The organism is Mucilaginibacter sp. GW821-FHT07H05 (assembly GCF_059418485.1).
In genome coordinates this window covers 1-57,671 of record NZ_JBWKPY010000007.1, presented here as the reverse complement: position 1 = coordinate 57,671, position 57,671 = coordinate 1, and the positions used below count along the sequence as shown (strand labels likewise).

Annotated in this window: 48 protein-coding genes (1 of these 48 running past the window's edge); 11 read left to right on the top strand and 37 right to left on the bottom strand. The window is 47.8% G+C overall.

The genetic code is table 11. The annotated features are described in order from the left end of the window. The 3 genes in view from AC07M6_RS18725 to AC07M6_RS18715 are tightly spaced (at most 17 nt apart) and all read right to left on the bottom strand, a layout consistent with a single transcriptional unit that may run on beyond the window. Positions 1-386: the 5' portion of an SGNH/GDSL hydrolase family protein gene (locus AC07M6_RS18725; protein WP_494892067.1), read on the bottom strand. 358 nt of this gene lie to the left of the window's left edge; only the first 386 of its 744 coding nucleotides appear in the window; the start codon lies at positions 384-386; its stop codon lies off the left edge, out of view. A 13-nt stretch (positions 387-399) separates the two neighbouring features. After that, entirely contained in the window at positions 400-2,100 is a 1,701-nt protein-coding gene (locus tag AC07M6_RS18720) for a GMC oxidoreductase (RefSeq protein WP_494892065.1), read from the bottom strand. A gap of 17 nt (positions 2,101-2,117) precedes the next feature. Then, entirely contained in the window at positions 2,118-2,786 is a 669-nt protein-coding gene (locus AC07M6_RS18715) for a gluconate 2-dehydrogenase subunit 3 family protein (protein ID WP_494892063.1), read from the bottom strand. Between the two features lie 255 nt (positions 2,787-3,041). Between AC07M6_RS18715 and AC07M6_RS18710 the strand changes: the two genes are divergently transcribed. Together AC07M6_RS18710 and AC07M6_RS18705 are read left to right on the top strand one after the other, a co-directional pair. Further along, positions 3,042-4,166 carry a Gfo/Idh/MocA family protein gene (locus AC07M6_RS18710; RefSeq protein WP_494892061.1) on the top strand — a complete coding sequence of 375 codons (1,125 nt, stop codon included), beginning with the start codon at positions 3,042-3,044 and terminating at the stop codon, positions 4,164-4,166. 89 nt (positions 4,167-4,255) lie between these two features. After that, complete coding sequence (locus AC07M6_RS18705) at positions 4,256-5,140, top strand: sugar phosphate isomerase/epimerase family protein (RefSeq protein WP_494892059.1); 885 nt, start codon at positions 4,256-4,258, stop codon at positions 5,138-5,140. A gap of 65 nt (positions 5,141-5,205) precedes the next feature. Here the strand turns inward: AC07M6_RS18705 and AC07M6_RS18700 are convergent, their stop codons facing one another. From AC07M6_RS18700 to AC07M6_RS18615, 18 genes are all read right to left on the bottom strand, one after another. Further along, a complete protein-coding gene (locus tag AC07M6_RS18700; RefSeq protein WP_494892057.1) occupies positions 5,206-6,372 on the bottom strand; it encodes a glycoside hydrolase family 172 protein in 1,167 nt (388 codons plus the stop codon). 7 nt (positions 6,373-6,379) lie between these two features. After that, positions 6,380-8,383 carry an FAD-dependent oxidoreductase gene (locus tag AC07M6_RS18695; RefSeq protein WP_494892055.1) on the bottom strand — a complete coding sequence of 668 codons (2,004 nt, stop codon included), beginning with the start codon at positions 8,381-8,383 and terminating at the stop codon, positions 6,380-6,382. A gap of 218 nt (positions 8,384-8,601) precedes the next feature. Beyond that, positions 8,602-9,333 carry a LytR/AlgR family response regulator transcription factor gene (locus AC07M6_RS18690; RefSeq protein ID WP_494892053.1) on the bottom strand — a complete coding sequence of 244 codons (732 nt, stop codon included), beginning with the start codon at positions 9,331-9,333 and terminating at the stop codon, positions 8,602-8,604. Positions 9,334-9,335: 2 nt separating this feature from the next. After that, on the bottom strand, positions 9,336-10,409 hold the full coding sequence (locus tag AC07M6_RS18685) for a sensor histidine kinase (protein WP_494892052.1): 1,074 nt from the start codon (positions 10,407-10,409) through the stop codon (positions 9,336-9,338). A 13-nt stretch (positions 10,410-10,422) separates the two neighbouring features. Next, the gene (locus AC07M6_RS18680) at positions 10,423-12,831 is read right to left on the bottom strand and encodes a TonB-dependent receptor (RefSeq protein ID WP_494892051.1); all 2,409 of its coding nucleotides are present in this window, start codon (positions 12,829-12,831) and stop codon (positions 10,423-10,425) included. A gap of 235 nt (positions 12,832-13,066) precedes the next feature. Continuing rightward, positions 13,067-14,215 carry a FecR family protein gene (locus tag AC07M6_RS18675; protein WP_494892050.1) on the bottom strand — a complete coding sequence of 383 codons (1,149 nt, stop codon included), beginning with the start codon at positions 14,213-14,215 and terminating at the stop codon, positions 13,067-13,069. Between the two features lie 37 nt (positions 14,216-14,252). Beyond that, complete coding sequence (locus AC07M6_RS18670; protein WP_494892048.1) at positions 14,253-14,792, bottom strand: RNA polymerase sigma factor; 540 nt, start codon at positions 14,790-14,792, stop codon at positions 14,253-14,255. Positions 14,793-15,053: 261 nt separating this feature from the next. Then, positions 15,054-16,100: a DUF5017 domain-containing protein gene (locus tag AC07M6_RS18665; protein WP_494892047.1), complete on the bottom strand. Its 1,047-nt coding sequence runs from the start codon at positions 16,098-16,100 to the stop codon at positions 15,054-15,056. An 82-nt stretch (positions 16,101-16,182) separates the two neighbouring features. After that, entirely contained in the window at positions 16,183-18,099 is a 1,917-nt protein-coding gene (locus AC07M6_RS18660) for a RagB/SusD family nutrient uptake outer membrane protein (RefSeq protein ID WP_494892045.1), read from the bottom strand. Positions 18,100-18,110: 11 nt separating this feature from the next. Next, positions 18,111-21,740, bottom strand: coding sequence for a TonB-dependent receptor (locus tag AC07M6_RS18655; protein ID WP_494892043.1), 3,630 nt, complete (start codon positions 21,738-21,740; stop codon positions 18,111-18,113). Between the two features lie 92 nt (positions 21,741-21,832). Beyond that, a complete protein-coding gene (locus tag AC07M6_RS18650) occupies positions 21,833-23,314 on the bottom strand; it encodes an alpha-L-fucosidase (RefSeq protein ID WP_494892041.1) in 1,482 nt (493 codons plus the stop codon). Further along, the gene (locus AC07M6_RS18645) at positions 23,304-24,770 is read right to left on the bottom strand and encodes a GDSL-type esterase/lipase family protein (RefSeq protein WP_494892039.1); all 1,467 of its coding nucleotides are present in this window, start codon (positions 24,768-24,770) and stop codon (positions 23,304-23,306) included. The genes AC07M6_RS18650 and AC07M6_RS18645 overlap by 11 nt, the downstream gene beginning before the upstream one ends. Then, positions 24,754-27,084 carry a glycosyl hydrolase family 28-related protein gene (locus AC07M6_RS18640; protein ID WP_494892037.1) on the bottom strand — a complete coding sequence of 777 codons (2,331 nt, stop codon included), beginning with the start codon at positions 27,082-27,084 and terminating at the stop codon, positions 24,754-24,756. The genes AC07M6_RS18645 and AC07M6_RS18640 overlap by 17 nt, the downstream gene beginning before the upstream one ends. Beyond that, positions 27,081-28,499, bottom strand: a complete 1,419-nt coding sequence (locus tag AC07M6_RS18635; protein WP_494892035.1) for a hypothetical protein — start codon at positions 28,497-28,499, stop codon at positions 27,081-27,083. Before AC07M6_RS18635 ends, AC07M6_RS18640 begins: the two co-directional genes overlap by 4 nt. A gap of 102 nt (positions 28,500-28,601) precedes the next feature. Beyond that, positions 28,602-31,433, bottom strand: coding sequence for a beta-galactosidase GalA (galA, locus tag AC07M6_RS18630; protein ID WP_494892033.1), 2,832 nt, complete (start codon positions 31,431-31,433; stop codon positions 28,602-28,604). Between the two features lie 85 nt (positions 31,434-31,518). Next, on the bottom strand, positions 31,519-33,444 hold the full coding sequence (locus tag AC07M6_RS18625) for a sialate O-acetylesterase (protein WP_494892031.1): 1,926 nt from the start codon (positions 33,442-33,444) through the stop codon (positions 31,519-31,521). Positions 33,445-33,452: 8 nt separating this feature from the next. After that, the gene (locus AC07M6_RS18620; protein WP_494892029.1) at positions 33,453-35,444 is read right to left on the bottom strand and encodes a beta-L-arabinofuranosidase domain-containing protein; all 1,992 of its coding nucleotides are present in this window, start codon (positions 35,442-35,444) and stop codon (positions 33,453-33,455) included. Then, the gene (locus AC07M6_RS18615; RefSeq protein WP_494892027.1) at positions 35,441-37,378 is read right to left on the bottom strand and encodes an ulvan lysase-like protein; all 1,938 of its coding nucleotides are present in this window, start codon (positions 37,376-37,378) and stop codon (positions 35,441-35,443) included. The genes AC07M6_RS18620 and AC07M6_RS18615 overlap by 4 nt, the downstream gene beginning before the upstream one ends. 357 nt (positions 37,379-37,735) lie before the next feature. On the opposite strand from AC07M6_RS18615, the gene AC07M6_RS18610 reads away from it, so the two are divergent. Then, positions 37,736-39,397 carry a serine hydrolase domain-containing protein gene (locus tag AC07M6_RS18610; protein ID WP_494892025.1) on the top strand — a complete coding sequence of 554 codons (1,662 nt, stop codon included), beginning with the start codon at positions 37,736-37,738 and terminating at the stop codon, positions 39,395-39,397. Positions 39,398-39,416: 19 nt separating this feature from the next. On the opposite strand, the gene AC07M6_RS18605 is transcribed toward AC07M6_RS18610, so the two are convergent. Together AC07M6_RS18605 and AC07M6_RS18600 are read right to left on the bottom strand one after the other, a co-directional pair. Then, entirely contained in the window at positions 39,417-40,115 is a 699-nt protein-coding gene (locus tag AC07M6_RS18605) for a LytR/AlgR family response regulator transcription factor (protein WP_494892023.1), read from the bottom strand. Beyond that, a complete protein-coding gene (locus tag AC07M6_RS18600; RefSeq protein ID WP_494892021.1) occupies positions 40,112-41,638 on the bottom strand; it encodes a histidine kinase in 1,527 nt (508 codons plus the stop codon). Before AC07M6_RS18600 ends, AC07M6_RS18605 begins: the two co-directional genes overlap by 4 nt. 191 nt (positions 41,639-41,829) lie before the next feature. Here AC07M6_RS18600 and AC07M6_RS18595 point away from each other — a divergent pair, with 191 nt between their 5' ends. Together AC07M6_RS18595 and AC07M6_RS18590 are read left to right on the top strand one after the other, a co-directional pair. Further along, a complete protein-coding gene (locus AC07M6_RS18595; RefSeq protein WP_494892019.1) occupies positions 41,830-44,172 on the top strand; it encodes a TonB-dependent receptor in 2,343 nt (780 codons plus the stop codon). A 62-nt stretch (positions 44,173-44,234) separates the two neighbouring features. Next, a complete protein-coding gene (locus AC07M6_RS18590; protein ID WP_494892017.1) occupies positions 44,235-44,723 on the top strand; it encodes a nuclear transport factor 2 family protein in 489 nt (162 codons plus the stop codon). Here AC07M6_RS18590 and AC07M6_RS18585 read toward each other — a convergent pair. Both AC07M6_RS18585 and AC07M6_RS18580 read right to left on the bottom strand, forming a co-directional pair. Then, positions 44,653-45,558, bottom strand: coding sequence for a phage integrase SAM-like domain and Arm DNA-binding domain-containing protein (locus tag AC07M6_RS18585; RefSeq protein ID WP_494892015.1), 906 nt, complete (start codon positions 45,556-45,558; stop codon positions 44,653-44,655). The genes AC07M6_RS18590 and AC07M6_RS18585 overlap by 71 nt on opposite strands. Before the next feature lie 499 nt (positions 45,559-46,057). Then, positions 46,058-46,426: a winged helix-turn-helix transcriptional regulator gene (locus AC07M6_RS18580; RefSeq protein WP_494892013.1), complete on the bottom strand. Its 369-nt coding sequence runs from the start codon at positions 46,424-46,426 to the stop codon at positions 46,058-46,060. A gap of 121 nt (positions 46,427-46,547) precedes the next feature. Between AC07M6_RS18580 and AC07M6_RS18575 the strand changes: the two genes are divergently transcribed. The 3 genes from AC07M6_RS18575 (at position 46,548) to AC07M6_RS18565 (ending at position 48,073) form a co-directional block, all read left to right on the top strand. Further along, positions 46,548-47,342, top strand: a complete 795-nt coding sequence (locus AC07M6_RS18575; protein ID WP_494892012.1) for an SDR family oxidoreductase — start codon at positions 46,548-46,550, stop codon at positions 47,340-47,342. Between the two features lie 20 nt (positions 47,343-47,362). After that, positions 47,363-47,686, top strand: a complete 324-nt coding sequence (locus AC07M6_RS18570; RefSeq protein WP_494892011.1) for a nuclear transport factor 2 family protein — start codon at positions 47,363-47,365, stop codon at positions 47,684-47,686. Positions 47,687-47,923: 237 nt separating this feature from the next. Beyond that, positions 47,924-48,073, top strand: a complete 150-nt coding sequence (locus AC07M6_RS18565) for a hypothetical protein (RefSeq protein ID WP_494892009.1) — start codon at positions 47,924-47,926, stop codon at positions 48,071-48,073. Positions 48,074-48,239: 166 nt separating this feature from the next. On the opposite strand, the gene AC07M6_RS18560 is transcribed toward AC07M6_RS18565, so the two are convergent. The 12 genes from AC07M6_RS18560 to AC07M6_RS18505 form a co-directional block, all read right to left on the bottom strand. Continuing rightward, positions 48,240-48,389, bottom strand: coding sequence for a hypothetical protein (locus tag AC07M6_RS18560; RefSeq protein ID WP_494892008.1), 150 nt, complete (start codon positions 48,387-48,389; stop codon positions 48,240-48,242). Beyond that, positions 48,386-48,574 (bottom strand): hypothetical protein, encoded by a 189-nt coding sequence (locus AC07M6_RS18555; protein WP_494892007.1) that lies wholly within the window; start codon positions 48,572-48,574, stop codon positions 48,386-48,388. The genes AC07M6_RS18560 and AC07M6_RS18555 overlap by 4 nt, the downstream gene beginning before the upstream one ends. After that, positions 48,571-49,386 carry a PRTRC system ThiF family protein gene (locus AC07M6_RS18550; RefSeq protein WP_494892006.1) on the bottom strand — a complete coding sequence of 272 codons (816 nt, stop codon included), beginning with the start codon at positions 49,384-49,386 and terminating at the stop codon, positions 48,571-48,573. The genes AC07M6_RS18555 and AC07M6_RS18550 overlap by 4 nt, the downstream gene beginning before the upstream one ends. Next, on the bottom strand, positions 49,383-50,123 hold the full coding sequence (locus tag AC07M6_RS18545; protein ID WP_494892005.1) for a PRTRC system protein B: 741 nt from the start codon (positions 50,121-50,123) through the stop codon (positions 49,383-49,385). Before AC07M6_RS18545 ends, AC07M6_RS18550 begins: the two co-directional genes overlap by 4 nt. Next, positions 50,092-50,946, bottom strand: a complete 855-nt coding sequence (locus AC07M6_RS18540) for a hypothetical protein (RefSeq protein WP_494892003.1) — start codon at positions 50,944-50,946, stop codon at positions 50,092-50,094. Before AC07M6_RS18540 ends, AC07M6_RS18545 begins: the two co-directional genes overlap by 32 nt. 125 nt (positions 50,947-51,071) lie before the next feature. Next, positions 51,072-51,239, bottom strand: a complete 168-nt coding sequence (locus tag AC07M6_RS18535) for a hypothetical protein (protein ID WP_494892001.1) — start codon at positions 51,237-51,239, stop codon at positions 51,072-51,074. 3 nt (positions 51,240-51,242) lie between these two features. Further along, entirely contained in the window at positions 51,243-51,458 is a 216-nt protein-coding gene (locus tag AC07M6_RS18530) for a PRTRC system protein C (protein WP_494891999.1), read from the bottom strand. Positions 51,459-51,473: 15 nt separating this feature from the next. Continuing rightward, entirely contained in the window at positions 51,474-52,085 is a 612-nt protein-coding gene (locus AC07M6_RS18525; RefSeq protein ID WP_494891998.1) for a hypothetical protein, read from the bottom strand. 4 nt (positions 52,086-52,089) lie between these two features. Further along, positions 52,090-52,341 (bottom strand): hypothetical protein, encoded by a 252-nt coding sequence (locus AC07M6_RS18520; protein ID WP_494891996.1) that lies wholly within the window; start codon positions 52,339-52,341, stop codon positions 52,090-52,092. 2 nt (positions 52,342-52,343) lie between these two features. Next, complete coding sequence (locus AC07M6_RS18515) at positions 52,344-52,718, bottom strand: hypothetical protein (protein ID WP_494891994.1); 375 nt, start codon at positions 52,716-52,718, stop codon at positions 52,344-52,346. Between the two features lie 22 nt (positions 52,719-52,740). Beyond that, complete coding sequence (locus AC07M6_RS18510) at positions 52,741-53,604, bottom strand: hypothetical protein (protein ID WP_494891992.1); 864 nt, start codon at positions 53,602-53,604, stop codon at positions 52,741-52,743. 94 nt (positions 53,605-53,698) lie between these two features. Continuing rightward, positions 53,699-54,091 carry a single-stranded DNA-binding protein gene (locus AC07M6_RS18505; protein WP_494891990.1) on the bottom strand — a complete coding sequence of 131 codons (393 nt, stop codon included), beginning with the start codon at positions 54,089-54,091 and terminating at the stop codon, positions 53,699-53,701. Between the two features lie 651 nt (positions 54,092-54,742). On the opposite strand from AC07M6_RS18505, the gene AC07M6_RS18500 reads away from it, so the two are divergent. The 3 genes from AC07M6_RS18500 to AC07M6_RS18490 all read left to right on the top strand — a co-directional run bounded on the left by AC07M6_RS18500 (position 54,743) and on the right by AC07M6_RS18490 (position 57,606). Beyond that, the gene (locus AC07M6_RS18500) at positions 54,743-55,078 is read left to right on the top strand and encodes a single-stranded DNA-binding protein (RefSeq protein ID WP_494891988.1); all 336 of its coding nucleotides are present in this window, start codon (positions 54,743-54,745) and stop codon (positions 55,076-55,078) included. Next, entirely contained in the window at positions 55,075-56,565 is a 1,491-nt protein-coding gene (locus AC07M6_RS18495; RefSeq protein WP_494891986.1) for a YifB family Mg chelatase-like AAA ATPase, read from the top strand. The genes AC07M6_RS18500 and AC07M6_RS18495 overlap by 4 nt, the downstream gene beginning before the upstream one ends. Before the next feature lie 87 nt (positions 56,566-56,652). After that, positions 56,653-57,606 (top strand): tyrosine-type recombinase/integrase, encoded by a 954-nt coding sequence (locus AC07M6_RS18490; RefSeq protein ID WP_494891984.1) that lies wholly within the window; start codon positions 56,653-56,655, stop codon positions 57,604-57,606. The last annotated feature ends 65 nt before the right edge of the window (positions 57,607-57,671 follow it).

Sequence of the window (57,671 nt, the reverse complement as noted above, 5' to 3'; positions counted from 1 at the left end):
TAGAACGCAGCGGGGTGACGGGATAAAAGATAGGGTTCGTATTCCGGCAAGATCGTCATCAGGATCACTTTGCTGCCCGCAGATTTTATCTTTCGCGTCAACAATTCGAGGGTTTGCTGATATCGCTGCAGGGGCACATATTTCATACTATTCATGTCATTAGTGCCAATCATTAAAATGGTTAAGCGGGGATGCTTTTCCAGGCAATCACTGTTTAACCTGGCCATCAGATCAAGCACATTATTACCTGCTACACCCGCATTGATTACACCCGGCCTGGCGGCCGTTAATGTACTGCTTTGCTCCCGCTGTGCGCGGGCATTCCCGGACGTAATAATTGCTAACAGCAGAAAAAAGAATGACCTGATAACTGTTCGCTGGTCCATTTTTGAGGGAAATTTAAATATTCTGCTTTTTCAATTCGTTTACCGCATAATCACAGGCCCTTGCCGTAAGCGCCATGTAAGTCAGCGACGGATTTTGACTGGCTGAAGAAACCATGCACGACCCATCGGTAATAAATACATTGGGCACATCGTGCATTTGGTTCCATTTATTTAGTACCGATGTTTTAGGATCATTTCCCATGCGTGCGGTGCCCATCTCATGGATACCCTGACCAGGAAAGCACTGATCATCAAAGGTCTTTATATTTTTAAGGCCCGACACCTCCAGCATCTCCGCTGCATCGTTTGCCATATCAAACCGCATCCGCTTTTCATTATCCTTGTATTCGCAGTCCATCGCCAGTACCGGCTGTCCCCATTTATCCTTTTTCGACCTGTCCAATGATACCTTGTTCTCAAAATAAGGTAATGTCTCACCAAATCCAGCCAGTCCCATTTTCCAGGGGCCGGGGATGGTGGCTTCTTCTTTAAAGTCTGCTCCAAAGTTCATTTCAGCTACTAAGCGCGTCCAGCCAATACGCCCTGCACCACCCTGGTAGCCAAAGCCCCGCAGGTAATCCCGTTTATCATTGCCAAAATTCCGGTACCGGGCAATATAGATCCCGTTCGCCCGTCTTCCGTAATGGTACCGGTCATCAAATTCCTCGGCAAAGCCAGCCGCGCCAGCCCGAAAATGATGGTCCATCAGGTTATGGCCCAGTTGCCCGCTGCTATTACCAAATCCGTCAGGAAACTCTTCGCTTACTGAATTTAGCAAAATAAAAGCCGTGCCTAAAGTGGATGCGTTTACAAATATGATCTTAGCGTAGAATTCCGTCACTTCATGCGTTTCAGCATCTATAACACGGACACCTTTTGCCCGGTTGCGTTCCTTATCATAAATAATGGCGTTAACGATGGAAAAAGGCCTCAAAGTAAGATTTCCAGTGGCTACCGCGGCCGGCAAAGTAGCAGACTGCGTGCTGAAATAAGCACCGAAAGGGCAGCCCCGGCTGCATAAATTGCGATATTGACATGACCCTCTGCCATTATGAGGCTGCGTTAAATTTGCTACACGGCCTATGGTCATAATCCGCGTGTTATGATAATGTTTTTCCAGGCGCTTCCTAACTTCCTTTTCTACACAGTTCATGGCCATGGGCGGCAAAAACTGACCGTCAGGGATTTGCAGCAAGCCTTCATTCTGACCACTGATGCCGGCGAAACGCTCCGCGTGGTCATACCAGGGTGCGATATCTTTGTATCGGATCGGCCAATCGATCGCTATTCCATCTTTTTTATTCTCTTCAAAATTAAAATCCCCAAGGCGATAGCTCTGCCGGCCCCACATCAATGATTTTCCACCCACGTGGTAACCCCGGTACCAATCGAAGCGTTTCACTTCGGTATAGGGGCAATCCTGATCATTAACAAACAGTTTGGCAGTAAATTCCGAATAAGGATAATCGCGCGATTGAACAGGATGCGAAATAATTTCTTGCTGGGTGAGTTTCCCACGGTGTTTAAATTCCCAGGGATCTTTGGTAGCGGTATCATAATCTTTGACATGCTCAATGTTATGCCCGCGTTCCAGCAATAATACCTTTAAACCTTTTTCAGTAAGCTCTTTGGCAGCCCAACCGCCGCTGATGCCCGAGCCAACCACGATGGCATCATACGTATGTTGCGCAGTGCCTTTATTATTAATATTCATTAACCTTTATATTAATTTTACAATGCCCAGGCTTTTTCGCCTGGTTTATATGGAATGTCACCGTCGTATTTACCTGGTACCGGGAGATAAACTAGAGCCTTGGTCGCGCCAATTTCAGAGGTAAAATAACCCAACAGTGTTAGTTCCCGTATCAATTGAAAAAAGTAAACCTTTGCTTTCGGTTTTTCCTTAGCCGACCCAAAAGTCCCGATATCCGGGTCGGTTTTTATTGCAGCATCGGCTTTTTTTTGCGCGATCGTCTGATCAGCCAATTCTTTGAGTAAGGCATTTTGTTTTTGCACATCGACATTTAAAAAAGAGGTGTTAAATTTTTCCTGTGTACGTTTTTCCAGGCTTTCCAGTCCCGCGGCAAATAGCTTTTGCACTTCTTCAGGATAGCATTCCATCATCATCATAGTAATAAAAGGGCCTACACCGGCGGCTTTGGCGCCCGGGGTATCGGTAGTTGGAATGATCACGTCCGCGATGGAGGTCACCAGCGCCTGCTGTGTATCATCAAACATTTTGCCGCTTTGTGGCGGCGCCCCGCAACTGCTGAACAGCATAGTAAGGGTTGGCGTAGATAATGCGCCACCTAATATTAAGGCGATATCGCGCATAGCTTCTCTACGTGTTATGCGGCTTGTTATGGAAGATTCGTTGGCATCGGGATTGGTACTGTTCATCTTGTTCTCTGTTTATAACTGGTCGTCGTAATCCTGACATGATAATCGACCAGAAAGGGTGAACGCGATGGGTGTATTTTATTTATTTCAACAATAGCACTGTTTTATATTCTCCACGGATATTCACCCCAAAAACGACCATTCCCCGTCATAGATTTTAGTAGTGCTTCCACTGGGATCGATCGTGGCCGGGTATCTGCCAGAAACAATGGTCCATTTATTAAACCGCACTGTCATGAAGCAAAAGTTCCTGTTATGATAAAGTTGAGATTAGGGATGATCGGTGACGATCCTGAAGGTTTGAGCGAAGCGGCACATCGTATCGCGGCACGCCTTGACAATGAATACCATCTCATGTGCGGTGCATTTAGCAGCGAACCCGGTGCGTCCCACCGAAGCGGTGCCTTTTTGGATCTTCCCTGGTTCAAGTGCTATGGCTCGTATATGGAAATGATTGAAAAGGAGCGGCGTATACCCAGGACCCGCCGCATGCAGGTGGTGAGTATTGTTACACCGGGGCGATCTCCTTTTGCAGCCGCCAGCTTTGCACTGGAAAACGGATTTCATGTCATTATGGATCAGACAACGCCCTGTTCCCTGGCAGAAGCAACGGAACTACGCCAGTTGGCCCGGCACTCCGGGGCCTTGCTTTGCCTCACTCAGATCTGTACAGGCTACCCCATGGTTAAAGAAGCCCGGCACTTGATCGGACAGGGCGAACTGGGGGAAATCCGTCAGGTTTGCGTGGAATTTCCCTTAGGGCATTTAACTGACAGCAACGAGCCGGAACTGCCGGGTCAACCTGCTGTATGGGCAGGGATCTGTTGCCATGCTTTCGAACTGGCAGAATACATCAGTGGTTTAATGGTCAAAAAGACGATTGCCGACAACGGCACAGTGCCTGGCATAGCCGGCAGGACAGAAGCAGAAATAGTGCTTTTGAAATTCGATAACGGCGCCAACGGCATCTTATTGGGTAACCGCTTTACGACAACGCAGGATAATCCGATAAGGATCAGGCTATCTGGCGACCGGGGTTGCCTGGAATGGCAAGAAGGAAATGCCAATACATTAACATGGATACAACCCGGTAGGCCAATTCAGCTATTGCAGGCAGGGAACCCGTATTTATCCGCTTTAACAAGGCGTTATATGCGCACATCGCCCGGGCAGCCGGAGGGATACCTGGAAGCATTGGCTAATATCTATCGGAACTTTGCCCTTACAATACGAGCCGAGCTAAACGGGGAAGCTCCCCAGCCGGAATGGTTGGATTTTCCGGGTATCGAAGAAGGGCTCCGGAGCATCGTCTTTCTTGAAAATATAGGCATTTCGGACTTCAGCGATCAGAAATGGTGTGATTTTATACTTCACGAATAAGCTTTGTTTATTTAAACGACCACCATTTTAACGAGTATAAAAACACTTCAGCACTTAATTAAAAACTTTTTTACCCAAAGAACAAACATATGATCACGAGAAGAAATTTTATAGCCCAGGCGGGGGCGGTTGCAGGGGCGGCAATCCTGCTCAATAATAATCTTTTATTAGCTGCCGGAACGGCGGACAAACCCGGCTTGCAGTTATATACCCTGCGTAATGAACTGCCTAAAAACGTTAAGCTGGTGATCAGTAAGATTGCGCAGGCGGGCTACGGCTTTGTAGAAACGTATGGTTATGATAAAAATAACAGCTATTGGGGATTGGATGCCAACACACTCCGTTTGGTGCTAAAGGACAACGGTCTGGGCTCTGTAAGCGGCCACTATAACCTCAATAGCTTCTTTACTAATAGCGAAACCTCGGACCTGAAAATGTCTATCGCCTCTGCTCATGCGTTGGGGCAGGAATACCTATTGGTGCCGTCATTACCGGGTGAATTGATCAAGACCGTAGATGAATGCAAAAAAATGGCTGAAAAATTGAACGACGTAGCCGAACTATGCCGTGCTGAGGGATTAAAAACAGGTTATCATAACCATAATTTTGAATGGCGGCCTATTGCCGACACTACATTTTACGATGTACTTTTAAAATATACCGATCCGGCGTTGGTTCACATGGAGTTGGACCTGTTTTGGGTAATGCGGGCTAACCAGGATCCGATCACACTACTGCAGCAACACACCGGCCGCTTTAAATTTGTCCATATTAAAGACCGCGATAAAGAGGATACTAATCTGAATACCGAGATTGGAAAAGGGAGCATTGATTTTAAGCGTATTATCCCCGAAGCGCAAAAAGCAGGCGTAAAATACATGATCGTAGAGCAGGAAAATTTCAATCAAATTGATCCGTTTGACAGTATATCACAAAGCGCTGACTACCTTAGAAAAGTGCTGCATATCGGTTAACCGATCACGACCGGGGATATGTGGATCCCTGTTTTTATATCAGGCTAAAAGTGACCCGGAGTTGTTCAATTGACTTCGAGGTTATCTTTTGCCGGAAACTTCGGGAAGGGGGCGTGTGGCTCACGCTGATACCAAAAAGCTACCGTGATAATATCGGATTTTTGGAGAAAATATCTTCCCCCCTGCCGCCAGCCCATGTCCTGTATCGTCATTTTAAAATCCTCATTAAAGCGTACCGGATCCATGATATGCCAGCGATACATACCGAAGCGCATTTGGCTCACATACAAGCCGTCAGGCCTGATAACCTGGTGCATGCCTGCATAAGGAGTGGAAAATTCCTGGTAATGATGGGTGGCCTTGTTCTCGAAATTATAGGAACCACAAAAATAATCCTCTGTACCGGTTCCCGCAATGGTTGGATAATCCCGATCACCATCGATATAGAACTTAGCCTCGCCTTCTCCCCACCAGCCGTTATTCCGCACACCTACCGCCATATAGGTACCCACATACTGCCCCTTGCCTTTGATACCGTCCAGAATAGTATGAATAGATCCGGGTGCAGGGTTTGACCTACGGTATTGTGCATGAAAATACGCTTCGTCGTTTCCCACTTTGGTCAGGGTATAATCCACCTGGTAAAACAGCCGCATAGCCTCGGTATTGATGTTCTCCATCGTGATCCTGCATTTTTTACGAAAAGGCATTTTCCAGTAACAATTAAAGGCACTGCCCGGATTAACCGTAACCGCCAGTGAGTTCAATGGTGCAAAAATATTCCAGGCCATCCCAAAGAATGCGCCGACAGGCGTTTCTACCGAGGGCTCCTTTTCATCGTCCCAATAGATCCGCAGGATCGAAAACTGCCAATTACCCGTGGGCGTCATCCAGATATGCTGAACGGCGCCGGGGCCTTCCATTTCTGCAATTGTAAAGGTCTGCCCGTGTTCGATCAGAATAAAAGGATTTACTTTCCACCCTTTCCCCAAATCACGCGCCTGCGTGCCGGCATTGGCGACATTGGTTTTCAGCTTCTGGCTGGCCGGATCGGCCATACCACCCTGGCCCTTTGCGCCGGTAAAGTTCTCCGGACTGATAGACCGGGTTTTGGCATCTGATAACAGCGACAAATTTCCCATGTTCATATCGAGGCCGTTGAAGACGTTTTGCTGAGCCCGGGCGCTAAGGCTGATGATAAATAATAGCAGGCTAAAAATAGCTGTTTTCATATTGAGTTTATGGCTTTGAAGAAAAATCCGGTTTGAAAAGAACTGCATCAGCAACCACAATGCCGTCGGCTCCCTGATCGCTGATCTTTACGGAAGCCGTACGGCCTGCCTGCAGTTGAAAACGCCCAAGATAATACCATTCACCGCTGGTCTGGCCCTGAACTTCGATGGCTGAGCGCTCTAAACTTACCGGAGTTGTTTTGATCCCGTCATATATCTCGATCCGGGTATGACTACTGGTTTGTTTGATCCGCGGTGATACATAAGTATACAGCCGGTAATACCCGCCTTTGACAATCAGGGGAGTGAACTTTAAGCTTTGCTCCGTGTCAGTTTTGGTAGTAGTAAAAGCATAGCCAGGGCCATAACCATCGCCTTTGCCAGTTTGCCAGTTACCTGTGCGCCGGACCTGCTGTTCATCGGCATCGTCCAAAAATATTTCAGGCGTTGAGCCATCAGCCAAGGGATCACGGGCAACATGCCGCTTTAACGCAGCAACGTTTACCTGCTGCACCGCTATTCGCTGGTTAATCGCAGTAACGGCAGCCGAAGCGGCGAATTGGCTCAGCACCATAAATACCGGTTCCATTCGTATCGACCCGTAAGCGATATGACTTGCCGAAACACAAACAGGTACCAGTAAATTAGCACATTCCTTTTCCCGGGGAACAATAGCACGGTAGGCAATTGGATAAGGACCAGGCACTTCTTGTTGAACATCCCCCTCATTTTTAACAAAACCGTTAACCACATGCCTGCCGGTATTGTGCGAATCCATGCCGTAAGCCGCCATCCCAATTCCATCCGGCACAATTTCTTTGCCTTCGCAATTGGCCTGGGTCATGACATAGGCACCAATCATGCGCCGGGCCTCGCGTACATAAAGCTGGGGCGACCAATGCCCGTTGTCCGGGTATTCGTCCTTCGGATAACCATAAACAGCCATGGCATTCCTGATCGAATCTGGCACACGTTTGTCATGGCCAATAAAGTATAACAGCCCTTTATCATATTGCTCATGCAATTTCCGGATTCCCCCCCGGGTTAACTCATCGGCATCAGGATAGTCCCAGTTCATACCGATCATATCCGTGGAAAACCCGCCGTTATTATTGATATCGGTTTTATGATTAGGCATCCGGTCCATTTTCAATAGCTTGTTGAGGCGAACGCCCGGCATTTTATCAATCGTGCGTAGCAGCAACTCATATTTGGTAGAATCATAAGCTTCGGGTCGGGTAATAGGGATCCGGTTAGCCGGATCGTCAGTTAAACAGATACGGTAGTTATAAGCCTGTATATTTTTATCACCGCTACCTATAGGAGCGACCGGCAGTTGACTGACTCCCCATAACAAGCCGCTCGACGGGTTACCGGGTACCTGGTAAGGATCAACTCCATCCGGAAACTGGTTGCCCTTTTTTATCTGAACACCATTATAGGTTTCATGATAAGCAGCATTACCTTCCCGGCCGGTTGTATAACTTACACCGGCTTTCGCCATCAGGTCGCCCTCGTAAGAACAATCTATAAATACCCTGGCGCTGATTGAATAATGGGAAAGTCCCTTCTGCCCTGACTGCTCCAACCGAATAGTTTGGATGATGTTCCCGCTTTTTTTCACCGATAATAGCCGGCTATGGAAAAAGACCGGAACCTTGCCGCGGTCAATAAAACCTTGAAAAACGGCCGACGCTACATGAGGCTCAAATATCCAGGCCTCGAATTTCCCGTAATGCTGACCGATGCGGCGATAAAAATTCAATGCCAGTCCGGACACCACGTATTTATTACCAATATCAGTAAAGCCCAGGCCACCCGAGCTCAACCCGCCCAAATGAGTCCCGGGATCAATCAATATCACGGATTTACCCTGCATTTTGGCTGTATAAGCAGCAATAACACCACCGGACGTGGCGCCATAAATACAAATATCATAAGACGCTGCGGGAACTGGTTGCGCAACGCCAAAAAAAGGGAGCAATAGGATTAGAATTGAAAAAAATCTCATCAGTGGTTCTTTAAAATTGTGATTCACACGCTTTATAGGCGAGTGTACCCAATCGGTATGACCGGATTTTATTCAAAAAAGGGTGAACGCGTTGGTTTTCTGATAAATTTCCACCATTATACCTGACGGCGCATCACCCTGACTGGTTTGATTTTTTTTTGCAGCCCGTTAAAGCAGTGGACTATTCCTCATGCGCCAGCTTTAAATTTGATTGGTCATTATAGCATTTTTTTTGCCATCAGTTCTCTAAATGTTGCCCTGTAGGATTCTCCAAGCGGAATATCTTCTTTCACGTTCTGCAGAAAGATCCGGTTCCCCTCTATCATGGTGATCTTTTCAATAGCGATCAAAAAAGATTTGTGAATGCGTGCGAAATAGCGTTCAGGCAGCCGGCCTTCCATTTCTTTCATCGTAAGCAGGGCGAGGGTACGGCGCCCCCCGTGATGTATAGCCAGATAGTTCTTCATTCCTTCGATATAATCGATATCCTTAAGGTTAACTTTGATCATTTTCCCTTTTATTTCGGTTTTGACGAATATATAGTCGTCCGCCAGGGAAAGGTCTTCGCCGATGCCGGATTCCGTCGGGGATATGCTTTTTAAGGCCCGGTTCACCGCTTTCAGAAAGCGTGGGAAACGTATGGGCTTAACCAGATAATCCGTAACCTCCAGGTCAAAACCTTCGGCTGCAAATTCGCTATAGGCGGTGGTCAGTATCACTTGGCATTTCCCCTCTATGGCCCGGATGAGGTCAAGGCCCGAAAGTTCAGGCATTTGTATATCAAAAAAGGCCAGATCAAATGATTGTTCATTGATCAGTTGTAATGCTTGTAAAGGGTTCTCCGTGTAAGCTTCCAGCTTTAAAAAAGGCACCTGGCTAATGTAATATTTGAGTACGTCGATGGCCGGTTCTTCATCATCAACAATCAGGCAGTTCAGTATCTTTCCCATTTTTAAAAATTCAGTGTTAGTACAGCCTTATAGCAATCAGCTTCATCGCTGATCACCAGGGCAAAGTCATCGCCATAAGCATTGGACAAGCGCTTTCTTATATTTGCCAAACCTATACCCGAATATGCCTCGACAGATCCCTGTCTTTTTTTATTAAAGCTGGTAAAGGTAAGCTTGTGTTGAGGAACACGATCGATACGCAGCTCAAAGCTGACCGGGTGATCCTCGCTGGTCAGGTCGCCGTGCTTAAAGGCATTCTCTACCAGGGTAATGAGTACCAATGGCACGATACGCAGGGCGTTAATTTCGCCGTTGATGGTAAAGTTGATCTTCAACCGGTTACTGAAACGCAGCTGATTGATCCTGATCACATTGCGGACATGTTCGATCTCGTTCCGGAGCAGCGCCAGCCCGTTAGCATCATCCCCGCTTTCGAGCGAATAACGCATAATATCATTTAACACCAATATACCTTCAGAAAGTTCCGGAGGACCGCCGAGCGATTTTGAATAAAAGAAATTAAGCGTATTATACAGGAAATGCGGGTTGATCTGTGCCCGCAAAAACGCATGTTCCGCTTCCAGTTTACCCTGCTCTGCCGCCAGCTGGTTCGTTTCCGCCGTTCGCAACTCCGTTTGATGGATAATCGCCCGCCGGGCAAAATAATAGCCCAGGGAAAGCCCGGATAATAAGAGGTAGAGCCAGAATATGGTGGATATGAAGAACCCCCACAGCCGGCCAGCTACAGCCCAGCTGATGACCTTTCCATAAATCAGCGGCTCCATAAGATAGCCAGCAATAAACAGAACAAGGCATACTGTTATAAAGAAAAGTGCAATACCGGTAACCAGTTGCCTGTAACGCTTAAAAGGAAGGTATTTAAACAGCAGGTAATTGTTACCGTAGAATATATAAGCCGCCGGAATATAGGTCAGCAGGGTCAGCGGCAAACTGAATTTATAGGCCGGGTTTCGTACCTGCACGGTAAAAAACATCAGACCGATAAAACTGATCCAGGCCAACACATGAAATAAGACCAGTTGCATAGAAAGTGGCTTTTTTATCTTATTGCTCATTCTAACGGTTCATTTAATTATTGCCCATCCTGCCGCTTTCATTTTCAATACCGGTCTGGCGGTTACGTGCTGTCTTTGCTTTTTGATTGCCGAATTTATAAGTAAAAATAACTTTTATAAAACGGGTTTCCGGTTTATTATAACTGCTGAGCTGCAGGCCATAGGATTTTACATCGTAACTGTTTTTTAAGGTATTGAAAATATCCGTCATATTGAGCGTCAGTGAACCCGCCTTCCTGAAAAGTGATTTGGTGATGCCGGCGTCGACCTGGTACCGTGATCTTATCCGGTAAATACCGTACGCCAGCGGTGTAAAGTAATTGGCATATACCTGCGCGCGCAATCCGGCGGCTATCTGAAATGTATTATCACTACTCATATAGGCACTGTATCCGGCATTGTTGAGTTCGGCCGTGGCGGACTTGAATTGTGCATACATCGCGCCCATGGTGCTCACGGTGGTCCATACATTGCTAAAAAAAGTCTTTGAATAGGTCATTGTTAAATCGGCTGAGCGCGCCGCGTTGAGGTTTTCAAACGTACTGATCACTGCATTGCTATTCTTGTCCGTCCGAAAGACATCCGCCACAACATCCTTCCAGATGGCGTAGCTTGCAGCGGCAAAGAATGTGTTATTATAGCTGTAAGAGGCCTCAAAGGTATGATAGATCGATGGCTTGATATAAGGATTTCCTTGCGAATAAGCATACTGGCTGCGGTAAACAATAAAAGGGTTCACCACGTCAAAATTGTAGCGGTCGATCTTTTTGCGGTAGGCGATCCCGGCCAGGTGCTTATCAGCGAACTGGTAATTTAAGGATAGGCTCGGAAACAGGTTAAAATAGCTGTTCTTATCCACCTGGCCAATGGTCACAGCATTCCCCACGGTATGGGTATGTTCGGCCCGTAAGCCGGCCTGCAGTTGCAGCTTGCTGATCGATTTGTCAAAAGAAAGATAAGCAGCATTGATATACTCATCGTAAATAAAATGATTCGTCTTGCCGGAATCAGTGATCCATTCACTGCTTTGCACTTGCTGCCATAGTATATTATTATCCGTTTTAGTAAATGTGCTCTTCAAGCCTGCGGAAAACTGGCCGCCATAAAGGGGGCCGGCGTAATCGGCCGCGACAGATCTGATGGTGTTTTTGCCGGGCGAATCATCGCGGAGCAGAAATGGCAAACGGTAGGGATTGTTATTCCTGTCGAAGTAATTGGTAACATAATGATTGCCCCGCTGGGCGATGTAATTAAAATAATCCGCGTTGATCGTGATTGACCTGCCGAAAGTATCCAGCACGCCTTTATAATACAGATTCAGCGCCGCATTACGGAACCGGGCATTCCCCTCGGTCGCAACTGTAGAGGAAGAGTCAATGACGGCTCCCGTAGCAAATCCCGCATGATTCAACAGGTCGTGTTTCCGTTCATTGAGCATCCCTTTAAAAAGTAAACCGACACTATTATGCGCATTAACTGTATAGTCCACGCCGAATTTAAGGGCCTGGTTATTCCGGCTGATATGCTTAAAATCATCCTCCATGATATTTTGCGCACTATTTATTATCCGGGTAAGCCTGCTTTGGCCGTACTGTTTATTGTATTGGTAATTATAATTGCTATATACATTAACTTTGGGAGTGCTATAATTGAGCGACAGGCCGCCCTGGTATTGTGCATAACGGCCGGCCCCCGTGCCGGCGCTCACGCTACCATTTATACCAAGCGTTTTATTTTTCCCGGACAAAATATTGATAACGGCCGCGCCTTGTGCATCATATTTAGCAGATGGATTGGCGATCACTTCGATCTTATCGATACTGCCGGCCGGCATAGCACTTAAATAGTTCTTCAGGTCGTCCCCCTTTAGGTTCGTATACCGCCCATCGATCAGGACGACCGCCGATTTGCCCCGTACCTGAAGATCATTCCCCTGCGAAATGACTCCCGGGGCCCTGGATACGGCTTCGAAAGCATTCCCTCCGGCAGCAACGGAGCTTCCCGCTACATTAACGATAATCCTATCTGGTTTAATGACCACGGGTGGTTGACTGGACGAGATCGTCACGCCGTTCAACAAGGTACTATTCAAGGCAAGCCAAATGGTTAGCGGCTTTTGGTCTGTTGCCGGAACTTTTACCGGCCCGGTCACCTTGGTTTTATAGCCCATATAACTCACGGTTACCTGATAAAGCCCGCTCGTGGCTAAAATTGCTTTAAATGAACCTTGTTCGTCGGCCTGGAGTATTTGCTGTTCGCTGCTGGCCAGCTTTTTTATGGTCACGACAGCAAAAGGCAGTGCACTTTGAGCAAGACTGTCTTTGACTGCACCAGCTAACATAAAATTATTTGATTGCGCTTTCAGCACGGATTGATGGATCATCAGTGCTATCAGGATAAGGGTAATTACTATTCTGTTCATGTTGTTTTGAATTGATGAACACGAACATATTAAGCTATAAATGTCTTTAGAAAAACAATAAACCAACGCCGTTTTGGTCGGGACGAACACGGCATTTCCCACCATTACTATCGCACGATAACTGATCGAAGAGCAATAAGTTGGTTGATGTAATCAGTGTTGAACTTGCGCAATCGAAGCCTGAATTTCTCTGACTCAACCATTGAGGTTTTCCACCAGAAGAAAAATGCAACAATCACTTCATATGAAGCACGCCATTTACCAGTTGGCTGTGTACGTTTGAGGTCGTTTCTACATTCTGCATAAACTCCTGCAGCGGCATATGTTTATCGATAGCGCCGGTGAAAGGATGACTGGCCAGGTTCGGGTTATCGAATGCGACCCGGACGTCATACCAGCGAAAAATAACATCAGCAATAGTTTGCAGGCTGGCTTTATGAAAATAATGTACGCCTTTTGTCCAGGCTAATACTTCGCCCCGGTCAAACGGCCTGACGTCAAAACGGCCATCGCGGTAAACAGATTGTTCACCCGGGTGCAGTTTTTCAGTAAGATCTCCTGCACTGCTCAATACCGAGCCTTCTACCAGGGATGTACTCACCTGCTGGCCAGCATAAGCATTGATATTAAATGCCGTACCCAGCACACGCACACTCGTGGCGCCGGCATGTACAATAAAAGGTTTTTCTGGATTTTTAGTCACCTGAAAATAACCTTCACCCTCCAGATAAACCTCACGGTTGGGGCCGTTAAACCGGTATGGAAATCGCAGGCTGGATAACGAATTCAGCCAAACTTCGGTACCGTCGGGTAATTGTACTTTATAGTCGAGTTTTTGAGGGATCTGTAAGGTGGCCCACTGGGCTACACGGCTATCCAACCGGCCGCTGTCTGTATACCGGAGCTTTTCGGCCGAAGTGTATATGCCAAGTCCCCCTAATTTTTTGAACTTTTCCGGTACGCCTTTTTTAAAGCTAATCTCATCACCGTTGGATAGCTTTAAAACTATTTCTTTATTAATCAGGTTCGCCTGCATCTTTCCGGGAACCTTATGATGCTGTGCCGTATACCAGTAAACACCGGAAAGGATAAAAAGGAAAAAAACAGCGGCTACTGCCCGGATCTTTTGCATGAATCTTTTCCGGTTCAACACATTCGCCTGTATTTGCTGTTCCACTTGTTCCCAACTGGTTTCATGATCCAGCCCGGCAAAAAAACGTTTTCCTTCCTCGGCGTTCATCTCAGCGTTGACCGCCTCCCATTGCTGCCTGATTTCCTGATCATTCCTGATCGTCGCATCCAGCCATTCCTGATCGTGTGCGTTGATCGTCCCGGTGAATTTTTGGATCAGTAGTATTTGTATATATTCTTTATCAGTATCCATATATTAGCAAGACACGTTTTGTTAAAAAACGGGCGAATTATTTAAAATTAATTAGTTTTTGTTGTAAAACCTTAACAGCCAGCTTTAGGTGCGTTTTAATGGAATTTAAAGTAATTCCCATTTCGTCGGCTGCTTCTTTGTATTTTTTATCTTCCAGGTAAACCAGCCTGAACGCCTGCGATCTTTTGCTGGGCAGCTCGGTTAAAATAGCAGAGATACGCTTTTCCGACTCCTGTTGCTCAAGCCTGTCGTTATAAACTGCATCTTCAAGTGTAAGGGTATAATTGTCCAAACGTTTTTGCCGGGTTTTGCTTTTTTCCAGTACGCTCAAACACCTGTTTTTGACCGCACGGTGTAAATAATGGCTTATGGATGAATGGACACTTTGGTATAATTGCCTTTCCCACATCTCAATAAATAACATTTGCACCAAATCTTCGGCCTCCAGGCTGTCTTTCAACAGGTAAAACGCCAGCGTGCTTAACGATTTATGATATTTTTTATATAGTCGTTCGTATGCCTTAAAGTCTCCGTCCTTTAACCGCCGGAGTAAAAACATATCTTCATCTTCTTCCATAAAAAGATATTAAAACAGTTTAAAACCCAATATTTTGTTTTATAATGGCCCCATCGGGCAGCTACTGTATAAACACAATATTGATTCAGGATTCAATTGGTGGTGAGGGTTCAAGAGCCCCTCTAACAAATATAATAAATCTCTCCGACCCATTTACAAAAAAACCTGTATATCCACTATTCCCGCAAATAGCAAATGCCCTACCGGAAATTTCGGTAAGGCAGGATGCTAAACGGGGCAAAAAGTTGCACCCCTTCAATTTCAAGGTGCAACCGTGAGCGTAATCTGCCGGTTAACACCCTTTTGTTCTGAAGAAGTGCTATTTGTTGCAGCGAAGGTGACTATATAAGTTCCGGCTTTTTTGAAAATATAAGTATATTTTGACAACCTTACATCTGCGACTTTCTTGATAGTTGTTCCTGCGTCGGGCTTAACCGTTTTAAGGTCTACCGACGTGGTGATCAACCAATCGTCATTATCATCATTATTGACACCAGGGCCCGGATCAAACGTGATCGGGTAAGCCGACCGGATGGCAATCCCGTTACTATTCCTTATGCTGTCTGCTGTGGAAATATTTGCGGTCCCCACATTCCAAGCGTTATAACCAACATAGCCGTTGGCTGAGGTGCCGGGGAGCGTGTTGTTCTTGATACTAACCTGTACCCACCCCGTATAGGTGAATGCGGAGCCGGTAGGAAGGGCTGAACCTAAAAACGGCGCTGCAAACAACGGCGTTACGGTGCCGTCCGGCAAAATATTACTTAAGGCAAGATTCTGGATTTGCCATTTGCGCTGCGCTGCCGCGGCATATTTTTTACCCAGGAAACGAAAAGCAATATTAACTTTATCTGCAGTATTAAAATCAGAAATATTGATAGAGTCTGAGGTCGTATAAGCTGCGGTAAGCGCCGTAGGCCATTTAGCGTTGCGAGCCGTAATATCGGTCCAGGTAGCACTTTGCACACTTGCCGCATCATATCCCTTCAAATTCGTAGAGACCATCAGTCTTAACGAATCATTATTTACCAGCACCCCTTGTTGCATAGCAGACTGGAAGACCAGTTTATTAGTGCCGGCCATTGACGCCCGGCCTTTATTAGCGTACCTTGCTCCTGCTTCACCGGAATAAAAGACGATAAAGTCGGGGTTTCCGCTTAAATTAAACGTAACCGTATCACCCACCTTATAGGTTTGCTTAGTCGTAGTCACGTCAAATTCCGGGCTGACTACTTCATGTTTATTACAGGCGGCCAGCGTAACTATCAATATTACGGCCAATCCTGCTTGAGTTATTATTTTTTTCATTTCTGTTTGCTTAAAAGAAGCCGGCTTTTATGGACAGGCTTCGTATTTACAATTGATTAATGCTATATCTCAGCCCTTTTGATTACCAGCCTGGATTTTGTTTCAATGCAAAGTCCAGTGCCATCTCCGATATCGGAATAGGGAAATAAACATACTTGGCCTGGTTTGAGAGGAAATTACTGGCAGCAAGATTTGCAGCAACCTGGTAACTCGTCGGTATGCGCGTCGCATTGTCGTTCAGCAGGTTTTGCATGGCCTGCCCTATTGTTCCCCAACGGATCAGGTCCATTCGGCGCAGCCCTTCAAAACAAAGTTCACGCGAACGCTCATCCATAACATCCTGCAAACTGAAGGTCGTATAATCTACTCCGGCTACGGGCGCGGGAGTAGCTACCGGATAACCAAAGGCCCGCCGGCGAACCTGGTTAAAATAGCCTATGGCAGTAGCGCTTGGTGTCCCATTCACTTTCAGATCGGCTTCAGCCGCCATCAGTAATACATCCGCGTAACGAATGATCGGAAAATTGCAGGAAGTAAAGTTTTGTTGCCTGGCTGGCGGCAAACCTACCTCATACTCCCTTCTCCATTTACCTACCGTCCGGTCACAGACGGTCGGATAACCTAAACCGGGATTGACAACATTAATCGCCGTAACTTTACCGGCTGCAATACTGGCTGTTGCCGTCGCTATATTGGCCGCTATCGTAACCGCCTGGGTGGTCGCTGTGTTGGTCAGGTAAGAAGTAAAAGAAATAGCAGGCGCGCTCGTATAGCCGGCGCCGGGATTATCCACCACAATTGAGGTGATCGAGCCTGCTGCGGAAGTATAGGCGGTGGCGGTAGCACCGCTGCCTCCGCCACCGGTAATATTTACCGTTAGCGTAAAATATTTAGTCGTTGTAGCATCTTTGTATAAATAAGGGCTGATCGCCCAGTCCCGGCGCAAATCCCCCGCTCCATATAAATTATACAGTTTTGGTAATGCCCTGTAAACACCGGAAGAAAATCCGTTAACAGAAGTGAGCGAGGCATCGGGACAAAAAACCCCCATATCGTTCCCCAGGTGTTGCGTAACCAGGAAAGCGCTGGAGGTATAAGTTCCGCTGGTATTCGATTTTGATAAAAATGCAGCCTCCCATATCCCCTCGGCCGTATTCTTATCATTGATATTGTTTTGCATATTGTTAATAAACAACTTCGCATAAGCTGGTGTAGCGGGATATTGCGCCAGCGGTGCCGTATTTAGGCTATGTACACCCGAACTGATCACTTTTTGGGCCCACTGCAAAGCATCTTTATACTTGCCCGTGTCATTTATCGGGTTACCTGCCATACTCAGGCAAACCCTGGCCAACATGGCCTGCACAGCGGTTTGGGTAATAATTGTAGGGCTTTGCGCCTGGCTCATGGTCTGCACCAGCGGCTCGGCCTGCATCATTTCTTTAATAATATAATTATAGATGTCTTTCGCCGGTGTCCTTGGCATGTTGAAATCGGTGCCCATCTCCGAAGACACGGTTGTTTTTAAAGGCACATCTCCAAAATTGCTGACGAGTAAGTAAAAATAAAACGCCCGCAAAAAAATCGCCTGCCCTTTTATATTGGCTTTTTTAGTTTCATCCATGCTAATTTTATCGATGCCGTCCAGAATTACGTTGGCATCCTCGATCCCTTTATAAAGATTCCGCCAGAACAAAAAAACATTATTTTCTGAACTGGGGATATTGTATAATTCCGTTAAAACGGTGGCGGCAGTGACCCCGCTACGGAAACTTTCATCGGCACCTGCTTCCAGATAGCCCCAAAGCCCCTGGCCATATAATGGGTCCTGCTCCAGGGCGTTGTATGCGCCGGCCAATTGGTTAGACAACTGGCTTTCGGTCGTAATACTGGTCGGGTAAAAAGTCTTGGGCGTTAAACTCAGGTCTTTTTTGCATCCGCTGCCCGCGCTGACACAAAGAATAACGACCAGGCTTATGATTGATTTGATAAATTTCATGACGTAATAAATTAAAAAGTAGCGTTCAATCCTAAAGTAACTGTGAAATACCGCGGGTATGGCGTGTAATCAAATCCACCAACCAGCGCTGTGTAAGTACTGCTGGGCTGGATAAAGGTATTCCCCGCGCCGCTGCTGTTGGTGCTGCCGGCCTGACCGCCAACCGCACTGTTAGCCGGATTCTGCACACGGAAAGTTGAAACTTCCGGATCGATACCCGAATATTTCGTCAGCGTGAAAATATTCTGCGCCGAACAGGTTACCCGCAGATCAGCCAGGCTTAATTTTTTACGGATTTTCTCCGGAAGCCGGTAGCCCAGGGAAACCGTTTTCAAACGCATAAAAGAACCGTCCTCGATAAAGCGGGAGGATGGGCGGGCTCCGCCGGTATTGCCGATATCCCCTTTAATATTGTATACTGCCCGTGGAATCTCGTTGCTCGGGTTGGTCGGCGTCCAGCGGTCAGCGTATGAAGCGAATTGGTTTCCGTTAAGAAAATAACCGCCTGTACTGTTGAAGGCCGCATTGTTAGCGTTGAGTACCTTATTCCCGTAACTCCACTGCATAAAAACATTCAGGGAGAAGTTTTTGTAATCAAAGTTATTGGATATACCACCGATGTGGATGGGTATTGGGCTGCCTAAGGTCACCTGGTCACTGGTATTAACCACACCGTCCCCGTTCAGGTCAGCATATTTAGGGTCGCCCGGCTGTACGGCTGCCGAATAGGTCGGCAGGCCATTTTTAAGCACATAGGTACCATTAGACAGTTTGTTAAAATCGCCGTACTGGTAAACACCGTCAAACTTGTAACCATAAAACTCCGCAATGGCGCCCCCGGTCTTAGCGATCCAGGCATAGTTTAATCCGGCGGATCCGGCCAGGCTCCAGGTACTCTGAATGGCCTCTACCCCATTATAAAAGCTGCCGATGCGGCCTTTATTAAATGAAATATTAAAATCTGTGCTCCACCTGAAGTTTTTATTCCGGATATTCACCGTATTCAAGGTAAACTCGAAGCCTTCATTTTTCAACTCTCCTGTATTTTGGAATTGCTGGGCGCCTGAGGAAGTACTATAGCCGGAGAAAGCAGGTATCGTTACGTTCAACAGGAAATCGCTGGTTGTTTTATTGTAATAATCCATCGCCACATTGATGCGGTCATGAAAAAAACTTAAGTCAAGGCCAAGGTCCAGTTCTTTACTCGTTTCCCAGGTAAGGGCGCTGTTGCCGTAGAAAAATGGTACCGTCCCTCTTGTGTAGGTGTTATTCAAAGGGTAACCGAACTGGCCCACGGGCCCTGCAAACTGGGCCAGGTAGCTAAAATCGCCCACCCGGTTGTTCCCCACCGCCCCATAACTCACACGGAACTTACCATAACCCAGGAATTGAAGCGGTTTCTTCAGAAAGGGCTCTTCTGTAAACCGCCAGGCAAAGGCACCCGATGGGAAATAACCCCACTGATGCCCGTAGGCGAATTTTGATGAACCGTCGGCCCTGGCGGTGGCCGTAAAGAGATAGCGGTCACTGATCGAATAATTCACCCTGCTCAGGTAGGAGTATAACTGCCATTGAGAACTGCTGACCGTAATGGTGCTCGGGGTACCCGCCCCCATGCTCAGGATACCAAAATCCTGTGAAGAAGCCGGGATATTGATTGCCCGGTAAAATGTGCCATAGGTATTGGCGTATTGGTACGTGAAACCCGCAAGCGCGTCGAGGGTCTGATTCTTCCCGATCTTTGTCTTAAATGTCAGAATGTTCTCGTTCAGGTAATTTTTATTGTAGACATAATTATTTTGCCCGTTAATTCCATTGGCATTAGCGATAGCGCCGGCGCTGTTGGTAAAAATATTACCTTGCTGGGTGTTGGAGTTATAAAAATATTCGGATTTAACCGCAGTGCTGTTGTATCCTCCGGAAATTTTTAGTTTAAAATGGTTCAGGAAGGAATACTCCAGGAACATATTCAGCATCCCGGTATTATACACATTCACCCGGTGCTCATTCTCCGCCTGTACACGCGGATTGATCAGGTTATCCCCCAACCGGGTACTGGCGTTGCCATTATTAAATTCAGCCAGGTCAAGGCTGTCTATCGTTGCGTTCAACAGGTCCTGGTTCCCGTTGCCGTTTACCGGCCGGTACTGCCACATTGCCTGGATCACCCCACCGCCGAAACCGGAGGCCGCAATAGAGTTGCCCGCTGGTATGGTGCCGTAATTTTCCGAACTGGAATAACTCCCGGTGAGCCCCAGGCGCAGGTTTTTCCTGATATTTTGGTCAAGCGTAAGTTTCCCGTCATTCCTTTTCATGCCGGTATTGATGATGATGCCCTGTTGCTTATACATGGACCCGCTGATGGAGTAGCGCGTATTCGCGTTGCCGGCGCTGATATTCAGCGTATGGTTTTGCATTTGTCCATGCTGCAGCACCTGGCTTTGCCAGTCGATGCCTGGTATATCTTTATAAGAATCAAGCGTAAGGCCTTTGGCCGGGTTGAGATACAACTGATGATTGATCGTAACCGGCGAGGCTGGTGTGCTCCGGTAATCATCAAGCTCGAGTTGTAATTTCACAAATTCATAGGGGTCCATCACTTTCAGGCGGCGCACATCCTTTTGCATACCCAGCGACATGGTATAGGAAACGCGCGGCGGCCCTTCTTTACCCCGCTTGGTATTAATAATGATTACCCCGTTTGATCCTCTGGCACCATAGATAGCAATGGATGAAGCATCTTTAAGTACCTGCAGGCTTTCGATATCATTGGGGTTGATGGAGTTGATATCCATGTTTTCGATAGGGAAACCATCGATAACGAATAAGGGGGAGGCATCCTGCGTTACCGACGAACCGCGAACGGTGATCTGTGAGGTAGCGCCCGGCTGTCCGTCACCGGAAATAACGCTTACGCCGGCTATTCTTCCGGCCAGCGCATCAACATATGACGCTACAGGTGCTTTTTGCATGTCGGCCACATTGGCAATACCAACCGCCCCGGTCAGGTCTTTTTTAACAGACTGCCCATAACCGATGACCACAACCTCGTTCAAACCCCTTTCTTCCGAGACGAGCGTTACATTAATTACAGGATCGCTCCCGATCGCTATTTCCTGGGTAGCATAACTGACAAAAGTGAACACCAGCGTGCCTTTTTGTTCGGGTACGGTGATACTATAAGTACCATCCTTTTTGGTGGTAGTGACAATCTGGGTGCCTTTAAGCCTCACAGTAGCCCCAAACAGCACCTCATCTTTATCATCAGTTACCAGCCCTCTTAACTGCACCAATTTCTGCGGTGCGCTGGTAATTTCTTCCTTTTTTTTTAAAGTAATAAACTGGCCGCTGATCACCCAGGTTAAATTTCTGTTCTTCAGCAACACATCCATAACCTTTGAAAGCTCCGTCCGGCTAAAGTTAACGTTGATCTTTTCATCGTCATTCAATAAAGAATTAGAATAAAAAACAGTTAAACCGGTTTGGTCTTTAATGGTTTTAAATACCTCAGAAAGCGTAACGCCGTTTTTCTGAAGGGTCACGGGCGAGTTTTGCTGTGCATAAGCCTGGGAGGCACTACTGACGAACAAATAGATCAGTAAGCAAACAGCTGCCCGGAAAATGGGTAAAGTTTTCTTCATAAAGTTTGTACTAATTGGTTATATAAGTGACCGGTATTTCTTCTCAAAGGGGTGAAAGAAAAGTAAAAAAATAATATTTAAATATTTCAGGCCTATTTTGTGCCGGATTTGGTTCCACGATGACTGATCTTAAACACCCATACAGGCTGCCCGGCAGATTTACGAATCGCCGCAGCAGGTATTTCCAGCAAAAAACCCTGCTCACTTACTTTTCGTTTGATCGGTTTCGAATAACCCAGTAAGGTAACCGTTGCGTGCCTGTCCATTACCGGCAGCGGCATCCATAGTTTTTTCGGCAATTCTTTTTCCTGCTCTTTGGGCAAATAGGACTGATAATGAGCCGTACCTTTTGCAGTAAAGGCCCATTGTCCCTGCCGATAAGGCGCAAATGGTTTGGTACCATAGATCGACTCCCCGTTTACAGCGATCCATTTACCAATTTCCGTAAGCCTGTCATAAGCTTCCTGATGCCATTCCCCGTCGGGGCCGGGACCAATGTCGAGCAACAGGTTCCCGTTCTTGGCTACGATATCTACTAAAATTTGTACAAGCTGGCGTGCTGGTTTATAATCCTCGTCTTTGATATACGACCATGACTTACCCATCGTCATGCAAGTTTCCCAGGGCGAAGCAATATAATGATCCGGGATCTTTTGCTCTGGGGTGAGGTAATTGACATATTCAGGCTTCCCATGGCGGTCCACGATAATGATCCCCGGCTGATCCCGGCGGGCCATATCCACAATGCCGGACATATCCATATCCGCCCAACTGCCATCGAACCAAAGAACATCCAGTTTGCCGTACCGCGTCGACAGCTCTTCCACCTGGTTATAGGTAAAGTCAGTAAACCGTTTCCAGCGCTCAGGGTATATTTTCCGGTCATAGCTTTCATTCCTGTCCTTCGGTGGGAAATAGGACCACCAGTAGTCCTGGCTATGCCAATCGGGCTTGGAAAAATACGCGCCTATCATAAAATCCTTTTTTCTGAAAGCTTCAAAAACCGAACGGGTCACGTCAGCCTTTGGGTCGGCAGCAAAAGGCGTAAGTTTACCGGTTACTTTGTAGTCGGTATACTTTGTATCGTACATGCAAAAACCGTCATGATGTTTAGTTGTAAAAACGATATATTTCATTCCTGCGTTACTGGCCGCAGCCGCCCATTTGTCCGGGTTGAAATGAACCGGATTGAATATGGTCTGCAGGTTCTCATAAGCCCGTTTATAGGTGGCCCAGTCGGCGGCGAAAGGACCGGTGCGCTGGCAAAATGACCGGTCTTCCGGACATAAGGTCCAGGATTCCACAATGCCCCATTCACTATAGATACCCCAATGCATAAACAGGCCAAATTTCAACTCCTGCCACTGTTGCAGCCGGTCTCGTACCTTCGTGTCGGCCGGAATCTGGTAGGTCTTTTCAGGGTCATAAGCCTGTTGATTCTGGGCACGTGCCGCTGGTTCTCTCGCCAGCGCGGAGACGACCACCGCAGTGACCATGAAAATACAATACTTCATACGTTCAGTTAGTTTTGGGTCTTTATTATTAAGCATATCAGGGATCAGGTTAACGGGCAACGGCTTTCAAAATAAAATCAACGATTGGCTCCGGATTGGGTAAACTATGCGGATGGTGATGAAATCCCGGTTTGTGGATCACCGTGATCAATCCGCCCTGTTCTTTTACCGCCTGCTCAAAAGGCAGGGTATTTTCCTCCATAGGAACGATTTCGTCCGCGTCACCACAAACATGCAACATCGGATATCCTCCTTTAACGATGGCCCTGACCTTGTCGATCGGGCTGCCATGAAAATCCGCGATAGCCGCTTCGGTCAACAACTGGTAATCCGCGATAACTTTTTGCCAGTCGGCCGGACTTCCCGGGCCACTACCTTTACCACCGGGCCAGCTTTTCAGGTCAAGCACGGGATTGTCCGCATAAATACAGGCCACCTTTTTAGGATTCCGAGCCGCCCAATTATATACATAAACGCCACCGCGGCTCATCCCTTCCAGCGCAACTTTTTTGCCAAGCCCTGCTTTATGCAATAAGCCATAAAAGGCATCCCACGCTGCAATCGCCTCTTTATTTCCGAACAGCTCTGCCACATCACAATAAACCAGGTGAAAGCCCCGTTCCAGCAAGGCCACATCTGTTTGGGGTTCATGTCCCCAGAAGCGGGCGCGCCAGATCCAGGGGTGGCCTGGAGCCGACCACCTGGGGCAGACCACTTTGCAGTCGCGGCCGGCGTAAACAAAATCAGCGCAGGCATACCCCTGGAAAGAGGTGATATGCTTTGTTACGGGGATCTTTTCAAATAGATCGAAAGTGGTGTCCCGGTCGGCTTTGATGAGTTCGTACAGCCTTCGGGCAATAGCGGCATAACCTTCAGCATTTGGATGGATCTTATCGGGCAACAGGGAAGCCTTATCTACGAAAAGGGAATGCAGATCGATCACTTCTAAATTATTTTGATAGGCTACGTTTAAAATATGCGGAATGATGACTGAACGGATCACCCGATCATAAATATTGACACTGTCTGTGGTGAAGGCGGTGATAGGTAATAATAAGACAATTCTCGGGTGGGTTTTCAATTCAGCAAATGAACGGATCAATTCCTGCAAATCCTCTTCAAAGTCGTCAAGATACGGCCGGTTGACCGCTTTGCTGTCATTGGTGCCCATTTTAATAAAGACCAGGTCAGGCAGGCTCTGTAGCGCCTGCTGGTATTTGGCGGCCCGCCAGTACGGCTGATTACCCTTTTTCAATAAAGTGGCACCACCTACCCCGAAATTATTGACCTCGTATGCATTACCAAGCAGGTTCTGTAATTGAGCCGGGTAAGATTCCTTCCTTCCGTCGGGCACTCCACCGCCAGCAGTAATACTATTACCCACGCAGGCGATGCGGATCTTCTTTTGCCCCATAACCGTCGTTACCGTGGTCAGTAAGGCGAATACTAAGATAGCAGCTATAAAAGGTCGTCTTTGGTTCATATGATCAAGTGTTTTATCATGGTTTTCCATCATCTAATACCTGGTAGGCGGCCGGCTTTAACGTGGGCTGTACACTCACTTGTTCTTCCACCTCCTTGTAATGGTTTCGGTGGATCAGCAACTGCGATGTACTGGTTCCCGAGCCGCCGATAACGATCGCACTTTTGGCGATATGGAAGGAGTTATCTTCTATAATCAGGTCGGTCACCGAATTAGGATCATTACCCGGCGAGGTGGATATATAGCTAAAATCCCGCAGGCGGTTTCGCCTGATCAGGCCACCAAGATTCATGCCGCCTCCCCCGTTACCGATCAGGTTGATATGCTGATACCCGGAATGTCCCCGGTCTCCTGTGCCGAACCAATGGCAATAATTACCATTGCTAAAGTCACAGTTAACGATATCGACATACCAGTTGGGCTGTTTTCCGCCGTACAGTAATGAGCCGCGGCTGACGATCCCGCTGCTCCGCTGCATTTTCAAACCGGATATCACGGCGTTTGCTATCGAGCCATAAAACTGGTAAGCTCCCGCATCCGTTACCTCATTGTCGATATAAAAAAGGTTTTTCCTGACGGTCGTAATGCTGATGTAGGAAGTGGAGTCCGGGTCGACCAGGAATGGCTCATCCAACTGCAGGGTATCCAAACCATGTTTGGCGATCCTTCGGTATTGCCCGGCACCTTTTCCCGTGAGGATGAATACGCCGCCGCCAATCCATTTATTGGGCACCCATTGGTTGCGCAGCCCTTTGGGGGATAGGACCAGTGTATTTCCTTTCGCCGCACTTATCCCGCCGCTGTAGCCGCCGCTGCCGCCATCAAGGGTCATAGATTCCCGGTCGTTGGTATAATCGAAGGGAGTAGTGTTCCGGGCTTCATACAGGTTATAACTTTCATCTATTGTGGCTGCGTAACCAAAACCATCAGCCTGCCTTTCACAATCTTCAAAGATCAATCCTTTGGGATGAACGGTCATATAGGGTTGATTGATCCCGGTGTTACGGCGGGTGAACCTGCAATGCTGTACAAAACCGCTGGCTGCCGAAAAAGAATACATCCCGGTCGAATTGAAGTCGCAGTTGCGTACCTTCAGATTACTGCCATGCAGAATGATACCGGTCTTGTTCCATCTTGTATTAAGTTCCGCTTCAACCGCGTCGCGGTTGGACTTAAGATAATACATAAAACCTCCCATTTCCGGCGTCTGTCTGACTACCAGGTTTTCCAGCGTCACATCGCCCTGTTCATTGAGCGGGCCAGCCTGCATGATGATACCCCACGCCCGGGTAGCCCATATATTCAGATTTTGTATCGTGAAGTGGTGTGAACCTGTAAGGAGGCTGCCGGGTAATTCGTTCGTGTCCCAGTTCAGCGGGTTCCAAAAAAGCTGACTAAGTGTTGCCGACTCTCCTTTGAGGATCGTATGAGGTGAAATAATGAGCTCTCCGGTCAGCATATAACGCCCGCGGGGAACTAACACGGTACCGCCGCCATTCTTATCTGCGGCATCGAGCGCCGCCCGGAAAGCCGCTGTTTCGTTATGTACCCCATCGCCTTTAGCCCCAAAATCCAGTACGTTAAATAATTTAGCCTCGGTGGCGTAAACCGGCCTGTTGATCACGATGACTGCCAGGGGTTCACTCCAGCCCGTTGTCCCTCCCTGGCCATTATGGTAATACAGTTGATACTTCCCTGTTGGCGCATCGGTAGGAACACGCACCTGCACGGAATAATCATCAAAGGTTTTTTCCAGATTAAGGGTAACCATTTTCCCGCCGCCCTCCGGGATAATAACGGCGCGGCCGGTATAGCCTTTTCGCAAAAGGTTTTTGCCCTGGATACGGAGATAGTCCCCGGTTACGGCCTGTTGTCCTTCCTCGCTGATCACCCAGTTAACCTTTGGTACGTTCACATAAAAGCTCACCTGCTCCGCTCCCTGGCTGACCAGGTTAACGCTATATATGCCCTCCTGCCAGCCCGGAGGAATGATAAACTTCAGCGACTGCCGGTTTTGCTGCAATATGGTAACGCCTACCGGTTTTTCTGTCATCAGGAAGGCTGATCTGCGCCCGGTACCTTTCCAGTTGGGTAAGTGGTCCTCATGTGGCGCCGGGGTATAAAAAGGCATGGCACCGGCCACCTGGTCATCCTTCAGCCGGGATACCCTGATTTCCTTTACCTGGTCCATGTATTCCCCTTTTACCATAACCGCATCGCCCGGACGGGTCTCCGCAGTAGTGACCTGGAACAATTTCGGAGCTGGCCTTTCCTGGGCTGCGGCAGTAAGGCAGCAGGCGAACATTACCGGCAGAAACCATTTTTTATTTTTGTAGCTGTGATTCATTTTAGTGGTTTTTTATTTTCCGGATAACCGTATTTTTTCATAAACGCAGGGATTGGGGTATCGAAATAATCCTGCAGGTAATTGTCTGTACTTCCATTAACCGGATCGTCTATGGCTATCACCTCCAGGTTGTCTACCCCTACGGCGGCATTCGTAAATTTGAGCGCCACATTACCATAGGTGATCGGGTTGAACATATCCACACCCTCCAGGAGCTTTTTGTGATCGAAGTAAACCTCGTAGGTGCGGTCCAGCATACGTACGGAAAGGTGGTGCTGCCGGCCGTCCAGGTAACCGGGCAAAACAACGGTTTTGGTAAGCGAGGTCTCGCCCGTGGCCACCTTTTCAAACACCAGCTTATTACCGCCCCTGAGCGTGATCGCGTAGTACCTGAGCATTGAACTGTATACCGCGATGTTCTGATACCTCATTTGCAGCAGGAACTCCGAACCGGAAGGACTGTCTCGATCAAACGTCAGGTCGATACCCACTTCGTAATCCGTCCACTTTTTGTCGCCAAGAAAATAAGTACCGTCGCCTTTTTTGCGCCAGTACCGGCCACCGGAACTGTCGTAGGGCAGCTGAGCATAAGTGATATCCGCCCAAACCGGGTTGGTCACCGTTGCCGGAAGGTTAGACATGCTGCCATCGTTAAAGTTATCCCTTAACAGCGTTCCGGGCTTCACGGGAATGGGGTCCTTGAAATTTTTTTCAGGCGGTATGTACTGTTCTGTATATTTAAAATCCCAGTCCGAAAAACGCGCCCGTGCTTCATCAACAGCCGCCTTCGGGTCTGCAGAGGGGAACTCCTTCCCTGAGCAGGCATACAAGCCCGTCATCATGCGTGTACCCACGTTGGCCATCACCGAAGCGCCCTTCATCCAGGTGCCGCTGTCATTTTTATAATAAGCTGTAAACACCTTTCCCTGTCTGACCAGTTTCAGCATCATCGGAAATGCCAGATGCGCAAACCGGATATAAGAAGTCGGCTCCCGTTGATTTTTGCGGTAAAACAGGAGGATATCCCCTGTCTGACTGGTTTCCAGGTGTACATTGGCAGCACTCCGGTCACTGTCCGTTCGCATCATGATACCGGCAGCACCGGTATTCAACCCATCTATCGTCACGGTGATCGCCAGTTCAGAACAATCATCATAAGGAAAGGCCCGGAACTGATAATTGAAACTATAAAAATCCTGCTCGAAATAAGCATGCCGGGTATTACGGCTCGTGATGGTCATTTTATTTTTATCCTGCACCACCGCGCCTCCGGCATGGGGGCCAAAATTGGTGAACTGCCAGTCAGCGAGGAGCCCCCCAGCAGACGGTTCCTGTTTTCCATTTGGCTGGGCAAAGGCCCAAGCGGTATTCAACAACATTACCGGTGTCAGCCACCAGTGCATTTTTTTTATCATATTGGCATCAATTGGTTTTCCGGATAAACACAGGTACCCGGTCCCGATTATACTGATGACAGATTCCCGGCTTAAACAGGGTTAAACCGATCCGCCTTATTTTCAATTTCCCAATGGCCGCACACTAACCAGCCCGCCAAGCCCTGCTTTCGATCCGGGCTCGGCTTCAATCAGGATACTCAGCAGCGCTTTGTTGGGGACTGCCGGAAAATTAATATTCAGATCTGCCGGGGCAGCGTCTGTCTTTGTTGCGATCAATTTACCCGACAGCCAGACCTCCGCTTTTCCCGTCAGCTTTTGGATCACGATCACCCCGCCCGAACGCCGCTGGGCCTCATATGGTTGAAAAACCGTGCGGTAGACCAGGTAACGGCCGCCGGTCAGGTCCTGTAATTGCCCGGCTGCCACCGGCGCCCAACTGTTCATATCATTTTCATCAATCTGTTTGTTAGGATCAGGTCGCGTGGTCGAAACAGCAGACATGCGCCATTGCTCCAGCTGAAAAACAGGTTGTATAACCGGGACAAAGGGAATGACTGGCACCTCCCGTACGGCAACGGCACTCTCGGTACTTTTCAGTCCCTTTGACCGGGCTATGATCCGGACCGGGAGATGACTGCCTTCATCAGCCTGAATAATTACTTGCGCGAGCCCGTTGAACAATTTACGGGTATTCCCTTTTTCAGCTTCGTGAGAGTTGGGATCTCCGTTACCCAGGCCAATGATATGCCCTCCTTCGACCTCAAATGACACAGGCAGGTTAGCTGTCGGCACCGCACGTCCCTTCCGGTCAAGCGCCTGCACGGTAACCGTCATCGCATCCCTTCCATCGTTGGCCAGTGCCCTTCTGTCCGGTATGAGTTGCAGGCTGACCGGTTCGCCGGTGGTCTCGGTTCTGAAACGTGCAACTTCCCTGCCTCCTCTGAAGCCGACGGCTTCAAGCTTACCGGGCTGGTAGGGCACTTCCCAGGTGTTCATCTCGTAAGGATCGGCTTTTTGTCCGCCGAGCGCTTTGCCGTTTAGCAATAAGGCTATGGAATCAACATTGCTCAGGGCCATAACCCTGATCTTTTTGCCGGTCATACTAACCGGCCAGTTCCAATGCGGTACCAGTTGCAGTACTGTGATATCTTTTCGCCATTGTGCCTGATGTTGCCAGTAGGCTGTTTTAGGGAAACCGCATTGATCCATCGCCCCAAAAAAAGATCCGGCTGAAGGCCATTTGAACGGAGTTGGCTCGCCACGGTAATCAAAACCCGTCCAGATAAACGCCCCGGCCAGGTAAGGACGTTCCGCAATGGCCTTCCAACCTTTCCGGTGAGTAACACCCCATAACGCGGCTTCACTATCGTAGGCATCAATGATATTCTTACTTTTATCAGTGACATATTCACCCCGGGTCTGGAATGCCGATACGTCTTCCGTACTGGTCAGTTTCATCGTTGGGTTCTCCTGATGAAAGCGATCGTAGGACCCGATCTGGTAATTAAAACCTACCACATCCACCGCCTGGGCAACATTGACCGGAGCGAACAGACCGCCGTTCATTGCCGCTGTGACCGGGCGGGTGGTATCAAGATCCTTTACGCGCGCGTTCATGATCCTTACCATTTCGTAACCGTTTTCCGTCCCCTGCATAGGCTCTTCGTTGAATACCGACCACAATATAATACTCGGGTGGTTCCTGTCCCGCCTTACCATCCATTCCAGTTGTTCGATATTTTCCGGCGCTGTATTAAAGTTCCTGTTCTCGTCCATCACCATAATGCCCAGGCTGTCGCAGTCATTCAGGAACTCGACAGATGGCGGATGATGCGAACAACGGTAAGCATTAACGCCCATTTCTTTCAGTTTCTTTAAACGGAAAGTGAAAAGGGCATCGGGTAGAGCGACCCCCACGCCGGCATGGTCCTGGTGATTACATACCCCCTGTATTTTAACATGTTTGTTGTTGAGATAGAATCCGGAGTCGGCAGTGAACCGGATAGTGCGGAAACCGCATTTGGTACTAAGCTCATCCACCATATGCCCATCCTGTAATAAGGTGGTCTTTACGCGGTAAAGTGTCGGTTTGTCCAGTTCCCACAATACCGGATCCTTAACCTGAAGCGGTATGGAAACCGCTGAACGGTGTAGTGGACTGACATTCGCCCGGGTTTCCCCACTGGCTACCTGAGTTCCTTTTTGATCATAAACCGTGACACGAACGGTCGCACTTCCGCTTGACTTTCCCGTGTTGGCCAGGGTAACCTCGGCAGGTATATCCCAGTTGCCGTCCGGTCTTTTGACCGGATTGGCGTATACGCCATCCGTAATAATATGCAATGGTGAACGCTTAACCAGCCAGGCATGCCGGTAGATGCCGGCGCCCTCGTACCACCAGCCCTCATGGGCGTTGGCATCTACCCGGACGGCGATGGTATTAACCTCGTCTCCGAATTTTGCCAGGGCGGTAATATCTATATAGGACGAAGTATAACCGCACCAGTTGCGGTTGACCAGGGTACCGTTGACCCAAACGGTGCTATAGGTCGCGATACCATCAAATTGCAGCTCCAGTTGTTTGCCTTTATCGGATACCGGCAGTTTAAAGGCCCGGCGGTACCAGCCGTAGCCCCTGGGATGAAAGCCCTGCGCCAAATTTTCTGTTGAGTCTATGGGTTGTTCAATGGCCCAGTCATGCGGTACCTGTACGTTTTTCCAGTCCCGGTCATCGAATTCCGGGGCCGCGGCTCCGGTAGCACTGCCTGCCTTCGATGTGATATACGCCAGATAATGCCCGTACGCCGCGGGGAAAGGGATATCCCCTAAATGAAACAACCATCCTTTATCCAGGGATAAACGTTCCCGGGTATAAGTTTGCCCGGCGGCGGCGGTAAGTTTCAAGGCCAGTAGCACCGATAACAGAGCGGGTAATAATGTTTTATTTTTCATTAGATCGATCATTAATAATTAAAAAGGATGCGGGGGCGCCGGAAGATTGCCCGGTTTTCAGGGAATATTCACATGATTTTCCATACTATTTATCCCAGTTATCCGTACGGAACGGATAAACAGGAAGACCATCACTGTTATATAAATTCAACGGTTCCGGGTCATTAGCCCAGGCATAACGTACAGCTACCGGTTGGGGTATGTCTTCAGAAAACACCCGGACGGTCCGGCCATCGATCAGTTCTGCTTTCGCGGGGCGGAACACCTTATCTGGGCCGGCGATCGTAAAGCCACTGATCCATTTGCTGCCGTCCTTCAGAACAAGGCCATCGCCTGTTTCATTAAAAGTGATCTTCACATGGTCGCCCGCGATGTCTGCACTTTTAAACACCGGGCTTAACAACACGTCCCGGTGATAGGCCACCCGTAAGGCGCACAACATCAACCGGTAGCCTACATCCTGTTTATTAATCGGGTGCAGGTTATTGCCTTCACCAACGTCTATAGCTGACGCCATAGCCGTGTTGGGCAACCTGAGCGCCATGGCCTGTGCCTCGCGCAGAAAAGCCCAGGAGTTTCCGGATGGGTCAGCCGGCTGCTGGTAATTTGCCAACGATACATAAATAAAAGGGAAGTCGCCCTGCTGCCAGTGTTTGCGCCAGTCGGTGATCAGGTTCTGGAACAAACGCTGATATTGACGGGTGCGATCTATATTTGCCTCGCCCTGGTACCAGATCACCCCCCGGATGCCAAAATGGGTCAACGGGCTGATCATGCCGTTATACAAGATTGTCGGGTAATCATTCTTCTGCATATCGAGCCCGTGCGCGGGAAATTCCGATAGCCGGAATTTCCAGGTGCCTTGCAAACTGATCTTTCCCGAGGCAGTCCTGACATACATCTCTTCCGGTTTGCCGCATAAGCCGCCGGTACCGCTCCTGTTAACAATCCGCACAGCGAGGATATTTTCACCGGCTTTCAGGAACTCGGCCGCTACACGATAGGTGCGGTCGCCAACGCTCACCGTACTGCCGATCTGCTTTCCGTTCAGATAAGTGATATCGTCATCATCGATACGGGACAAGTGCAGTTCGATCTCCTGATGGGTGTCCTCCTCTTTCAATATAAATTTCGTTATGCTCCAGCCAACGCCAACAAAAAGCGGGTTCCAGGCTGAAGGTACCTGAATATCCATCCACTGCCGGGTATCGAAACCTGGCTGCGCATAGACCGCCAAACCTGCGACCAGCCCCGCGTCCTTAGCCGGAAGATCGCCATTTAGTCGTGTGATCTCTTTCACCCTGTCCGCCTTTTCCTTTTCCAGGTCCAGTGCACGCAACTTCTCTGTCTGCATTTTAAAATCCGGATCATTGAGCATATTCTCCGGACTGGCCCATCGTTCGATCATCGTACCACCTACATTACTGCTGATCAGGCCGACAGGCACTTTTAATTTCTTGTACAGTTCGCGGCCAAAGAAATAACCCACTCCCGAAAATTTCCTGACGGTAGCCGGTGAACATACGGCCCAGTGTGCTTCCTCAACATCATCCTTTGGAAATTGAGCGAGCGTTTGTGCAACAGAGAATAAACGGATATCGGGCAGATCCGCTCCCGCGATTTCCTGCTCTGCATTTTTTACCGTCTGCATCTGCAGCCCCATATTGGACTGCCCACCGCATATCCAAACTTCGCCGATCATTACATTCTCCAACTCGATCCTGTTTTGACCCTGGATGAGTAACCGGAAGGGCCCCCCGTAATTCATGGCGGGCAATTTACACAGCCATTTGCCGTCCGCTCCAGCGGTGACCTTTACCATCTTTCCCGCGATCCCGACACTAATCTGTTCGCCTGAATTGGCCCAGCCCCAGACCGGGATTGGTATCCCCTGCTGTAATACCATATTTGAACTGAACAACCGGGGCAGGCGCACATCGGCCATCGCCGGTACCAACCCGGCAAAAAAAAGCGGAACAACCGCCAGAAAAACCCTTTGGATGTATTTCATATTCATATTTACCTGGCTTTTGGGAAAACGGATAAACGGAGCCTTGTACTGCCATAGGGCACTAGCGTGATCATCGTCGGGCTGCCTTCGGTCTCAAATTGGCCGGGCCGTGGTAAAGACGGTGTATAACGGCCGTCCTGTAATAACCAGTCCTTTACCATTTTTGCAGGCACCCTGATCTGTACAGGCGAACCGCCGGGATCCAGCGGGTAACTTGTTCCTTTTCTTTTTATCACCTGTATCCGGGACCCGCCATCGCTGTTGCCGACATCCAGCATATAGTTCCAGTTGCCTGCAGGGCGGATATCAAGGGCAGGAAAATTACCATCCGGCGATCTTTTACCGCCCAGGTTAGCGTAAGTAACTGTATCAACCGTCACCTTTTCGGGCACAGGGAACGCATAAAGCAAAGGCCCCCGTTCCACGGCCTGCCCGCGACCGTCCCAGTCGGTGAGTTTCGTTTCCATGGGCAGATCAAGCGTGATCACGTCGTTTTTGGTAAACTGCCTTTTCAGGATAACGAAGGTCCCCGGCTTTAGCTCGCCTGTATATTTTTTACCGTTAATATTCAGCGCAGGTCTTTTGCACCAGGCGGGTATCCTGAATGTAAAAGATACTGCTATAGGTTTGGCCATGTCGAAATTAAACCGGATACGTTCTTCAAAAGGATAGGCGGTCGTCTCTGTAATATGAAATACTTCCTTACCCGTATTTACGGTCTCGACAGACGGGCCGTATAAAGCTGCAACGGGCTGCCCTGAAGCATCCCGCAACCACATTCTTGCTACATAATTGGGCATGAAACGATGTACATTACCGGCGCAGCATTCGGTCTCATGGCAGGGCCAGTAGGCCATCCAGGTAGAACCGTGCTGAAAACTGTTCTGATTTGAATTGCCTGTAGCGATCACCTGGTTCACGCTGGAGAAATATTGCAGGTTTTTGAAATCTTTCGATACTGCCCCCGGTCCCGCATTAAATATGGCCTTTTCGATATGATCGGCCCAGGTGGCGTTTCCGGTAACCATCAGCAAATAACCCGTCGCCCAGGTATAGTCGGTAATATCACAGGTTTCATGGCTTTGCAGCGGGTCTTTGTTATCCAGGTGCTCATTGGAACTGGGCACTCCGTCGGGCAGCATATTATCACGGTCGAGTTTATACATCGCGTTGAGCGCCGCATCAAGGTATTTCTTATGGCCCGTAAAACTGTATAAGATCGCCGGGAGTTTCACCATTTCCATATAGGACACTCCATGCGTATGCATGCCTTTCGGGGACAGGCAGGAATCCATGTTCAGTGCAAAACCGCCTAAGGCATAAGCGTTTTCAGAAAGCTCCAGCAGTTTGCGGTCCTTTGTTTTACCATAGGTCCATAAGGCGCCTTCAATATTTACGATCGCCCGGTTAAAGCTTCCAAGTTCGGCGGGGGTATAACTGAGGTAGTGCCGGTGCAATGCTTTAACGATACGCTCATCCCCAGTCGCCTGGTACTCGGCCTGCATCGCTCTGAAAAAAACAGCTATTGGCCATTGGCTGGTGAATAATTCAAAACCCAGTCGCCCGTCCGCACGCGGATGATCCAGTGTATACCGGATACCCTCCTTTGCTTTATTGACCATGGCGGTATCGCCCATGAGATAGCCCAGGCGTAATAACCCGTCGGTATAATAAGCGGTCTGCTCATAGCGCCACCAATTGTCCCCGTGATCCTCACCAATGCGTTTGATTTCCCCCGCCCACAAACAGGTATTATAAGGATAAGATAATACATTGGGATGCCCCGTAAGACCGGTACGCTGACGGTTCAGGAATTCGGCCAGCCAGCCTTGCGGCTTACATTCCGTAATCAGCGCTTCATGATATTGTCCGTAAGGCGCAGGTACTTCGCGCCCATTGGCTATGGGTGCGCTCTTATCAGCCAGCATGCCTGTCAAAATGCCGGCCATGATCAGCATTCCGGCTAACCAGGTGCAGGTATATATTTTGCGTTTCATCATAATATAGTAATGGCGATGTTAACTTTGTGCTGATCAAAAACTAAAGGGACGGCCTCCAGGCCGGGTACAAAATTGAATACCCTTCCCCCGTGGGTTGGGGCTATTTTAAATGGCGCGCTGCTGACGACCCGGATGCGGGAAGCACTTTTTTTCACCTCCAGTTCACGGTCAGAAATAACGTTGACTATTTCCTGGCCGGAAGCGATAATGGGTAAAATATACTTTATGGTTTGATCTGAATTGTGCGAAACCTGGATATTTACCAGATCCTTGTGAAAACGATATTCTGCATGACACAAAATAACATCTGGTGCAGGGCCCTGCTGTTCGCTGTTCACCATTTTTGATGCTGTTTTAAAAGCCAGTTCACCTCCGTCTTCCTCGTAGCTGACTTCAGCTTTCAGATCATGAATATTGGTATAATATCCTGTGCCCTGCTGTAATTCAAACCGTGGGGTGAGGCACATGGACAGTTCGTCTTTATTTCGTTGCATATTAGCGCTTTCTGTGAGTTGGTAAACCGTCATGCTGCTGCAAAGGATTAGACCCGCCTTGTTGTGCCAAAGCAGGGATAAGGCACCGCCGCTGGCGTGTCCCGATCTCATCAGATATTCCCGCTCATTAGCCGTCAATGTTGCACGCCAGTTACCGCGAGCGATCAGCCAGGTCCCGATATCTTTAAAAGCCCTCACACCATATTCCTGTTCCCGGGGTAATTGCCGTGTTGATTTTGGTATCTGATTTACTGCAGTTCGCCGGGTGAGTAAAATGGTGAGTGCTTTGCTATGACCAAAGGTATGATGCACACAAGGCAATATCTGATGACTGTGCACATGGGGTCCGCCGTGCAGCAAATCTTCATGGGTACATGCTTTTAGTAATTGCGTATTGCGCAGCGCAGCCATATAATAGCTGTTATTTACATCAGCCATTAAAGCAAAAGCAGGCTGACAACCATCGCTGGTACGGCTGCCCCAGTAAGTCCATTTGAAATTACGGGTTCCCCAACTGTTATCCCATGCACCGTCAGGCAACATAAATTGCAAATGAGCGTCAAGAGATATTTTCAGGATCTCCAGCAGATCATTGTCTCCTATTAATTGCGCATACATGACCAGCGCAGGCAGGGATTCTTCTACATTATAACCTAAATCCACAGAATAACAACCGTTTTCGCTGGGTTCATGATCTGGCCGCCCTTCACCAAACAGGAGGCGATCATGCGGTGTAAGATAAGCCCTGATAGCCTCCGCGAACATTTTTCCTTTTTCCAGGTAACGGGGTTCATTAAAATATTTACCCAGCAGTGCCAGCGCGTACGTTGCCGTTGCGGGGTAATTGATATTACCCGTATTAATGGTAAAATCGTGATAAAGGAATTCCGCGGCGGCTTTCAACCGGGCTTCCCAGGCTGATTTTGTAACATGGTCAAACAAATGCCCGAAACGGGTCAACGCTTCAGCCAGTGTGATGGCTGTAAAGACTGAGATACCTTTCCAGTCACTTACGCTGACTTCATTTACCCAGGAGCCATCGGGGATACTGACATTATGCTCCATCCAACCATAAACCTGAATCGCTGCCTTGAAATATTTCGGGTTATGCGTACGATCTGCCAGATAAAGGAACGGAAATATGGCATCCCCGCAACGCCCATGTACAACAGAACAAGACGGACAGAGAATCCCTCCGTATAAACCCTTTAATTCCGGCTGCTTAATTTGTAATTCTATTAGCCGATCGGCCCATGTCTGGACAAGTTCATCACACAATGTCAGCAATTCATTGCCGCCCGGTCCTGGACTGCCTTGTTTTGCCGGCGCAGCAGGCAACGCACCTTGCCCCTGTGCCGGCACCCGTGTAACGGGAAACAAAAGCCCTGAACCCGCAAGCGCGCTCAATTTTAAAAATGATCTTCTGGAAGGCGATATCATTGGTTGGTTATAATTCAGTTGCCGGATTTATGGGCAACCTTCATCAGAATGACAGGAAAATTGAAAAATTAGGGTTAACCGTATTCAAATTATTTCCCATTGAAGTTTTCATCAAAACACTATATTCTTTTCTGCCCCTTTCAGTGCTGATTTTGAATCTATTCGAATAGAGAAGATATACTGAAAACCGGAAAACCCCGGTAGCATTTTACTCTGCGCCTTGCCGCTGTAAAACTTGCAGATGGCACTATATACATTTGAGCAACACTGATCTTTTTTATTTTGAACGTATATTGCAACCATAAACCGGCATTTTACCGGTCATTGTTTCGGCCTTAGCCATAGAATTTAGCGCTCATGAAGAGAATAAATCTTACAGTTACCCTGCTGCTTTATGGCTTTTGCACTTACGGTCAGCCAAGGGTTATGGCAACTCATACGAGCGACCTTAAATCGTTTAGCAAAGAACTGAGTAGTTACAGAGACATCTTACAATTACCGGGCGTGGCTGTAGCTGTGGTTAAAGACGGCAGAATGATCTACCGTCAGGTAGAAGGTTACGCCAACCTGGAGAAAAAAATGCCGCTGACAGATGATTATATGTTTCAGATCGCATCTGTCACTAAAACCTTTACGGCAAATTTAATGATGCAGTACGAACAGGAGCATAAAGCATCGGTAGAGGATTATGCACTGAACTACCGGTTCATCAATACTTATTTTGGCTGGCCTTACAATGTGGATGCGAACACCCGCATACGGCATTTCCTGAGCCACACATCCGAAGATGGGCCCGGTAATTCTTTCATTTACAACGGACAGCGGTTCAATTATATTTATGGCGTCTTCGAAGCAGCCGGCGGACATGCCCCTTTTACTGATGGCTATTCCCTTGAACTCCAAAAGAGGATCTTTGAACCCCTGCATATGGAACATACGATAGCGGGATTCCCGGACTCACGCAAAGACACCCTGTTTAAACATATTGCGACACCTTACGTTTATGATACACTGAAACGTACGTTTAAGGAAGATACCGTAAATTATCGCTGGACACAGGCCTTCCCCGCTACAGGTATTTTGTCAACCCTGGGAGACCTGGCCAAATACACAACGAGCTACGACGATAACAAACTGATCACGGCTGCTAATTATACAAAAGTAACCACACCGCAAACCTTAACTGACGGCTCAAAAAGCCCTTATGGCATAGGCTGGTTCACCGAAGAATTTGAAGGCAAAAAGATCCACTGGCATTACGGACACGCGGATGCTTATGCTGCGCTGCTTGTTCGTGTACCCGAAACCGGCTACACCTTTATTCTCCTATCCAATTCAAATGCTCCTTCTGATGCGCTTCGACTGGGATCAGGACATATTTGGCAATCGCCTTTTGTGACCTCATTTTTAAAGCAGTTTATTTTCCCGCAAAAAGATCAAAAATATATCAACTGGAATAAAGACTTCGCCAGTATCCCGCGGATGTATGAGCGATCCGGCGCCGCAGGACGCGGTTTATTGATTGAAGAGATTGCCGGGCAGGCACTTTTCCGCCGTTATTCCGAAAAATTATATGGTACCCATAAGGGCGAGTCGGGGCAATTGATGTCATTACTTTACCAGCTTAAGCCGGAGCGGTTTGATCAGTACGATCCCGCGCTGATCTATTTGCTTACCGACTTACAGGATAAAATGCTGGAGTCGCCATTGAAAAAACTGATCGCCGCTTATGAATCCTACGGACATATTCAACCATATGTCGTAATGGATATCGCGCGCTATTATGAAAGAACGGGAAAGCCGGATGAAGCGCTGCGGTTCTACAAAATCCTGGCAGATCATAAGGGATTTGAAACCTGGAACGAAACGATAGAAGCCTGTAAGAAAGCCGGACGGCTACTGCTGAACAGCGGAAAGATAAAAGAAGGCCGGATTTATTACTGGAAAGCTGTAAATAGTATGAAAATGAATGGCTATGATGATAAAGCCATCACAGAGGTCATTAACACGATGAATTAATAAAGATAAAGCCATTTTGTTAAATCATCTTACTGCGCATTTCTTTGTACCTTGACCGGCCGATCGGCAGCTGCTCACCGTTTTTAAGTTGAACAGCATATCTTCCGCCAGCTTCTATTACCAGTTTCCCGGCTTGTTGCAGGTTAACAATATACGAGCGATGGATACGGATAAAATCACCGGCTGGCAGCAATTGGCCGAGCGCGTCCAGGCTTTTGTCATGTAATTCCTGCATGCCGTTTTGCAGGTGTAATTCGCTGTAGATACCCGCGCCTTTGATGTAACTGACCATTACGGTTTCTATCATTTTGATAATGCCACCTTTTTTTATCGCAAGGAACCTGAGGGGACTTCTAACCAGATTATCTTTGTTGTTCAGCCGTCCAAAAGCCTGGAACAGGCGGCTCTCGTCGAATGGTTTAGGTACAAAATCCAGGACGCCATGGGCAAAAGCGGTGATGGCTTTATCGGTATAGGCCGAAACAATAATGGTATGGAAGGGCCTGGCCACCATTGCCTCCAGCACCGCAAATCCATTTTCGCCGTTCAGGTTCAGATCCAGTAGCAGCACATCAACGGGTGATTGTTCAATATGCGCAAGGCCTTTGGCAAGCGTGTCGCATACGGTGAGCGTAAGCTGCTGTTCAAAGTAAGCCTTTGTCATCCGCGCCAGCCGTTTGGCGATCCGCGCCTCGTCTTCAATGATCAATACCTTCATAAGTCGATACGGATAATACTTCTCCAACCCCCGGTAAAAGGCTCCGAACTAAAATTCCACCCCTCGCCGTAGCTTTCCTTTAAGCGTGCTTCAATATAACGGAAGCCGTTACCGCCCCGGCGCTCGCTTTTTAGCCGGTTCTCTGCAAAAACTTCAAAGGTATATTGTTTAGCTGCCGCGCTGCGCGAAAAGTTAAGTGCAAACGCAATTTTATGCTCATCGGACGGAATACTATGCGTGATGCCGTTTTCCAGCAGGGTGTGAATAATTGCCGGTGGGATCAGTTCGTCATTCTGTATACCCGAGTCTGTCCATACATAGGTAATCTCTTTACGAAACTGCATTACTTGCAGGTGGTGCCTGCAAAGGTCTATCTCCTGCCGGATGGGAATAAGCGCGTGTTCGGCGATCTCGTTCATCAGGTCAAACTCGTGCGATAGCGCCTGGATAAATTGCACCCCCTGCGCGGGCGATTCTTCCACCCAATCGATAAGGGAGGTTAGTGTATTGCGCAAAAAGTGTGGTTGAATATTCTTTTTGATCAGTTCCAGCTGCAGGCGGGAGGATAGCAGCAGCGAGGCCTGGTGCGCTACTTCCAATTGCTTGGCGCCGAGAGTTTGCAGATAAAGGATGCATAGCAGAATAAGCGTAAAGGCAATGTACAGACCGAAGTCGTAAAACATATACTGGTTGATCACCATAGAGGCTGCAAAACAGGCAAGGACCAACACGCTACCCCGTTGTTTTTTAATTAAGGCGTACAACAAAATCAATACAGATGCGATCCAGAGTGTTAAGCTGTACAGGTGCGCTGTAAGGTCGTATGACCCATAATTGATCGTATAGATACACAACAAAGCGACAAGCAGTGCCGCCATAAACAGCATCTTGTATGGCAAATTAAAATGAATAGTAAAATATAACGGGATCAGGAGCGCGTTGGCAAAAGTAAGCCAGCCCACGATGGTCAACCGGGTATAGAACTGCGTATAAGGTATATCGATATAAAATTTCAGGTATTCCATCACTAGCAGGGCAAAGAATAAAAAGCAGATCACCGCAAACAGCAGTGTCGTACGCTGTTTGTATTTACTGTTAGCATATAAAAATAGGTAATAGATTGCCGCGATAAGAAAAGCCCCCGCCATGAGGTTGACTAGTGAGAGTTCGATAAGCGGCTGGCGCAATAGCTTCAGGTAGCTGTCGGGTTTGGCCATTACGCTCCGTTCGGTAGTTTCCAGCAAATGGCTTTGCGTCCCGCTAACAATCACCACATGCTTACCCAGTCCCGCCAGTTTATCGGGGATCTGGTAATAACTTGTTTCAGTGCCGGGCACTTCGGGTTTGCCGGCGCTGGCCGGTACGCCGTTCTGCCCGACCTTAACGCCATCCCAATAAACCGCGAAAGCGCCGAAACTGTGTACCTGTAGTCCCATGGGCGAACTGAACTTTTTTTCCAGCACATCGATATCCACACGGCCGGTAAACGTCGTGCCCGGCCGGCTGAGGACGGCATCCGCCATCTCGTACCTAATATCAGGATCGGGCCGGCAAGAGGCAAGGGCAGCGAGTAAGAGGAACAGGAAGATCCGGCATTTTTGCATCCAGTAAATATAGATAAACCCATATTGCTTTTTAGTGCAGCAGGAAAGCCCTGAGTGCCGTTCGCATGTTTTTTGGGGTTATACGTCTTACCCGTTCCTAATCTTGCAGCATGAGAATGATACTAATCCTTATGCTTTGCCTGGGGTGCACCGCAGCTGCAGCCCAAACCCTTACCGGAACGTTAACAGATCTGGATACCCATAACCCCATTGCCTATGGCACGGTCAGCCTGCTGGATACGTTGGGCAAGCCGGTTTCCGGCACCATGACTGATGAAAAGGGTGGGTTCCTCCTGAAATACACCAAACAGGGGACCTTTACACTGAATTGCAGCTTCATGGGTTACCAAACCCTTAAACGAAGCGTGACACTTACCGGCGGTAAAACCGATGTGGGCATCTTGTTGCTGATACCCGACGCGCGCCAGTTAAGCGAGGTAAGGGTTTCCGCCCAGCAGTCTGCCCTGCGCTTGTTGCCGGATAAAAAAGTGTTTGAGGTAGGAAAGGACGTTTTATCCCAGAATGGTTCGGTTAGCGACGCGCTGAATGGTATCCCGTCTGTCGCTGTCAGTCCGCAGGGCGAGGTTAGTTTACGCGGAAATGCCGGTGTTACGGTACTGGTGAACGGGCGGCGCTCGGGCCTTACGCAAGGCAGTGCTTTAGAGCAGTTGCAGGCCGATCAGGTAGAGCGTATCGAGGTCATCACCAGCCCCTCCGCGCGTTATGATGCCTCGGGAAACGCGGGGATTATCAATATCGTACTGAAAAAAAATAAAAAATCGGGCTTTAACGGGCAGGTAAAGGTGGTAGCCGGTATACCGAATGACACCCGCATCAATCCGAGCGTTAATTACAAGTCAGATAGGTTCAACTTCTTTTCCACGTTTGGGATGCGTAAGTCAGATTACAAAGGGATCTACACCACTGACCAGGTAACCGGCTCGAGCAGCCTGAAAATGCTGCAGAACGAGAACCGGCACGATGACGGAAAGATGCTTTACCTTGGAGCAGATTATTTTATCAGTAATAAGCGCACCATGACCGCCGCTTACCTCTGGAACGGCACGCATGACCACGATAAAACAAGACTGAACTATGATTACCGGAGCACGGCGCCAGACAGCACCCTGCAGCGGAATGGCGAATCGTGGGAGCAGCGGAACTACCATCAACTGGAATACAATTATACGCAGCTGTTCTCACGCGCCAGGCAAAAATGGACGGTTGATATGCAATACGATTGGTGGGACAGTAAAAAGGACTGGGCATTGGCCACCAGTAAACTGTATCCTGCAATTGCAGATTATCCGGATCTCCGCACCAACACCCGCGAGGCTAACCGCGACTTGCTTGTGCAATCGGACTGGGCACAACCCATCGGCAAGGAAACACTGCTGGAACTGGGTATCAAAAGCGAGAACCGCCACGTGCAGTATGATTTTCTTGCCCGCCAGCAGGCGGGCGACACTTATATAACCTATAAGGGGCTGGATAACGGATTGGATTACAGCGAACGCATACAGGGTGCCTACGCACAACTGGGCAGCAAACAGGGTAAATTGAGTTACCTGAGCGGGCTGCGCCTGGAGGTTACAGGCATCCGGGCATCCGGCAGGGATGGGGGCTATAAAAACCAGAAGGACTATGTACGACTGTTCCCGACGCTGCACCTGGATTATGCGCTTTCAGCTGCTTCCACCGTGCAGGCACATTACAGCCGCCGCATCAGCCGCCCATCACTCTATCAGCTCTCGCCTTACCTCGAGCTGACGGACCTGAACGCGCAGAATACCGGCAACCCGGATCTTAACCCCACTTATTCCAACCTTTATGAACTGGGTTTCCTGTTCCGGAGCAACACGCTGACGATCAATCCCTCCTTATATGCTCAGTATACGGACGCGCCGATAACAGATTATACTTCCCGTAATCCCGACGGGATCTTTATCACGCTTCCTGTCAATATCGGCCGGGAAACACGGCAGGGCTTCGAGCTGAATGTAATGTATAATCCACTGAATGCGCTGCAACTCAACGCCGACTTTAACCTGTATCGTTTCCGGCAATCAGGAGCTTATAACGGCTTTGATTTTGGCTTTTCCGGCGGTTCATCTTCTGGCAGGCTCAGCGCGCAATGGAAGCTGGCCAAAACCCTGATCGCACAGGGGCGGTATTACTACAACGGGCCATCAGCCAGCGCACAGAGCCATAACCGGGCCATGCACTGGGCCGACTTTGGCATCAGTAAAAACATGCTTGCCGACAGACTGGCTGTGGTTGCGGATGTTACCAACGTCTTCGACTCCCGCCGGTACCGCACTACAACTACCGGGCCGGGTTATGTTTTTTCTACCATGAGCCGCTTCAACGGCGCACGTTACCGCCTCAGCGTTGTCTATAAAATCAAGAGTAATACGACCGTTCGGGAGGCTAAAAGCGGTAACCGGAATTGATATTAAAACTTTGTCTATTGTAACCTTTTGTTCTTTGCAGAGGTCTAATTAAAAAATTGAATATGAAATCTTTATTTATTTGTGCTGGTTTGATCGCGTTGACTGTTGCGTTCACATTGCTAGCAACTGCGCAGCAGCAAAGCAATGTGGTCCAAAACCCTGATCTACTATATCAAAAAGTAGCTGAATTGGATAGTGCCATGTTCTCCGCCTACAATAAACGTGACCTCGAAGGATTAATGGGCTTCTTTTCCCCCGACCTGGAATTCTATGATGACCGAAGCGGCCTAACGGATTATGCACATAACCTTGCCGCGTTTAAAAGGAATTTTACCGATCCCGTGCATTCGTCAAGACGGGAACTGGTCAAAGGCAGCCTGGAAGTTTACCGTCTGGGCAGTTTTGGCGCATTAGCCATCGGTGTGCATAAATTTTACGGCACGGTTAATGGCAAGGAAGAATTAGAAGCCACCGCAAAGTTTACCGAGGTTTGGGAGAACAAGAACGGCAAGTGGCAGGTAAAGCGCGAAATGAGTTACGACCACAGGTAAAGTTGTCCGGAATATCAATATATCCCCTCCCATCACTCTCTAAATCGGTTCGTATGCATAAGGGGCAAGCGTACCTTACCGAAACTTCAGTAAACGGCCTGTCAGACGCCAGTTCATAATTTTCCAGCAACTTTAATTCGTTCGTAGACAGGAAGGCCGTCTCCACTTTTTTATAACGGAACTTATAACTTTTGAACGGGTCTTTAGTGATCCATTGCAGCTTAAAAGCCAGCGTGGTCATTTTCCGCAGCCGGATCAAGTGTTTCATCACGCCATTATTATTGATGGGCTGATAATGGTCTGCCGGTTTGTGGCTGCGCAGAAAGGTCTCGAAATCAATAATGAATTTATAGTCGATATCACAAATGCGGATATCGGCAGCATTACGTTTCGCTTTCAGAAATTTTTCCAGGTAACGGACGGTCACCTCATAGTGTTTCAAGGTGCTGTGGGTCAATGCCGCAGAAGCGGTCTCCCGATGGTAATCGATCAGTTTGCTGAACATGTAGCTCTCATCGGTTTCTTCACCCAGGAAATAGGCCTTTAATAATTGCGGAGTGATGTCTTTACCGGCCATCTGCAATTGCTGGTAGTAGGTCGTGATGGTAAACTTGACCTGTTCGAGGTAAGCATTTGTTTTTTCAGCTTCCTGCGCTTTGACTTTTAGGCTGCCCCGGCCAAAGTCCCAGTCTTCGACCACGACCTGTTGCTTGAGCGCGAGCATTGTTTTTTCCTTGTTGACCATAATGCCGACATAGACACTGGTCTTGCCATCCTTGTTGGCCTTTTGTTTTTTGATGGTGAAATTGACACCAAACGACTGCGATGTTTTCATCTTTGTACAGTTTTAAGTGAATAAATGATTGATCAATTCCGAAAATCGTTTGATTTTGGGTATCCGAATCGTGCGCCAAAAGCAGTCTGTTTGAGTTCATTTCAGTTCATAGATTATTCATCTAATAAACTGGACTACAGTTGTTTACGCGATTTTGGAGACCGAAAATAAAAACAAATTTTTGGTAGCCAGTTTGGTCTCGGAAACGGTGTATTCAGAAGGATTGAGAAGGATTACTAAAAAACAAAAAACCCTGTAAATCAACGACTTACAGGGTTATAAAATCAGCTGAATGGCCAATTTGTGCGCCCACCTGGGCTATGGTGATACCTTTGCAATCAATTGATTATCAGTCGCTTATGCCATAAACCACAATGCCTCGTGAGGCATTTTACTCGTTTACCGCTTTCGCTTACCCAAAAATACTAAAAAATATTAATTCCTACTAAAAATTTTTAATTGGGTTCCAGGTTCGAGCCCGACCATGCGCATGAGCGGCTTACCTGATCGATGGAACGTTGTGTTTTAAAATAACCCTGCGCAATCGCTCCTGATGTTCGTCACCCCAAATGCCGATAGAACTGATCAACGGGATAAGCGTTTTTCCAAATTCCGTCAATTCATATTCCACTTTTGGAGGCATCACCGGGTATATGGTTTTGATCACCATTTCATGGTCCTCGAGTTCTTTCAGCTGGACATTCAGCACTCGCCTGGTAACGTCGGGGATCTTCCGTTGCAGTTCACTGGGCCGTAAGTTGCCTTCATGGATGAACCATAGTATCCTGATCTTCCATTTGCCATACAGTACTTCACCGACCAGATCAAGTCCGCAATTGAGAGAAGGAGTAATCTTTTTCACGTACATAAATACAAATATACAATACCCTCATTGGTGAGCAATACGGATAAGTTTATCCCTATCTGATTCGTAAGCCCGTAATTGTATGTTATCGGAGTACTGTAGAGATTTGCACAAAACAAATAGTATGGAACAGCAAATCAATTACAGTAACGAATTATCCGGTAAGATAGCCCTTGTAACGGGTGGCACAAAGGGCGCGGGAAAAGCGATAGCCGAACGCTTAAATTCGGCAGGTGCAACGGTGGTGGTCACGGCAAGGAACAAACCCGAACAGGCAGATCATGACTTGTATTTTATTCCTGCCGACCTGAGCCAACGGGGAGCGGCTGATGAAGTTGCCAAAGCAGTATTAGCGCGTTATGGCAGACTAGACATACTGGTTAACAATCTCGGTGGCTCCGAAACACCCGCAGGCGGTTTTGCTGCACTTACTGATGAGCACTGGGAAAACACCATCAGCACCAACTTACTTGCACCGGTAAGGCTAGACAGGGCTCTATTGCCCCGGATGATAGAGAACGGCAGCGGGGTGATCATCCATATCGCTTCCATCCAAGGTATATTGCCGCTATATGATTCTACCTTGCCGTACGCTGCTACAAAAGCAGGTTTGATCAATTACAGTAAAAGTTTATCGAATGAAGTTACGCCAAAAGGTGTCCGCGTGCTAACTGTTTCGCCAGGATGGATAAATACTACCGCATCGGTAGCTTTTTTGGGCGAGATCGCAAGGAATGCTAATAGTACTGTAGAAGAAGCTCGGCAAGGTGTCATGGATGCATTGGGCGGAATACCTTACGGCAGGCCCGCCGAACCGGAAGAAGTAGCCGAATTGGTTGGCTTCTTAGTTTCTCCAAGAGCCAATTATTTAACAGGAACAAATTTCATCATTGATGGCGGAACCGTACCAACTATCTAATAATCAAATAAATAAATATCATGAAATTACCACAATTAGTAGCGCAATTTATAGAGACGCAGAACACTTATGACAGCAAGGCTTACACTGAGTGTTTCACCGAGAATGCTATCGTACATGACGAAGGCAAGACCCACACCGGCAAAAAAGAAATCCGCCAGTGGATAGAAGAGGCAAACGAGAAATATAAATCGGTGATGAAACCGCTCCAATATGATGAATCCGGCACAAACGGAGTATTAACCGCGGAGGTTTCAGGAACATTTCCAGGCAGCCCGATTGTGCTGAAATTTCATTTGGGACTAAAGGACGGTCTTATCGATTCATTAAATGTGATCGAATAATTCAAAGCCGAAAGGCCGCAAGGCTGGATATTATCAGAAAGCTGCATAAGATAAGCTAAGGTGGTTTTCTAATATCCAATTGAACCAATGCCTGCATTGAATGGTTTCAGTTAGTGACACCGAATTTAAGATTGACAGATAGGGTTCAAGCAGATTGATAGCATGCTAAAACTTTGAGCTTCGTGAGTTGTTGATCCTAAACCCTTTACCGCTTTTTTGACATTTTAAATAAAAGTTATGATCAGGAAATTAAAATCAGGGCAATACCGCATTTACTCCAGGAAAGTCGATCCGGAAACCCATAAACGCAAGAACCTGGGGACATTCGATTCAAAGGAAGCCGCGCAGAAACATGAAAAGGAAATTCAGTATTTTAAGCATCATTAGTACCGAACAATTGACAGCAGTTTCCGCGTTGGCTGCTCAATTTATGTCACATTTTTATATAAATCTGTGACATCAAAGCGCCCCGCATTTTGCACCAATTGAAAACAGTTCAACAGGCAAAATACGGGGCGAAAAGGGACCCGCAGAGCGGGGCCGTCCGGCAATTTTAAAGTTCGATAACGATGCCGTCCTGACAATCGGCAGCTTCTGCCTCTGCATCCGCTTTGTTGTCGAATATTTTGTTTTCACCGTTCTCATCGGTAACAATAATGGCATACGCTGCGCCAGCAAATTTTTCAATAATCAGATAACTCATAGCTGTAATAATTTTTGATAAATGTCTTCCCAATAGGCTTTTCGTTTTTCATCTGCCTGTTGGTATTGCGGGTCAAGACGTTGGTAATAACGGTAATCATCCGCTTGCATGATCGCTAATTGCAGGTTGTCGATTTCCAACTCGAAACCGTTTAAGTCAGTTATTTTCAATGGTTGGCCTTTCATGCTACTTTTAACGGCTGTGTCCTGAAATCCTTGAGGTTCAAAAAGAAACCCCTGTTGAATAAAATGCCCTCCCGAAACAGTTGCCATAACAAGGATGCGCCTACATTAGCCAGTGCCGAATTAATAAATAAGTCCTGCTTGGTCAGGGCTTCGGCCAGTGAACAGCTTGGTGTGTTATCCGTAGTTTCGGATGCTTTTAGCAGTTCGCCAAATTCATCGGTGACCATCGGCAGGGTTTCTGCGGTGCGGTATTGTTTGGAATCGGGCTGTTTGATTTTACCGATGGTGGACAGGACGACCTGTCCTGTTTCCCTGCTGTTGCCGAAATCCATATAATAGAGCGGTTGGCTTCGGCTGTTGCTCATGCGCTTGTTTAGCGTTTTCAGGATGTGTGCAATATCTTCTCTCGCCTGAACCGTATCGACACAGCCGATGGTGATGGTTGCCCATGCGCTTTCTTTATCCCCGCTATAAGTCATATCGTACTTTTCAGTAACCGCTTTCCAGTTTGTACCGAAAAAGCGGTTGATACGATTTATCAGTGCTACGGACTTGGGCAAACCTAACTCGGCGGTCGTAAACAATTGCCTTGCTAAATTAGCCCTGTTTACGGTATCATCATCAAATACCCTGACTAACAAGCCGGGATGATTTAAAGCGGTTAGGGCTTGGTTAATTCTTGCCAATGCGGTCAATACCTGTCCGCCTGTACCCCCTGCGCCAATCAGGTTGACGGTAACAGGATTATAGGGCTGTAGCAACTCTTTATTCACGATATGCACCGCTGTGCGGTTATCTTTTGTCTTTTTCATCGGATTAAATCTTTTATGGTTTTACCATTTTTTATTAATTCATGCTGCGGGAACTCCCTGCCTGTGCCGACCTGTTCCTGCCATAAGGCAACCAAATTGCCTTTGCAATGGCGATGGTTGCCAAGCGTGTGGGTGAAATAGCTGTTAAAGAAATAGCTTTCCCATTGCGCCATAAACTGCTCTAAATGCGTTTGTCGGTCAATATTGATGTTGACCGTCCCCATACAAACGTTACCGTCCTGTGAGAGGTTAAATAAAGGCGCATAATACAATGGAGTATCGGCGTTGGGCTTTGCCTTGCCTTTCAGGGCAAAGACCTGTAACCGCTCTTTAGTGGCCTTCCAAAGCAGGGCGGGTATATTGGTTTTGCCCGATGGGATGCCCAAACTTTCCGAAAAAAACAAGTCAGTTTCCTGTGGCGGGGTGTACCAAATGGCATAGCCGTTATTTTGGGCGTTCACATAAATTAATTGGGGTGGCAACACGCCCCTGCATTGCAGGTAGGTCGTTTGCAGTTCTTGGGTGGATTGCATCAATTCGCTGAGCATCAACATTTCGTTAATGGATAAGGGATGGGCATTAATCGGGTTACCCTGCTTGCCAATATCATAGCTTTCCACGTAAATATCGCTTTCCCTGCGGTCATGGTTTTCCTGTTCTATAGACTTGTAAATCAGCAAGGCTTTAACAGGCAGGTACTGCTCGTTAAATGTTTGGCTCACGTTCTTCATCATCATGGTCGTTTAAAAGTTTACAAAAGTTCCAAACCAGTTCCAACAGGCGGTCTTCAAAATCAAAATCGGGGCTGTCCTTTTCGGGCAAACGGTCGAATTTTTGCAGGTGCATCGGCTCGTCCATATAGGCGATTTCCTGAAAATTGCAGTTTACCGTATCAAAAAGCGTATCTGCTAAACAACCATCACCACTCCAATAGAAGCTGATGTACTGATCGGCGCTAATGCGGTCTTCATCTTCGGGATACAACAAATCTGAATGGATATTGTCAAATATGGAACGTTGCGGGTACTGACGGTAGAGTTGCAAAAATTCCACACTGATGGCTTGCCATTCCTGTTCCCAATTATCCGCAGGACGGAAGTTTTCTACGACATCGGCAAACCGCTCCAAATAATGCGGGTTACGGATTTGCTCGTGCAGTTTTAACCCTGCATTGTGCAACACATAAAGCTCGTCCAATTGCTGTTGGCGGTCTTCCTCGTCTTCTTGGTCATCGTTCACCCAATCCTCTATCATTTGGTACTGGCTTCCCACATAGCTACCGTTTTCCGTATAAAAGGGAATGCCGACTACCTGATGCAGGTAGGCACAAATGCACAATAAGAGTTCTGCGAGTTTCTGCGCCTGACTGCTTTGCACCCAATGCCACATGGGTCGTATAGGGATATAGTATAAATTCATACCCGTATCGTAACGGCTGACCGTAGCCAAAGTGGCTGTATGCGTATCATCGCAAGCGATAAAGCATTCCAGTTTCTTATCCTTAGCTTTTAAGGCTTCGCAGACCGCTTGCCATGTTTGGTAGATGCTTTGCGGGAACACCTCGTTGGCAGATGGCGTTACGGTTAAGCCATAGTAATTACAGAGTTGGGAAAGGGAGTGTAAAAACTCCCTTTCTGCCCTGTCCTTGTTGCCCTCGTAAGCCCAAAATGGTTTAAACTGGTGTTTTAAAAAACCATTTCGGCGATACCCTGCGGTGCGCTTCTTGACGGATTGCGCTGTATCTCGTTGGCATCGGGCAGACGGTTTAATTTTTCTATTAACGTGCCGAATTGCTGTTGTAGCTTCCATTCCCGTTTCTCCTTATCAATTTTTATTACCCTTTCTCGTTTCATGGTTTATCCTTTATGCCCCATCGTGCTTTCAAAGCGGTACTGCACTTCATCGTCCTTGATTTCGGGGCCGATGATTTTCGCATTGGTGAGTATGGGGTAGTTAGCCGAATAGAAATTCTGTACATCACTGGCGGTAAATTCCGCACCAGGGTCTGCCAAACGCACGTCCTGTCCGTTTTCTTTGTGCAGAAACACCCGTTTTAATTGGTTGACTATCATGGTCGTATGCTTTGGTTAAACTTCCTGTAAACTGGCGTAGAGTTCCTGACGTTTCTGCAATTGCTCCCGCTTGGTTTTGATTTCGCTTGCCTTGTTGGGGTACTCGTCCGCATCGGGCAATTGGGCAATCGCTTCCTTGTATTTCATGTCGGTATTCAAATGATTAACCCTTTGCATGGCTTCGTCATACAGGCGTTGCTTCTCTGCCAATGCCTCGGTTTCATCGGGCTGTTCGTCCAAATCATCGTTGTCATCTTCGGGTTCTTCTGCGGGTTGGCTAAACAGGCTGTTATCACTCTTTTTAGCGGTTGCGGTGTTTTTGCCTGTTGTTTTTTCAGGCTGCTTTTTCGCCTTGTCCAGTTCGGCCTGATAGGCTTCTTGATTGGCAAAAAGTTTGACGGTTTGCTTTACAGGTTCACTTACCTCGCTAAAAAACTTTTCATCCAGTTCCTGCACCATGCCTTTTAACAGCATCGGCGGGATATTTTTACCTGTGGTGATTTTGGGGTTGTTATTTGCCAACAATACCAAAACGGTGAGCGTACCGCCCTCTTGGGCTTGGATATTGATTTGCAGGGTGCCATTGATTTGCAAACCCGCTATTTGTTCAAAAAAATTCGTTTTCATGTGCTTAAAATTTAAAATGATTAAAACCTGCAACAGCGAGTAAGAGCAAACCCGCTAACAGGGATAAATTGCCGATCATTAAAATCAGGCTTTCCAATGCGGTTGTTAATACAGCCCTGCCATAAGAGGAAAATTGCTGTAAACCCGCCATGCCCCTGCGGTTGAACCTGCGTTTGCCGATGCGGTAACGGATAAATAAGCCCATAGCCAACAAAATCAAACCGCAGGGAACGGTATAGCTGTGATGCGCTTTCATGGTTAACCGAATAAAAGTTCTACAGCGGGTTTAAACTTGGGTTCGGTGTGCCTGTCAAGCGCCACATATTGCGTTAATGCATGGGCGGTAAAAATGGCTGTATAGCCACCGAATAACTGGTCGGCAAATACGGCTGAACTTTTATTGAGTTCTTTAGCGTATTTGGCCATGACCCTTTGCGCTTCTTCGGCGAGTTCGAACCAAAAATCCACCCCGAACATTTGGTCTTTCCATTCTGCGGTTATCCGCTCTTTATCGTTTAGAACGGTTTCGGTCAGTTCGTTGAGATACCCTAAAAATTCAGGTATCTCGTTTATCAATAAGCTATGCAAAAGCCTTGCTTTCTGCACGTTGTTCAATAACTTTAGTGGTTGCATATTCTGATTTTTAAGGGGATGGCTATGCCCATCCCTGTTGTTTAGCAAATGATTTGATTTCTTTTAGGGTTACCTGATGGCAACCCACACGGATAAATTTTTTATTGACCTCGGCAATGGCATATTTGTCTAAGAATAGCTTATCGCAGTTCGTGCAACCGCCTTTTTTGTTGGTCGTTATCACGAATTGATAAAGCTGATGCCCTGCCGACAAAGGAAACCTGATGCCTTGCGTGGTTTCCACCTGTCCCGTCTTCACATCGAACCGCAGGTAGTCCAAGCCGTCATAGGTTCGGAGATTATTCCGTTGGAACGAACGCCAATCTTTTAATTGCTTTTTTTGGACGGACAGCCATTTCCTTTGCTGTTTTTTCTCCTTTGCTTCCTGTAACTCTCTTTCTTTCTGGAGATGTACCACGAACTCGTCAAAGTTTTGGATATTACCCAAGGCTACCAGTTGCTCCGGCAACTCGTAACCAAAGAAATCTGCATAACGCTTCGCTTTATCAAATAGCTGACTGATTTGAAGCAGATACTTTTCAGGTTTACGTGCCGTTCCCAAATGGTGCGCCAACTCATTCATCGCTGTGTGCCAACTCTCAAACAATTCATACTTGCTTGATGCCGGGTCGGGTACGTAAATCTTGGTCAAATGAGCGGATGCCCTCCTTACAATTTCGACGTGCTTACTTGTCGTCCTGCTGTACGTCCTTTCGGTGAATAACACAGCGTGTTCGCCCTGCTCGTTCCAAACGTGTTTGGCAATCATAAAGTGGTCGCCGTACGAGTAAATCGCACCACTTGCAAAAAACAAGTTGGATGATGATGCCGAAGCGTTAGTATCGGTACGGTTCGCCCAATCGTGGGCTACATCGTATATATCCATTCTGCTATACATTTCCTTTGCACTAATCGGTCAAAATTATTTTACCTCTTTCTCTAAAACCTTGATTTTGCCGTGTATAAACGGCTGTAAACGTTTAATTAAATTGCTCGCTTGGTTTCAGCACTTTGTTTTTATCACCTGCCTGTCTTGGGGTTTTGCTGTTGTTTTCCGCTTCTTTTTTCACCCCTTTGCTTAGCATGGTAATTTCATCGGTGCGGAATTTCAAACTTGCTTTCGGTTCGCCGTCACGGCTAACCCACGGCTCGGCAGTCATAAAGCCGTGCAGTTGTACAATCATGCCTTTGGTTAGAAAAGGCGCTATGGCATCAGAACGCCAATAGGCACAATCCACAAAGGCGGTTTCTTCCTTGCGTTCGCCCTGCGATTTGTAAGTGCGGTTAACGGCTACCCTAAAACCTGTTACATTTTGTGTTTCGCTTACTGTTCTTACGGTTGCATCTGCAACCAGTCTTCCTGTGATTTCCATGATTTCTATTTTTTATGGATCAATGAATTTGCTCTCCAGTCCTCCGTCCGGGCTTCCCCTTTCATTTGGCTTTTGATACTGCCCCAACCGGAATTTTGGGGCATTAAGCCGGGCCGGTAACCAAAAAATACTACCCAAAGGGTGGAGATTTTTTGGTTAAGCGCAGCGACGGATTGGTGTATGCAACACAATTCCGACCGCGCACATTCGTGCGCTCATTGTAGTAGGAAAAGCCAAATGAAAGGGAAGCCTGTTTTATCTATTTCTACTAACTGATCGCAGCAGGCGTGAAAATGACAACTGCCCTCGCAGCCTTTGAAGGCACTGAAGGCTGCGCGCAGGCACCCCGACCATGTGGCGGGGCCTGGTTGGCATTTTCCGCCGGGGTCTTCAATCAGCCAGGGCGGAGCGCCGTGAATTCATTAAGTATGAATTTTAGGGGCGCGATGCTATGGTCTTCGCCGGGGCTTTTGGAGCGCAGTGAAAATGCCATAGGCGGCGGTAGGGATCGGAAGCGTATCCTCCGCAGGAGATATAGCAGAGAGCCCGGGCCGGAGGTACCGCACAAACGTTTAGAAACGGCTATACACGGGTATTTAGCTTCATTTTCAGGCCTTCCTGCTCAATTTTGTCCCCATAAATTTTAAGATCATGAACAATTTGAGTAACAGCGTGCGGCTGACCGGGAGGTTGGGCGCGGCACCAGAGATGAAGAACATTGATGAGGAACGAAAGGTGGCTAAGATCAGTCTGGCGACCAATTATTATCGGAAAAACGGTAAGGGTGAGACGGTACAGGAAACGCATTGGCACCAATTGGTTTTATGGAACAGGCAGGCTGAAATTGCCGAGCAATACTTAGACAAAGGCAGTCAAATCGCTATTGAAGGGCGTTTGGCGAACCGGTTTTATACCGATAAAGATGGTGCTAAACACTATGTGACGGAGGTTGTGGTAAGCGAAATGATGCTATTGGGTAAGCCATGACGGTAAGTGTAGCGAGCGCGGCGTTGGTAGGGATCGATGCCGTGCTTATTACCGTAGAGACGAGGATCTGTGCCGGTGTGAGTTATTTTATTGTAGGCTTGCCCGGTGAAGCGGTTAAAGAGAGTTTATTTCGGGTGGAGAGCGCTATCACTACCTGCGATTTTGAGATGCCCCGTCAGAAAATACTGATCAGCCTGGCTCCGGCAGGAATTAGAAAAGAAGGGGCTGTTTTTGATTTGCCTATTGCTTTGAGTATCCTCGCTGCTTCCGGTCAGTTAGTGACGGAACAAATGAATGACTTTTTGTTTACGGGTGAACTGTCATTAACCGGAAAATTGCGGCCAATCAAAGGTACGCTGTCGGTAGCGGTTGAAGCACGTAAAGCAGGTATTAAGCACCTGATCGTACCCAAAGAGAATGCCAATGAAGCCGCTATGGTCAGTGACCTGTCGGTTTTTGGTTTTGATACTTTAGGTGATGTGGTGATTTTTTTGCAAAAGCCGGATAGTGTGAAGCCTGCAACGGTAAAACCGAATGAGAATAAGAAAATTGAACAGCTTTACCAGGCTGATTTTTCAGAAGTGCACGGGCAGGAAAAGGTGAAACGGGCTTTGGAAGTGATGGCGGCCGGCGGGCATAATAGTTTACTGATCGGCCCGCCGGGAACAGGTAAGACCATGCTGGCGACACGGTTGCCGGGTATCCTGCCGCCGCTCGGTTTGCAGGAATCGTTGGAGACGACAAGAATTTATTCGGTCGCCGGGCAACTGGATAATACGGGACTGATCACGGAGCGGCCCTTCCGGTCGGTTCATCATACGGCCAGTGATATTGCTTTGGTCGGTGGCGGGCCGGTGGCCATGCCGGGGGAAATATCCCTGGCGCATAACGGGGTCTTATTTATGGATGAACTGCCGGAGTTCAAGCGGCGGGTATTGGAAGTATTGCGGCAGCCTTTGGAGGAACGGCAGATCGCGATCTCGCGGGCGAGTTATGTGGTTAACTTCCCGGCCAATTTTGTTTTACTGGCGGCGATGAATCCGTGTCCTTGTGGTTTTCATGGGCACCCCGACCGGAAATGCAGTTGCACTTTGCAAGCGATCCGTTTATACCGGGCCAAGTTGTCGGGGCCTTTACTGGACCGCATCGACCTGCATATCGGAGTGCCGCCGGCCAATTTGAACGAGCAGCCCGTTGAAAACAGCGCAGCCATACGCCGGCGGGTGGTCGCTGCCCGGAACAGGCAACTGGAACGGGCGGGTGTTTGTAATGCCCTGATGAATAACGAAGCATTGCGCAGGTATTGTGTTTTGGGTAAGACCGAGCAGGAAGTCCTGAACCAGGCCATGGTGCAGCATAAATTATCCGCGCGGTCTTATGAACGTATTTTGAAGATGGCGCGGACGGTGGCAGACCTTTCGGGTTCGATACAGATCGGTCTGGTGCACCTGGTGGAAGCGATACAATTTAGAAGGCTGAACGTATAAGTAGATAAAAAAGAATAGCCGCCGAAATTTTGTTGCGTTAGGATGTTTGAGGAACTTCCGTTTTTTAAATTATTCATTAAACAGACGATGCTCACTACAGAACAAGCTATTAAAGACTTTCTCAATCATTGCAGGTTTGAAAAAAACCTGAGCGCCAAGACACTAAAATTTTACCAGATCGACCTTCGGCAATTTACCGCTTATGCACACCGGCAAAATTATTCCCATTTCGTTACAGAGATTGACAAAAGATGCCTGAAAGATTATTTGCAGGAGCTTTCCCAATGGAAGCCGAAGACGATCAAAAGAAAGGTAGCGACATTGAAAGCGATGTTCAATTACCTGGAATTCGAGGACGCTATATTGGTTAACCCTTTAAGAAAGATCCGGATCAAGATCAAGGAACCCCTAGTATTACCCAAGGCCCTGACCAAACAGGAAACCGGGCAACTTCTGGAGTCGGTCTATCAGTCTGTTGCAGATGCGAAATCCGGGGCTTATGGTTTCCTGGAAAAGTTAAGAAATGCGGCCATCATTGAGGTCTTATTCGCTACCGGGGCCCGGGTATCTGAGGTCGCCGATATGAAGGTCGATGATATTGACCTCGGTACCGGTAAAATATACATCCGGGGTAAAGGAAATAAGGAAAGGATCGTGTATGTGTGCCATGCGGATACCTTGAGGACGCTGAATGTTTATTATCAGTTCTTTCGGGAAAAGATCGACAGCAATGGGAATGACCTTTGGGTCAACCGCTTGAATAACAAGCTTTCCGACCAGTCGATCCGGCTATTGGTCCGGGGGGTTACGCAGGATGCGAAGATCACGAAACGCGTCACGCCGCATGTGCTGCGGCACACGTTTGCGACCCTTTTGCTGGAAAACGATGTTGACATTAAATATATACAGTCGCTTTTAGGCCATAGCTCGATCATGACCACGCAGATCTATACCCAGGCCAACCGGGAAAAACAAAAAAAGATATTGGAAGAAAAACATCCGCGCCAGGAATTGCACTGGAAATTGTCGCAGTGTCAATAAAGGATAACTAAACATTATCACGTGGCCATGCAAACCGTATACGACCTTAGGCGAATCAAGAGTAC

Coding starts and splice junctions, on each gene's coding strand:
- AC07M6_RS18665 (WP_494892047.1), bottom strand. CDS start 16,100: ATGAAAAAAATAATAACTCAAGCAGGATTGGCCGTAATATTGATAGTT.
- AC07M6_RS18625 (WP_494892031.1), bottom strand. CDS start 33,444: ATGAAATACATCCAAAGGGTTTTTCTGGCGGTTGTTCCGCTTTTTTTT.
- AC07M6_RS18595 (WP_494892019.1), top strand. CDS start 41,830: ATGAGAATGATACTAATCCTTATGCTTTGCCTGGGGTGCACCGCAGCT.
- AC07M6_RS18600 (WP_494892021.1), bottom strand. CDS start 41,638: ATGGCGGATGCCGTCCTCAGCCGGCCGGGCACGACGTTTACCGGCCGT.
- AC07M6_RS18635 (WP_494892035.1), bottom strand. CDS start 28,499: ATGATAAAAAAAATGCACTGGTGGCTGACACCGGTAATGTTGTTGAAT.
- AC07M6_RS18720 (WP_494892065.1), bottom strand. CDS start 2,100: ATGAATATTAATAATAAAGGCACTGCGCAACATACGTATGATGCCATC.
- AC07M6_RS18685 (WP_494892052.1), bottom strand. CDS start 10,409: ATGAGCAATAAGATAAAAAAGCCACTTTCTATGCAACTGGTCTTATTT.
- AC07M6_RS18535 (WP_494892001.1), bottom strand. CDS start 51,239: ATGAAACGAGAAAGGGTAATAAAAATTGATAAGGAGAAACGGGAATGG.
- AC07M6_RS18525 (WP_494891998.1), bottom strand. CDS start 52,085: ATGAAAACGAATTTTTTTGAACAAATAGCGGGTTTGCAAATCAATGGC.
- AC07M6_RS18515 (WP_494891994.1), bottom strand. CDS start 52,718: ATGCAACCACTAAAGTTATTGAACAACGTGCAGAAAGCAAGGCTTTTG.
- AC07M6_RS18640 (WP_494892037.1), bottom strand. CDS start 27,084: ATGAATCACAGCTACAAAAATAAAAAATGGTTTCTGCCGGTAATGTTC.
- AC07M6_RS18700 (WP_494892057.1), bottom strand. CDS start 6,372: ATGAAAACAGCTATTTTTAGCCTGCTATTATTTATCATCAGCCTTAGC.
- AC07M6_RS18585 (WP_494892015.1), bottom strand. CDS start 45,558: ATGAAAACATCGCAGTCGTTTGGTGTCAATTTCACCATCAAAAAACAA.
- AC07M6_RS18615 (WP_494892027.1), bottom strand. CDS start 37,378: ATGATATCGCCTTCCAGAAGATCATTTTTAAAATTGAGCGCGCTTGCG.
- AC07M6_RS18560 (WP_494892008.1), bottom strand. CDS start 48,389: ATGAGTTATCTGATTATTGAAAAATTTGCTGGCGCAGCGTATGCCATT.
- AC07M6_RS18645 (WP_494892039.1), bottom strand. CDS start 24,770: ATGATGGAAAACCATGATAAAACACTTGATCATATGAACCAAAGACGA.
- AC07M6_RS18620 (WP_494892029.1), bottom strand. CDS start 35,444: ATGATGAAACGCAAAATATATACCTGCACCTGGTTAGCCGGAATGCTG.
- AC07M6_RS18495 (WP_494891986.1), top strand. CDS start 55,075: ATGACGGTAAGTGTAGCGAGCGCGGCGTTGGTAGGGATCGATGCCGTG.
- galA (WP_494892033.1), bottom strand. CDS start 31,433: ATGAAAAATAAAACATTATTACCCGCTCTGTTATCGGTGCTACTGGCC.
- AC07M6_RS18660 (WP_494892045.1), bottom strand. CDS start 18,099: ATGAAATTTATCAAATCAATCATAAGCCTGGTCGTTATTCTTTGTGTC.
- AC07M6_RS18570 (WP_494892011.1), top strand. CDS start 47,363: ATGAAATTACCACAATTAGTAGCGCAATTTATAGAGACGCAGAACACT.
- AC07M6_RS18580 (WP_494892013.1), bottom strand. CDS start 46,426: ATGTACGTGAAAAAGATTACTCCTTCTCTCAATTGCGGACTTGATCTG.
- AC07M6_RS18500 (WP_494891988.1), top strand. CDS start 54,743: ATGAACAATTTGAGTAACAGCGTGCGGCTGACCGGGAGGTTGGGCGCG.
- AC07M6_RS18610 (WP_494892025.1), top strand. CDS start 37,736: ATGAAGAGAATAAATCTTACAGTTACCCTGCTGCTTTATGGCTTTTGC.
- AC07M6_RS18555 (WP_494892007.1), bottom strand. CDS start 48,574: ATGAAAGGCCAACCATTGAAAATAACTGACTTAAACGGTTTCGAGTTG.
- AC07M6_RS18680 (WP_494892051.1), bottom strand. CDS start 12,831: ATGAACAGAATAGTAATTACCCTTATCCTGATAGCACTGATGATCCAT.
- AC07M6_RS18675 (WP_494892050.1), bottom strand. CDS start 14,215: ATGGATACTGATAAAGAATATATACAAATACTACTGATCCAAAAATTC.
- AC07M6_RS18715 (WP_494892063.1), bottom strand. CDS start 2,786: ATGAACAGTACCAATCCCGATGCCAACGAATCTTCCATAACAAGCCGC.
- AC07M6_RS18565 (WP_494892009.1), top strand. CDS start 47,924: ATGATCAGGAAATTAAAATCAGGGCAATACCGCATTTACTCCAGGAAA.
- AC07M6_RS18605 (WP_494892023.1), bottom strand. CDS start 40,115: ATGAAGGTATTGATCATTGAAGACGAGGCGCGGATCGCCAAACGGCTG.
- AC07M6_RS18545 (WP_494892005.1), bottom strand. CDS start 50,123: ATGATGATGAAGAACGTGAGCCAAACATTTAACGAGCAGTACCTGCCT.
- AC07M6_RS18505 (WP_494891990.1), bottom strand. CDS start 54,091: ATGGAAATCACAGGAAGACTGGTTGCAGATGCAACCGTAAGAACAGTA.
- AC07M6_RS18530 (WP_494891999.1), bottom strand. CDS start 51,458: ATGATAGTCAACCAATTAAAACGGGTGTTTCTGCACAAAGAAAACGGA.
- AC07M6_RS18575 (WP_494892012.1), top strand. CDS start 46,548: ATGGAACAGCAAATCAATTACAGTAACGAATTATCCGGTAAGATAGCC.
- AC07M6_RS18510 (WP_494891992.1), bottom strand. CDS start 53,604: ATGGATATATACGATGTAGCCCACGATTGGGCGAACCGTACCGATACT.
- AC07M6_RS18690 (WP_494892053.1), bottom strand. CDS start 9,333: ATGGGAAAGATACTGAACTGCCTGATTGTTGATGATGAAGAACCGGCC.
- AC07M6_RS18670 (WP_494892048.1), bottom strand. CDS start 14,792: ATGGAAGAAGATGAAGATATGTTTTTACTCCGGCGGTTAAAGGACGGA.
- AC07M6_RS18590 (WP_494892017.1), top strand. CDS start 44,235: ATGAAATCTTTATTTATTTGTGCTGGTTTGATCGCGTTGACTGTTGCG.
- AC07M6_RS18550 (WP_494892006.1), bottom strand. CDS start 49,386: ATGAAAAAGACAAAAGATAACCGCACAGCGGTGCATATCGTGAATAAA.
- AC07M6_RS18520 (WP_494891996.1), bottom strand. CDS start 52,341: ATGAAAGCGCATCACAGCTATACCGTTCCCTGCGGTTTGATTTTGTTG.
- AC07M6_RS18655 (WP_494892043.1), bottom strand. CDS start 21,740: ATGAAGAAAACTTTACCCATTTTCCGGGCAGCTGTTTGCTTACTGATC.
- AC07M6_RS18695 (WP_494892055.1), bottom strand. CDS start 8,383: ATGAGATTTTTTTCAATTCTAATCCTATTGCTCCCTTTTTTTGGCGTT.
- AC07M6_RS18705 (WP_494892059.1), top strand. CDS start 4,256: ATGATCACGAGAAGAAATTTTATAGCCCAGGCGGGGGCGGTTGCAGGG.
- AC07M6_RS18710 (WP_494892061.1), top strand. CDS start 3,042: ATGATAAAGTTGAGATTAGGGATGATCGGTGACGATCCTGAAGGTTTG.
- AC07M6_RS18490 (WP_494891984.1), top strand. CDS start 56,653: ATGCTCACTACAGAACAAGCTATTAAAGACTTTCTCAATCATTGCAGG.